The organism is Pseudomonas sp. 21615526 (assembly GCF_013386245.1).
Lineage (GTDB): Bacteria > Pseudomonadota > Gammaproteobacteria > Pseudomonadales > Pseudomonadaceae > Aquipseudomonas.
In genome coordinates this window covers 93,509-148,330 of the sequence record NZ_JACAOM010000008.1, presented here as the reverse complement: position 1 = coordinate 148,330, position 54,822 = coordinate 93,509, and the positions used below count along the sequence as shown (strand labels likewise).

Annotated in this window: 50 protein-coding genes and 1 pseudogene; 33 read left to right on the top strand and 18 right to left on the bottom strand. The window is 61.7% G+C overall.

Going from position 1 to position 54,822, the window contains the following annotated elements; translation table 11 throughout:
- The first annotated feature begins 6 nt into the window (after positions 1 to 6).
- Entirely contained in the window at positions 7 to 1,191 is a 1,185-nt protein-coding gene (locus HX786_RS03970; RefSeq protein WP_178911757.1) for an MFS transporter, read from the top strand.
- On the opposite strand, the gene HX786_RS03965 is transcribed toward HX786_RS03970, so the two are convergent.
- Positions 1,185 to 2,222 (bottom strand): dienelactone hydrolase, encoded by a 1,038-nt coding sequence (locus HX786_RS03965; protein ID WP_008436172.1) that lies wholly within the window; start codon positions 2,220 to 2,222, stop codon positions 1,185 to 1,187. The two genes, HX786_RS03970 and HX786_RS03965, sit on opposite strands and share 7 nt — an antisense overlap.
- Positions 2,223 to 2,449: 227 nt before the next feature.
- Positions 2,450 to 3,061, bottom strand: a complete 612-nt coding sequence (locus HX786_RS03960) for an FMN-dependent NADH-azoreductase (protein ID WP_003215366.1) — start codon at positions 3,059 to 3,061, stop codon at positions 2,450 to 2,452.
- 125 nt (positions 3,062 to 3,186) lie between these two features.
- On the opposite strand from HX786_RS03960, the gene HX786_RS03955 reads away from it, so the two are divergent.
- On the top strand, positions 3,187 to 4,095 hold the full coding sequence (locus HX786_RS03955) for a LysR substrate-binding domain-containing protein (protein WP_177123095.1): 909 nt from the start codon (positions 3,187 to 3,189) through the stop codon (positions 4,093 to 4,095).
- Positions 4,092 to 4,454, top strand: a complete 363-nt coding sequence (locus tag HX786_RS03950; RefSeq protein ID WP_102604999.1) for an MmcQ/YjbR family DNA-binding protein — start codon at positions 4,092 to 4,094, stop codon at positions 4,452 to 4,454. The genes HX786_RS03955 and HX786_RS03950 overlap by 4 nt, the downstream gene beginning before the upstream one ends.
- Here HX786_RS03950 and HX786_RS03945 read toward each other — a convergent pair.
- Both HX786_RS03945 and HX786_RS03940 read right to left on the bottom strand, forming a co-directional pair.
- On the bottom strand, positions 4,437 to 4,820 hold the full coding sequence (locus HX786_RS03945; protein ID WP_003215359.1) for a DUF1294 domain-containing protein: 384 nt from the start codon (positions 4,818 to 4,820) through the stop codon (positions 4,437 to 4,439). The two genes, HX786_RS03950 and HX786_RS03945, sit on opposite strands and share 18 nt — an antisense overlap.
- A complete protein-coding gene (locus HX786_RS03940; protein ID WP_003215357.1) occupies positions 4,817 to 5,647 on the bottom strand; it encodes an undecaprenyl-diphosphate phosphatase in 831 nt (276 codons plus the stop codon). The genes HX786_RS03945 and HX786_RS03940 overlap by 4 nt, the downstream gene beginning before the upstream one ends.
- A gap of 229 nt (positions 5,648 to 5,876) precedes the next feature.
- On the opposite strand from HX786_RS03940, the gene HX786_RS03935 reads away from it, so the two are divergent.
- The 4 genes from HX786_RS03935 (at position 5,877) to HX786_RS03920 (ending at position 10,443) form a co-directional block, all read left to right on the top strand.
- Complete coding sequence (locus HX786_RS03935; protein ID WP_134326697.1) at positions 5,877 to 7,511, top strand: methyl-accepting chemotaxis protein; 1,635 nt, start codon at positions 5,877 to 5,879, stop codon at positions 7,509 to 7,511.
- Between the two features lie 191 nt (positions 7,512 to 7,702).
- Positions 7,703 to 8,266: a nicotinamide riboside transporter PnuC gene (pnuC, locus tag HX786_RS03930; RefSeq protein ID WP_003215352.1), complete on the top strand. Its 564-nt coding sequence runs from the start codon at positions 7,703 to 7,705 to the stop codon at positions 8,264 to 8,266.
- Positions 8,263 to 8,784, top strand: a complete 522-nt coding sequence (locus HX786_RS03925) for an AAA family ATPase (RefSeq protein ID WP_177022621.1) — start codon at positions 8,263 to 8,265, stop codon at positions 8,782 to 8,784. The genes pnuC and HX786_RS03925 overlap by 4 nt, the downstream gene beginning before the upstream one ends.
- A gap of 141 nt (positions 8,785 to 8,925) precedes the next feature.
- The gene (locus HX786_RS03920) at positions 8,926 to 10,443 is read left to right on the top strand and encodes an FAD-dependent oxidoreductase (RefSeq protein WP_178911756.1); all 1,518 of its coding nucleotides are present in this window, start codon (positions 8,926 to 8,928) and stop codon (positions 10,441 to 10,443) included.
- Here HX786_RS03920 and ggt read toward each other — a convergent pair.
- A complete protein-coding gene (gene ggt / locus HX786_RS03915; RefSeq protein WP_178911755.1) occupies positions 10,440 to 12,164 on the bottom strand; it encodes a gamma-glutamyltransferase in 1,725 nt (574 codons plus the stop codon). The genes HX786_RS03920 and ggt overlap by 4 nt on opposite strands.
- A gap of 153 nt (positions 12,165 to 12,317) precedes the next feature.
- Here ggt and HX786_RS03910 point away from each other — a divergent pair, with 153 nt between their 5' ends.
- Complete coding sequence (locus HX786_RS03910; protein ID WP_003215344.1) at positions 12,318 to 12,974, top strand: TetR/AcrR family transcriptional regulator; 657 nt, start codon at positions 12,318 to 12,320, stop codon at positions 12,972 to 12,974.
- A gap of 121 nt (positions 12,975 to 13,095) precedes the next feature.
- On the opposite strand, the gene HX786_RS03905 is transcribed toward HX786_RS03910, so the two are convergent.
- The 4 genes from HX786_RS03905 to HX786_RS03890 all read right to left on the bottom strand — a co-directional run bounded on the left by HX786_RS03905 (position 13,096) and on the right by HX786_RS03890 (position 18,977).
- A complete protein-coding gene (locus HX786_RS03905) occupies positions 13,096 to 16,632 on the bottom strand; it encodes a molybdopterin cofactor-binding domain-containing protein (protein ID WP_178911754.1) in 3,537 nt (1,178 codons plus the stop codon).
- Between the two features lie 16 nt (positions 16,633 to 16,648).
- Complete coding sequence (locus HX786_RS03900) at positions 16,649 to 17,125, bottom strand: (2Fe-2S)-binding protein (RefSeq protein WP_087692683.1); 477 nt, start codon at positions 17,123 to 17,125, stop codon at positions 16,649 to 16,651.
- A gap of 175 nt (positions 17,126 to 17,300) precedes the next feature.
- Complete coding sequence (locus HX786_RS03895; protein ID WP_003215338.1) at positions 17,301 to 17,735, bottom strand: MarR family winged helix-turn-helix transcriptional regulator; 435 nt, start codon at positions 17,733 to 17,735, stop codon at positions 17,301 to 17,303.
- Positions 17,736 to 17,924: 189 nt separating this feature from the next.
- The gene (locus tag HX786_RS03890) at positions 17,925 to 18,977 is read right to left on the bottom strand and encodes a 2,5-dihydroxypyridine 5,6-dioxygenase (RefSeq protein WP_177042246.1); all 1,053 of its coding nucleotides are present in this window, start codon (positions 18,975 to 18,977) and stop codon (positions 17,925 to 17,927) included.
- 308 nt (positions 18,978 to 19,285) lie between these two features.
- On the opposite strand from HX786_RS03890, the gene HX786_RS03885 reads away from it, so the two are divergent.
- From HX786_RS03885 to HX786_RS03815, 15 genes are all read left to right on the top strand, one after another.
- Positions 19,286 to 20,419, top strand: a complete 1,134-nt coding sequence (locus HX786_RS03885; RefSeq protein ID WP_003215332.1) for an FAD-dependent monooxygenase — start codon at positions 19,286 to 19,288, stop codon at positions 20,417 to 20,419.
- A complete protein-coding gene (locus HX786_RS03880; RefSeq protein ID WP_178911753.1) occupies positions 20,416 to 21,225 on the top strand; it encodes an alpha/beta fold hydrolase in 810 nt (269 codons plus the stop codon). Before HX786_RS03885 ends, HX786_RS03880 begins: the two co-directional genes overlap by 4 nt.
- Before the next feature lie 11 nt (positions 21,226 to 21,236).
- A complete protein-coding gene (locus tag HX786_RS03875) occupies positions 21,237 to 21,989 on the top strand; it encodes an Asp/Glu racemase (protein ID WP_177050558.1) in 753 nt (250 codons plus the stop codon).
- 138 nt (positions 21,990 to 22,127) lie between these two features.
- Entirely contained in the window at positions 22,128 to 22,760 is a 633-nt protein-coding gene (locus tag HX786_RS03870; protein WP_003215327.1) for an N-carbamoylsarcosine amidohydrolase, read from the top strand.
- A gap of 223 nt (positions 22,761 to 22,983) precedes the next feature.
- A complete protein-coding gene (locus HX786_RS03865) occupies positions 22,984 to 24,294 on the top strand; it encodes an MFS transporter (RefSeq protein WP_008436141.1) in 1,311 nt (436 codons plus the stop codon).
- Between the two features lie 27 nt (positions 24,295 to 24,321).
- Positions 24,322 to 25,404 (top strand): nucleoside hydrolase, encoded by a 1,083-nt coding sequence (locus HX786_RS03860; protein ID WP_008436139.1) that lies wholly within the window; start codon positions 24,322 to 24,324, stop codon positions 25,402 to 25,404.
- Between the two features lie 71 nt (positions 25,405 to 25,475).
- Entirely contained in the window at positions 25,476 to 26,759 is a 1,284-nt protein-coding gene (locus HX786_RS03855; RefSeq protein WP_177009418.1) for a glycosyltransferase, read from the top strand.
- A 71-nt stretch (positions 26,760 to 26,830) separates the two neighbouring features.
- Entirely contained in the window at positions 26,831 to 27,736 is a 906-nt protein-coding gene (locus HX786_RS03850; RefSeq protein ID WP_003215319.1) for an AraC family transcriptional regulator, read from the top strand.
- Between the two features lie 336 nt (positions 27,737 to 28,072).
- Positions 28,073 to 29,383, top strand: coding sequence for a sugar ABC transporter substrate-binding protein (locus tag HX786_RS03845; RefSeq protein ID WP_003215317.1), 1,311 nt, complete (start codon positions 28,073 to 28,075; stop codon positions 29,381 to 29,383).
- A 178-nt stretch (positions 29,384 to 29,561) separates the two neighbouring features.
- Entirely contained in the window at positions 29,562 to 30,488 is a 927-nt protein-coding gene (locus tag HX786_RS03840; protein ID WP_003215314.1) for a carbohydrate ABC transporter permease, read from the top strand.
- A 10-nt stretch (positions 30,489 to 30,498) separates the two neighbouring features.
- A complete protein-coding gene (locus HX786_RS03835) occupies positions 30,499 to 31,329 on the top strand; it encodes a carbohydrate ABC transporter permease (protein ID WP_003215312.1) in 831 nt (276 codons plus the stop codon).
- 37 nt (positions 31,330 to 31,366) lie between these two features.
- On the top strand, positions 31,367 to 32,470 hold the full coding sequence (locus HX786_RS03830) for an ABC transporter ATP-binding protein (RefSeq protein WP_003215310.1): 1,104 nt from the start codon (positions 31,367 to 31,369) through the stop codon (positions 32,468 to 32,470).
- Positions 32,471 to 32,488: 18 nt separating this feature from the next.
- Positions 32,489 to 33,970 (top strand): mannitol dehydrogenase family protein, encoded by a 1,482-nt coding sequence (locus HX786_RS03825; protein ID WP_008436132.1) that lies wholly within the window; start codon positions 32,489 to 32,491, stop codon positions 33,968 to 33,970.
- A 146-nt stretch (positions 33,971 to 34,116) separates the two neighbouring features.
- The gene (gene xylB / locus HX786_RS03820; protein ID WP_178911752.1) at positions 34,117 to 35,598 is read left to right on the top strand and encodes a xylulokinase; all 1,482 of its coding nucleotides are present in this window, start codon (positions 34,117 to 34,119) and stop codon (positions 35,596 to 35,598) included.
- 12 nt (positions 35,599 to 35,610) lie between these two features.
- Positions 35,611 to 36,549, top strand: a complete 939-nt coding sequence (locus tag HX786_RS03815; protein WP_178911751.1) for a carbohydrate kinase — start codon at positions 35,611 to 35,613, stop codon at positions 36,547 to 36,549.
- 642 nt (positions 36,550 to 37,191) lie between these two features.
- On the opposite strand, the gene aqpZ is transcribed toward HX786_RS03815, so the two are convergent.
- On the bottom strand, positions 37,192 to 37,884 hold the full coding sequence (aqpZ, locus tag HX786_RS03810) for an aquaporin Z (RefSeq protein WP_177022555.1): 693 nt from the start codon (positions 37,882 to 37,884) through the stop codon (positions 37,192 to 37,194).
- Between the two features lie 112 nt (positions 37,885 to 37,996).
- The gene (locus HX786_RS03805) at positions 37,997 to 39,238 is read right to left on the bottom strand and encodes a hypothetical protein (RefSeq protein ID WP_178911750.1); all 1,242 of its coding nucleotides are present in this window, start codon (positions 39,236 to 39,238) and stop codon (positions 37,997 to 37,999) included.
- A 330-nt stretch (positions 39,239 to 39,568) separates the two neighbouring features.
- Between HX786_RS03805 and HX786_RS03800 the strand changes: the two genes are divergently transcribed.
- Together HX786_RS03800 and HX786_RS03795 are read left to right on the top strand one after the other, a co-directional pair.
- Positions 39,569 to 39,829, top strand: coding sequence for a DUF2790 domain-containing protein (locus HX786_RS03800; RefSeq protein WP_008436118.1), 261 nt, complete (start codon positions 39,569 to 39,571; stop codon positions 39,827 to 39,829).
- A gap of 153 nt (positions 39,830 to 39,982) precedes the next feature.
- A complete protein-coding gene (locus HX786_RS03795) occupies positions 39,983 to 40,381 on the top strand; it encodes a hypothetical protein (RefSeq protein WP_102369172.1) in 399 nt (132 codons plus the stop codon).
- Between the two features lie 11 nt (positions 40,382 to 40,392).
- On the opposite strand, the gene HX786_RS03790 is transcribed toward HX786_RS03795, so the two are convergent.
- Complete coding sequence (locus HX786_RS03790) at positions 40,393 to 40,668, bottom strand: DUF1652 domain-containing protein (RefSeq protein WP_063029815.1); 276 nt, start codon at positions 40,666 to 40,668, stop codon at positions 40,393 to 40,395.
- 533 nt (positions 40,669 to 41,201) lie between these two features.
- Positions 41,202 to 42,200, bottom strand: a pseudogene (ilvA, locus tag HX786_RS03785) (threonine ammonia-lyase, biosynthetic); the annotation flags it as partial.
- Between the two features lie 258 nt (positions 42,201 to 42,458).
- Between ilvA and HX786_RS03780 the strand changes: the two are divergent.
- Complete coding sequence (locus HX786_RS03780) at positions 42,459 to 42,662, top strand: ParD-like family protein (RefSeq protein ID WP_003215288.1); 204 nt, start codon at positions 42,459 to 42,461, stop codon at positions 42,660 to 42,662.
- The gene (map, locus tag HX786_RS03775) at positions 42,659 to 43,414 is read left to right on the top strand and encodes a type I methionyl aminopeptidase (RefSeq protein ID WP_177042233.1); all 756 of its coding nucleotides are present in this window, start codon (positions 42,659 to 42,661) and stop codon (positions 43,412 to 43,414) included. The genes HX786_RS03780 and map overlap by 4 nt, the downstream gene beginning before the upstream one ends.
- Before the next feature lie 135 nt (positions 43,415 to 43,549).
- Here map and HX786_RS03770 read toward each other — a convergent pair whose 3' ends face one another.
- Both HX786_RS03770 and HX786_RS03765 read right to left on the bottom strand, forming a co-directional pair.
- Positions 43,550 to 44,491 carry a magnesium transporter CorA family protein gene (locus tag HX786_RS03770; protein WP_178911748.1) on the bottom strand — a complete coding sequence of 314 codons (942 nt, stop codon included), beginning with the start codon at positions 44,489 to 44,491 and terminating at the stop codon, positions 43,550 to 43,552.
- A 6-nt stretch (positions 44,492 to 44,497) separates the two neighbouring features.
- Positions 44,498 to 46,084, bottom strand: a complete 1,587-nt coding sequence (locus HX786_RS03765) for a RimK family protein (RefSeq protein WP_003215278.1) — start codon at positions 46,082 to 46,084, stop codon at positions 44,498 to 44,500.
- 94 nt (positions 46,085 to 46,178) lie between these two features.
- On the opposite strand from HX786_RS03765, the gene HX786_RS03760 reads away from it, so the two are divergent.
- Complete coding sequence (locus HX786_RS03760) at positions 46,179 to 47,279, top strand: GNAT family N-acetyltransferase/peptidase C39 family protein (protein WP_003215276.1); 1,101 nt, start codon at positions 46,179 to 46,181, stop codon at positions 47,277 to 47,279.
- Here the strand turns inward: HX786_RS03760 and sfnG are convergent.
- Positions 47,263 to 48,354 carry a dimethylsulfone monooxygenase SfnG gene (sfnG, locus tag HX786_RS03755; protein ID WP_087692696.1) on the bottom strand — a complete coding sequence of 364 codons (1,092 nt, stop codon included), beginning with the start codon at positions 48,352 to 48,354 and terminating at the stop codon, positions 47,263 to 47,265. The two genes, HX786_RS03760 and sfnG, sit on opposite strands and share 17 nt — an antisense overlap.
- Positions 48,355 to 48,617: 263 nt before the next feature.
- On the opposite strand from sfnG, the gene HX786_RS03750 reads away from it, so the two are divergent.
- Positions 48,618 to 49,853, top strand: coding sequence for an acyl-CoA dehydrogenase family protein (locus HX786_RS03750; protein WP_134326709.1), 1,236 nt, complete (start codon positions 48,618 to 48,620; stop codon positions 49,851 to 49,853).
- Here the strand turns inward: HX786_RS03750 and HX786_RS03745 are convergent.
- Both HX786_RS03745 and HX786_RS03740 read right to left on the bottom strand, forming a co-directional pair.
- Complete coding sequence (locus tag HX786_RS03745) at positions 49,850 to 50,635, bottom strand: sulfite exporter TauE/SafE family protein (RefSeq protein ID WP_008430805.1); 786 nt, start codon at positions 50,633 to 50,635, stop codon at positions 49,850 to 49,852. The two genes, HX786_RS03750 and HX786_RS03745, sit on opposite strands and share 4 nt — an antisense overlap.
- A gap of 82 nt (positions 50,636 to 50,717) precedes the next feature.
- Positions 50,718 to 51,497, bottom strand: coding sequence for a class I SAM-dependent methyltransferase (locus tag HX786_RS03740; protein ID WP_178911747.1), 780 nt, complete (start codon positions 51,495 to 51,497; stop codon positions 50,718 to 50,720).
- A 136-nt stretch (positions 51,498 to 51,633) separates the two neighbouring features.
- On the opposite strand from HX786_RS03740, the gene HX786_RS03735 reads away from it, so the two are divergent.
- The 4 genes from HX786_RS03735 to HX786_RS03720 all read left to right on the top strand — a co-directional run bounded on the left by HX786_RS03735 (position 51,634) and on the right by HX786_RS03720 (position 54,801).
- On the top strand, positions 51,634 to 52,155 hold the full coding sequence (locus tag HX786_RS03735; RefSeq protein ID WP_003215266.1) for a DUF3455 domain-containing protein: 522 nt from the start codon (positions 51,634 to 51,636) through the stop codon (positions 52,153 to 52,155).
- A gap of 70 nt (positions 52,156 to 52,225) precedes the next feature.
- On the top strand, positions 52,226 to 52,753 hold the full coding sequence (locus HX786_RS03730) for a sigma-70 family RNA polymerase sigma factor (RefSeq protein ID WP_102369177.1): 528 nt from the start codon (positions 52,226 to 52,228) through the stop codon (positions 52,751 to 52,753).
- The gene (locus HX786_RS03725; protein WP_008430808.1) at positions 52,750 to 53,433 is read left to right on the top strand and encodes an anti-sigma factor domain-containing protein; all 684 of its coding nucleotides are present in this window, start codon (positions 52,750 to 52,752) and stop codon (positions 53,431 to 53,433) included. The genes HX786_RS03730 and HX786_RS03725 overlap by 4 nt, the downstream gene beginning before the upstream one ends.
- Before the next feature lie 114 nt (positions 53,434 to 53,547).
- The gene (locus tag HX786_RS03720) at positions 53,548 to 54,801 is read left to right on the top strand and encodes a chloride channel protein (protein WP_087692701.1); all 1,254 of its coding nucleotides are present in this window, start codon (positions 53,548 to 53,550) and stop codon (positions 54,799 to 54,801) included.
- The last annotated feature ends 21 nt before the right edge of the window (positions 54,802 to 54,822 follow it).

Genomic DNA, 54,822 nt, shown 5'->3' with positions numbered 1-54,822 from the left:
GTCCCCATGTCTGCCACACAGCCCGCCACCCCCAGTTCCTTGTCGATCACCCTGCAGATCGTCTCCATCGTTTTCTACACCTTTATCGCGTTTATCTGTATCGGCCTGCCGATTGCCGTCATCCCCGGCTATGTCCACGGTGAGCTGGGCTTCAGCGCGGTGGTCGCCGGGATAACCATCGGCTCGCAATACCTGGCCACGCTGCTCAGCCGCCCCATGGCGGGGCGCATGTCGGACAACGTGGGCACCAAGCGCGCTATCGTGCTGGGCCTGAGCGGGATTCTGCTGAGCGGGGTGCTGACGTTCATCGCCACGCTGGTGCAAAGCCTGCCGTTGCTGAGCCTCGGCATATTGATTGTCGGCCGGCTGTTACTCGGCGTCGCGCAGGGCCTGATCGGCGTCGGCACCATCAGTTGGTGCATGGGCGCGGTCGGTGCCGAACATACGGCACGATCGATCTCGTGGAACGGCATCGCCTCCTACGGCGCGATTGCCATTGGTGCACCGCTTGGGGTGGTGATGGTTGCCGACTACGGCTACACCAGCCTCGGAATCGCCCTCACGGCACTTTCCGCCCTGGGCCTGCTGCTGATTCGCAACAAACCTTCGGTGCCCGTGGTGCGCGGCGAGCGGCTGCCCTTCTGGGCGGTATTCGGGCGTATCGCGCCGTTCGGCGCCAGCCTGTGTCTGGCATCGATTGGCTACGGCACACTCACCACGTTTATCACCCTCTACTACTTGAGCCGTGGCTGGACGGGCGCAGCCTGGTGCCTGACGGTATTTGGCGTGTGTTTCATCCTGTCACGGCTGGTGTTTATCTCTGCCATCAACCGCTTCGGCGGCTTCACCGCGGCGATTGCCTGCATGACCATCGAAACCCTGGGCCTGACGCTGCTGTGGCTGGCACCGTCCACCGGCGTGGCCTTGATCGGCGCCGGGCTGACCGGCTTTGGTCTGTCGCTGGTGTACCCGGCGCTGGGCGTGGAGGCGATCAAGCAGGTGCCCAACAGCAGCCGGGGCGCCGGGTTGAGTGCATATGCGGTGTTTTTTGACCTGGCGCTGGCCATTGCCGGGCCGGTGATGGGTGCGGTGGCGCTGAACCTGGGCTACTCGTGGATCTTCTTCTGCGCCGCCCTGCTCTCGGTCACCGGCCTGGGCCTGACGTTGCTGCTCAAGCGCCGCGCTTACTGATCAGCCGTCTGCAAGCCCGCCCGGGTGGATTGCCCGAGGGTGTGATTAAAGAACCGCCCGGCCTCGGAAATCAGGTCGCGGTGGATGCTTTCACGGTCAACTCCGTCGGCATCGGTGCACATGGCGGGCATCGCGGCCAGTTGGCTCTCGTCGCAAGGCGCCATGAACACAAAGTGCCCTGCCCCGGCCAGCAGCTTGAAGTCCGGCGGCTCCGGCAGTTTGCGCGCCAGGGCCTCGGCGTTCTTGTCCACGGCCACCAGCTTGTCGCCGTCGCCGCTGTAGAGCAGCACCGGTACATGCACGTCCGCCAGGGTGTGGCGGCCAAACATCAGGCTCAACGGCGCCATCAACATCAAGGCATGGATACGCGGGTCGGCCTGCGGTTGCAGGTCGTCGCGGTCGACGATCAACTCGCCCTTGGTGGTGCAGGCGTCGCGATCTTCCGGGCGTTGCTGGCAGTAGCGGCGCAGGCGGTCGAGGTCCGGCTTGGCGCCAGCGAGGATCAGCGCGGTTTCGCCACCGGCCGAATAACCGATGACGCCTACCTGGTCGACGTTGACGAATGGCGACAGCATCGGGTCGCCGAGGGTGGCGGTGATCGCTTCGGAAATCTGGATCGGGCGCCCGTACAGGTTGCTCAAGGTGCCCAGCCGGCTGTGATCCTTGTAGTTGTCGCCAGGGTGCAGCACCGCCACCACCACAAACCCCTTGCGCGCCAGGGAGGTGGCGAGGTCGTGCAGGGCCAGGGGCGTGCCGGTATTGCCGTGGGACAGCATCAGCATTGGAAAGCGGCCGATGGCGATTTTCGAGTCTTCAGTGGCGGCGATGTGATAAGCGCCCACCTGGGTGGTGTGTTCCAGGCCGGTGGACGGGTAGAACGCGACGGCTTTCATCGGCTGCAGATCCAGCGGGTCGAGAAAAGTCATGCGGTGGAAGCCCACACTCCAATGGGGGTGCGGCGCGGGCGCGGCTTGCACTGAAATCAGGCCGCCGAGCAGGGAGAGAACCAAGACTGCACAAAGACGCATCATGGGGATGTCCACCTTTGTTGCGTAAGCCCGCGTAGCTGTTGAAGTATCCATGGTTCAGGCGCTCGGACTGGCAGGGTTTACCCATGCGTGCATAACCTGGGCCAAAGTAGTGACAGCGGGTAAACGAAAAAACTCCGTACTCCGATCGCTTTTCAGGCGAGCAGAATACAGAGTTTAGGCGCCTCGAATCAGATTGATATCGAGGAACAGCAAAATTTACACAAGTCTTACGCTGCGGCAAACAATTGTTCGTTGATCACTGCGTTGGCGTCGCTGATCGCCTTGCTGCGCACTTCATCGCCATAGCCCAGGCCGTGGGCGCGGACGATTTCGATGTCGGTGATGCCGAGGAAGCCCAGCAGTACTTTCAGGTAGTCTTCGTGAGCCACACCGGTCGGCTGGCCAACGTGCAGGCCGCCGGAGGTCGACACGATGATGACTTTCTTGCCTCCGGCCAGGCCTTCAGGACCGTTTTCGGTGTAGCGGAATGTCTGGCCGGCGACGGCGATACGGTCGATCCAGGCCTTGAGTTGGGTCGGGATGGTAAAGTTGTACATCGGCGCAGCCAGGACGATGGCGTCGGCCGCGAGGAATTCGGCGAGGGTGTTGGCGCTCAGCTCGGCTTCATGTTTCTGTACGGCATCACGCAGTTCGGCAGCGGTGCCCAGTGCACCCAGGGTCACGCCGGAAAAGTGGTTGATGCCTTCGCTGGCCAGGTCACGGTAGGTCACTTCAACGCCTGGCTCGGCCGCCTGCCAGGTCTTGACGACACCTGCGCTCAACTGACGGGAAACCGAGTTGTCGCCGAGGATGCTGGAATCGATATGCAACAGTTTCATGGTTAATCTCCAAGTAAGCATCGCCAAGGGCGACGGAATGGAAATAAGCCTACAGATGAAACCAATCAGCGATTAGTCAGGCAATATGCGATTATTCGTCCCACTGACAGGACAATAGGCCGACCATGCAAGATCTGAATGACCTCTACTACTTCGCCAAGGTGGTGGAAGCCGGCGGTTTCGCCGCTGCCGGGCGACTGCTGGGGATTCCCAAGTCGCGGCTGTCGCGGCGCATTGCCGAGCTGGAAGAACGCCTCGGCGCCCGCTTGCTGCAACGTACCACCCGCCAACTGACCCTCACCGCCGTGGGTGAACGCTACCTGCGCCACTGCCAGGCAATGCTGCTGGAGGCGGAAATGGCCGACGAGGCAGTGGCCAGCATGTCCAGCGAACCCCGCGGTCGGCTGCGGGTCAGCAGCCCCGTGGGCCTGGCTCACCAATTCCTGCAGACCGTGGTGGCAGAGTTTCTCACCGCCAACCCGCTGGTGCAGTTGGAGATGAACCTGGTCAACCGCCGCGTCGACCTGGTGGCCGAAGGCATTGATGTGGCCTTGCGCGTGCGCGAGCTTGGGGATGAAGACCCGCTGCTGGTGACCAAGCGCCTGCGCCAGGCCCAGACCGCGATTGTCGCCAGCCCCGACTTTGTGCGTGAGCGGCAGATCGACACCCTGGAAGACCTCAAGCAACTGCCGGTGCTGGGCGCCCTGGAAGCAGACCGCATGGTGCACTTCCGCATGCTCAGCCCGGAGGGCAGCAGCCACGACCTGGTGATGGAAGCGCGGCTGGGGATCGATGATTTCCTGGTACGCAAGGCCTGCGCCCTCGCCGGCCTGGGGTTTACCGTGCTGCCGATGATGTATTGCGAGGAGGAATTGGCCAACGGCCAATTGGTGCAGCTCTTGCCCGAATGGTCATTGCCGGGTGGCTGGTTGCAGGCGGTGTACCCACATCGGCGCGGCGTGTTGCCGGCCGTGCGGGCCTGGATCGACCACCTGGATAACGCCTTCAAAGGTTGCGGAGACCGTTTGCTATGAGAATGACCGAAGAACAAGTCGCCACGTTTTGCCTGGGTTTGCCCGGCGCGCGGGAAGATTACAAATGGGGCGGCGTGCGGGTGTTTTCGATTGCCGGCAACAAGATGTTTGCCTTGCAGAACCTACGGGGCGACTCGCTGGCCTTCAAGGTCGACAAGGAGCTGTTCCTGGGCCATGTGGATCGCCCCGGCCTCCACCCGGCGCCGTACCTGGCGCGGGCGCAGTGGATCATCATGGAAACGCCCTACCCGCTGGGCGCCGAGGAACTGCGTGGCCTGTTGCAGCGTTCCCACCAGTTGGTGGTGAGCAAGCTGCCCAAGCGCACGCAGGTCGGCTTGTTGCTAGAAGATCGAGAGTAGCGTGCCACCCAGGAACAGCTGATCAATCCAGAACACCTGGTGCAGCAACACGATCAGCCAGAACACCACCTGATAAGACACCTTGCGCGTCTTGTGGCGGAACACCTGCTGGGCAATCAACGCCCCCGGCCAACCGCCTGCCAGCTCCACCGCGTGCAGGACGTTTTCCGGGGTGCGCCAGCTGTCTTCGCGCGCCTTGCGCTTGTCGCTCCAGTACAGCAGGAACGCCACCACGCTGACCACGCCATAGGCCACCAGCGGGATCAGCGAAACCCCGCGGTACCCCAGCAGCGCCGCACCAAACAGCGGCGCGGCGCACAACAGTGCAAACACCAACGCCTTGAAGCGCGGATGCTGGATGATCATGGCTTGACGGCCGACCAGTCGATCCAGCCGAACTGCCAGGTGGCCAGGATCACCAGGCCGAAGGCGATCCGGTACCAGGCGAACGCCGCGTAGCTGTGGCTGGCGATGAACTTGAGCAGCGCCTTGACCGCGATCATCGCGAAGATGAACGAGGTGACAAAGCCGATGGCAAACACCGGCAGGTCATCCGGCTGGAACAGGTGACGGTACTTGTAGCCCGAATACACCGCTGCGCCGACCATGGTCGGCATCGCCAGGAAAAACGAGAACTCGGTGGCGGTCTTGCGTGAAAGGCCGAACAACAGGCCGCCAATGATGGTAGCGCCCGAGCGCGAGGTGCCCGGGATCATCGCCAGGCACTGGGCAAAGCCGACTTTGATCGCGTCCTTCCAGGTGATGTCGTCGACGGTTTCGGCGTGCACTTCATGCTGGCGGCGCTCGGCCCACAACATGATGACGCCGCCCACCACCAACGCCGCCGCAACGGTGATCGGGTTGAACAGGTAGTGTTTGATCAGGTCGGCGAAAATCACCCCCAGCACCACCGCCGGCAATACGGCAATGATCAGGTTGACGGTGAAACGCTGGGCATTGCGCTGGGTCGGCAAGCCAATGACCACGTCGAGAATCTTGCGTCGAAACTCCCACACCACCGCCAGGATCGCGCCCAGCTGAATGATGATATTGAACGCTTCAAAGCGTTCGCCACCGAAGTTGATCAAGTCGGCCACGATAATCTGGTGCCCGGTACTGGAGATCGGCAAAAACTCCGTCAGCCCCTCTACAACGCCGAGTATCAGTGCCTGTACGGCGGTCCAAAGATCCATCGATTCCCCCAAAGGTCATGCCCACGGCATGCCTCGTTGATATTTTTTAGACGTTCACTAACGAAGAGTGCGCTGCAAGCACAGCGCAAATAATCAAGGCCGAACTGCGAAAATTCCGTGAAAAATCAGGCAGGACTCAGGTTTTTTGATTCTGGGCCGAAAGCCTATCAGACAAGCCGGAAATGTCGATGCAGCACCCAAAATTATAAGAACACGGAGTGACAGGACCATGAACAGTTTGCGCAATATGTCTATCAGCCGGCGCCTCTGGCTGATCCTGATCGTCGCCGTGCTGATGCTGCTAACCCTCGGCCTGCTTATGCTCAAGCAGATTCATGGCGACCTGTACCAGGCCAAGAGTGAGCAGACCCAGCGCGTGGTGCAAACCGCCAGCGGGATCCTGACTTATTATCACAGCCTCGAAACCAGTGGCGTCCTGACCCGTGAAGCGGCGCAGAAGCAAGCCTTGAGCGCGGTACGTGGCTTGCGCTACGGAAAGGACGACTACTTCTGGATCAACGATCTCACGCCCGTGATGATCATGCACGCGGCCAACCCCAAGCTCGACGGCCAGAACCTGTCGGCCATCCGCGATCCGGACGGCTTTGCGGTGTTCAACGAGTTCGTGATCCTGGCCAAGGCCAAGGGCGCGGGGATGGTAAATTACCGCTGGCCCAAGCCCGGCGCCGATGCGCCGGTGGCCAAGACCTCCTATATCCAGCTGTTCGAACCCTGGGGCTGGATCATCGGTTCCGGCGTGTATGTCGATGACGTGCAAGGCGAGTTCCGCGGCCAGGTGTGGAAAGCCTCGGTGGTTGGCCTGGTGATCGCGCTGATCATGGCCCTGCTGGTGGTGCTGATCGCCCGCAGCATCGTGCGCCCGTTGCAGCAGGCAGTGAATGCGATGGCCAATATCGCCAGTGGCGAAAGCGACCTGACCCGCACCCTCGACACCCATGGCCAGGATGAAGTCACTCAATTGTCGCGGCACTTCAACAGCTTTACCGCCAAGCTGCGGCAGGTAGTGGGCCAGTTGCAGACCTGCGCCAACGCCTTGGGCCAGTCGTCCACCGAGCTGGGCAGCAACGCCAGCGATGCCCATGACCGCAGCCAGCAGCAATCGCAGCAGATGGAACTGGTGGCGACGGCGATCAATGAAGTCACCTATGGCGTACAGGACGTGGCCAAAAATGCCGAGCATGCCGCCAGCGAAATGCGCGATGCCCAGGTGCAGGCCGAACAGGGCCAGCTCAATATCGATGGCAGCCTGCAACGGATCGACCAGCTCTCCGGCACCATCAGCCAGGCCGTGGAGGTGATCCGGACGCTGTCGACTGAAAGCACGCAGATTGGCGGCGTGCTGGAAGTGATCCGCTCGATTGCCGACCAGACCAACTTGCTGGCCCTCAACGCCGCCATCGAAGCGGCCCGCGCCGGGGAGCAAGGCCGTGGTTTTGCGGTGGTGGCCGACGAAGTACGGCTGCTGGCCCAGCGCACGCAAAAATCCACGGCAGAGATCCAGGCGATGATCGAGCGCCTGCAAGGCCATTCGGAGGCAGCGGTCAAGGTCATCAGCGACAGCCACCAGGCCTCGCAACTGACCATCGAACAAGCAGGCCAGGCGGGAGCGAGCCTGACTGCCATCGGCCAGGCGCTGCGTAATCTCAACGGGCTGAACGCCTCGATTGCCAGTGCCACGTTGCAGCAGGCGCATGTGGTGGAAGACATCAACCAGAACGTCACCCAGGCAGCCGGCTTGTCCCACAGCACCGCGCTGGCGGCGCAGCAGTCCAGCGTCGCGAGTGCGCACTTGAAAGGCCTGAGCGAACAACTCGACAGCCTTCTGCGCCAGTTCAAGGTCTGACGCCGATGATCGTTCCCACGCTCTGCGTGGGAACGCATCCTGTGACGCTCTGCGTCACCGTTGCGCAGAGCCGGGACGCGGAGCGTCCGGAACTGCATTCCCACGCAGAGCGTGGGAACGATCTATCGTCGCACCGCCGCTCCCACATTGGTTACAATCAGCGCCCTCTTCGACTCCCCCAAGGAACCGCCATGTCCGGGCTTGAACTGTTTGCCGCCGCCCTGGGGGTGATCGCTGTCTGGTTGACGGTTAAACAGAACCCGTGGTGCTGGCCCATAGGCCTGGTGATGGTGCTGCTGTACACCTGGATCTTCTTCGATGTGAAGCTCTACTCCGACATGCTCCTGCAAGTGATCTACGCCGCCCTGCAACTCTACGGCTGGTGGCAGTGGACCCGCGCCGGTGAGGTCAAGCAAGGCCGGCAAGTCACCAGCCTGGGCCTGCAACCGATCCTGCAAGGCCTGGCTGTGGGTGCTGTGGGCAGCCTGTTGCTGGGCGCAGCCATGGCCCACTGGACCGACGCCGCCCAACCCTGGCTGGACGCGGCCCTGACCGGCTTCAGCCTGGTGGCGCAGATGTGGATGGCGCAAAAACGCGTGCAGTGCTGGCCGTTGTGGATCACCGTGGATGTGATCTTCGTCGGGCTGTTCCTCTACAAAGGCCTGTACCTCACCGCCGCGCTCTACGCCTTGTTCACCGTGATCGCCGTGCAGGGCTGGCGTGAATGGCGCGCCGACCCGGCGCTGCACGCATGAAGGTGGTGGTACTGGCCGGCCCGGAATCCAGCGGTAAAAGCTGGCTGGCCGCCCAGTTGCAGGCACATTTTGGCGGGGTAATGGTGGGCGAATACGTACGTCATTTCATCGACCACCACCAGCGCGATACCACCTTGGCGGATATCCCGGAGATCGCCCGGGGCCAGTTGGCCTGGGAAGATGCCGCCCGCGCCGCGCAGCCGGCGTTGCTGATCCTCGACACCAACCTGCTGACCAACAAGCTGTGGAGCCAGACCCTGTTTGGCGACTACCCGGCGTGGCTCGACAGCGAACTGCTCGCCCGCCACTACGACCTGCACCTGCTGCTGTCGCCGGAAGACGTGGAGTGGACCGCCGATGGCCAGCGCTGCCAGCCGGAGTTTGCCGATCGCCTGGCGTTTTTTCAGGCCAGTCGTGACTGGCTGGAGCAACATCATCTACCGCTACGGGTCATCCGTGGGGATTGGCAAGCACGCCAGGACCAGGCCTTTTCAGCTGTGGAACAACTGCTGGATTGACCGGCGGGGACGGTTTTCATGCACCGCTCGTTAGGCATGGCCCACTTTCAACGCTCTGGCGCGCAGGGCTGAAGACCGGTTATCGGGTCAACGCAGTCCTCTACCTGGGGCACAGGTCAATCCTTAAAAGGAGATTGGCCTATGAACATGCGCATCGTTGCCCGCTTGATCAACTTGCCCGAAGACCGTGGCGTTCGTGTTGAAACCGCCGCCCATCACATCCTGCTGGTGCGTTCGGGTAGCGAGGTTCGTGCCTATCAGGCGGATTGCCCCCACGCCGGGGCGCCCCTGGAGCAAGGCGTGGTCTGTGACGGGAGGATCATTTGCCCGTGGCACAAGGCGGCCTTCCGGGTGGATGACGGCCAGGTCTGCGAGCCGCCCGCGCTGGTGCAGCTCAAGCAGTACCCGGTGGAGATTCACGACGGCGTGGTCAGTGTGGGCGACGAGGCACTGCCCTCGCCCGTTGCCCCGCACACCAACGATTCGCGCTGCTTTATCGTGATTGGCGCCGGTGCAGCCGGTTCGGCGGCCGTGGCCACGCTGCGCCGCAAGGGTTTCAGCGGCCGGTTGTTGTGGATCGACCAGGAACAGGACCCCGCCTACGACCGCACCGCCCTGAGCAAATTCGTCATCTGCGGCGAGATGCCGCCGCAGGAAACACCGCCCTTGCTGGACGAGGCCACCTGCCACGCGTCGCGGATCCACGGCGAAGTGCGCCACCTCGACCCTCAAGCCAAGCGCCTCGAGCTTGCGGACGGTCGCCATTTCGACTACGACGCCGCACTGCTGGCCACCGGCGGCGAAGCCAGGCCGCTGGATATTCCGGGCACCGTACTCAACAACGTGTTCGTGTTGCGCTCCCGGGACGATGCGGCGCGTATCGTCAAGGCGGCTCAACCGGGCTCGTGCGCAGTGATCATCGGCGACAGTTTTATCGGCCTGGAAGCCGCGTCCGCCTTACGCAAGCGCGGGTTGACGGTGCAGGTGGTGGGCCGTCACGAGATTCCGCTGGCGGCCCAACTGGGCAAGCGCATCGGTGCCTCACTGCGCCAATTGCATGAAGCCAACGGCGTGATATTCCACACCGCCAGCGAGCCTGCACGCCTGGAAGGCCACATGGACGTGACGACGGTGGTGCTGAAAAACGGCCACAGATTGGCCGCAGACCTGGTACTGATAGGCGTCGGCGTCATGCCTGCCACGGGGTTTGTCGAGGGGCTGGAAAAAGCCGAGGACCAGTCGCTGAAAGCCGATGCCGGTTTGTCTGTCGCGCCCGGACTATGGGCGGCGGGCGATATGGTGACCTTTCCATGGAACGGCCAACCCGTGCGCATCGAACACTGGCGTGTGGCGCAGCAACTCGGGGTGCTGGCGGCGCGCAATATGCTGGGCGCACAACAGGTGTTTGCCGATGTGCCGTTCTTCTGGACGTATCACTTCGGCAAGACCTTTGAACTGCTGGGCCACCCCCGCCACTGGAATCAGCTCCACGTGGAAGGCGACCTGCAGCGCCACGACTTCATCGCCCTGCTCTGCCAGGGCGACGAAGTGGAAGCGGTAGTTGCCTGTGAACATCAGCGGGCCATGGCGCTGCTCTCGCAACGCCTGAAGCACCCGCTGAAGAAGGCCGAGGTGCTGGAGCTGATCCGCGGGCTTTAGTAGCCCAGCGACAACCCGGTATTGCGCCGAGGGTCGTTGGCCCCATAGAAACGGTTATTGCCGACCGGCTTGCCGTCCAGGGACGGCGCGCCTACCAGGATCGCCGCCAGGTGGTTGGCGTCCTGCGGGCCGGCAAACTTGTGGCCCCAGCCTTCGAGGATTTTCTGGGTGTCGGGGCTCAGGGCAAAGCGTTCGATATTGGTCGCCTCAGGCAGCCATTGCTGGTGGAAACGCGGGGCGTCCACGGCTTCCTGGATGTTCATCTTGTAGTCGATCACGTTGAGGATGGTCAGCAACGTGGCCGTGATGATACGGCTGCCACCCGGCGTACCCACCACCATCACCGCCTTGCCATCCTTGGTGACGATGGTCGGGCTCATGGACGACAGCGGCGTCTTGCCCGGAGCAATGGCGTTGGCTTCGCCCTGCACCAGGCCGTACATGTTCGGCACGCCGATCTTGGAGGTGAAGTCGTCCATTTCGTCGTTGAGGATCACCCCGGTCTTGCTCGCCATCACGCCCGCGCCGAACCAGTCGTTGAGGGTGTAGGTCACCGAGACCGCGTTGCCCCACTTGTCGACGATAGAGTAGTGGGTGGTGTTATTGCCTTCGTGGGGCGAAACGCCCGGCTTGATGTCCTGGGAGATCCCGGCCTTCTGCGGGTCGATGGCAGCGCGCAGTTTGGCGGCGTAATCCTTGTCCAGCAGGTGCTCGACCGGGTTCTGCACGAAGTCCGGGTCGCCGAGGTAGCTGTTGCGGTCGACGTACGCGTGGCGCATGGCTTCGATCTGGTAGTGCAGGCCCTGGGCCGAGTGATAGCCGAGGTCGGCCATCGGGTAGCCTTCGAGGATGTTCATGATTTCGCAAATGACCACCCCGCCCGAGCTCGGTGGTGGTGCGGACACCACATGGTAGCCACGGTAGTCACACTCGATGGGCGCCAGTTCGCGGGTCTTGTATTTGTCCAGGTCGGCCTGGGTGATGATGCCTTTGCCCGATTGGCTGGAATCCACAATCGCCTTGGCTACCCAGCCTTTGTAGAAGCCATCGGTGCCCTTGGCGGAGATTTCCCGCAGGGTTTTCGCCAGGTCTTTCTGCACCAGCTTCTGGCCCACCAGCATCGGCTCGCCGCCGTGCAGGAAGATGCCGCGCAGGTCTTTGTCTTTCTTGAATTCGTCGGTGGCGGTGTGCAGCAGGTCGACATCGCCCTGCTCCAGGGCAAAACCGTCTTCGGCCAGCTTGATCGCTGGGGCGATGACCTGGGCGCGCTTGAGGGTGCCGTATTTGCTCAGCGCCAGTTCCATGCCCGACACAGTGCCGGGAACGCCGACCGCCAGGTGGCCCTTGGAGCTGAGGTCCGGGACCACGTTGCCGTCCTTGTCCAGGTACATGTCGGCGGTCGCGGCCAGCGGGGCTTTTTCGCGGAAGTCGAGGAAGGTCTTGCGGCCGTCGGCCAGTTGCACGGTCATGAACCCACCGCCGCCGAGGTTGCCGGCTGCCGGGTACACCACGGCCAGGGCGTAGCCCACCGCCACCGTCGCATCCACGGCGTTGCCGCCGGCCTTGAGCACATCCACGCCCACATGGGTCGCCAGATGCTGGGCGGTGACCACCATGCCATTTTCGCCAGCCACCGGGGCCTGGGAGGCCGCCTGCACGCCGCTGACAGTCAGCACCAGCGCGGTGGCAATCAAAGTTCGGGTAAACGGTTGGTATTTCATCCCTGCATACTCTGTTTATTAGAAGAACTAGAAAGTAATACGTTTCCGATCCAAGCCCCAGCGTTATGCCGCGTTTGTGACAGAGCCTGTCGGTAACGGAATAATGCCCATGCTATATTCCGGGCCTTTACGCCGCGCAGCAGAGGCTTTTCGATGGTGATCAAGAAGACCGGTATCCGCGCCCAGCAAGCCGACCAGACCCGCGCGCGGATTCTCCAGGCGGCGGTCAAGGTCTTCACCCGCGACGGCTATTCCGGCGGGCGTGTGGAAAGCATTTCCCGCGAGGCCGACTCCAACGACCGCATGCTGTATTACTACTTCGGCAGCAAGGAGCACCTGTTTGTGTGTGTGCTGGAGCACACCTATGAACAGTTCAACAAGGCCGAAAGCAAGCTCAAGCTCGACCTGACTGCACCGGTGCAAGCGTTGCAGGCGCTGGTGGGGTTTATCTGGAATTACTACGTCAAGCATCCCGAGTTTGTGGCGATCCTGAGCATCGAGAACCTGCACCAGGGCAAGCATGCGAAGCAGTCGGGTGAACTGCGGCGGTTGTCCGGGGAGGCGGTTGGGGTGTTGCGGCCGATCATTGAAGCGGGCCAGGCCCAGGGGCTGTTTCGTGAAGATGTGGACATCAAGCATGTGTACTTGATGATTGCTTCGTTGTGCTACTTCTATAACTCCAACCAGCACACGCTGAGTTCGTTTTTGGGGGAGGATTTGGCGGATAAGACCCAGCAGCGGGATTGGCTGGGGTTTATCAGTGATCTGGTGTTGCGCGGGGTATGCGTGACACCGCCCATCCAACGGTAGAACCTGGATCTAAATGTGGGAGCGGGCTTGCTCGCGAATGCGGTGTATCAGTCAATATATTTGGCGACTGACGAACCGCTTTCGCGAGCAAGCCCGCTCCCACATTTTTTGACCGTGTGAATCAATGGGTACCGGGATTGGCTCGCAGGTGTGCCACGGTTTGCTCCAGGCCTTCCCACTGCGGTGCATGGGGTGCGAAGCGCCCGCGCAGGTAGGCGGCCAACTCCGCCACTTGGGTGTTCGACAGGCTGTCCTTGAACGCCGGCATGTAACCCAGATCCCGGGTAGCCGGGGTGCTGATGCCCTGCAAAATCACCTTGATCAGGTTGTCCGGTTGATCGCTGTGCACATTGGTATTGGTCGCCAGTGATGGGCTGACGCCGAACAGCTTCGGGCCCTGCCCGTCGGCATGGCAGGCCTTGCATGAACCTTCGAATACCCGTCGCCCATTGGCATTGGGCACCGTCGCAGCTGCCACCACCTGCGCTTCGGCGGCGCCGCTGTCGTTCAGCGAAGCCAGGTATACCGCCATCGCGCGGATGTCGGTCTTGGGCAGTTTCGCCAGTTCAGTCACGACCGGTCCCATCGGCCCCGTTGCCACGCCATGGGCATCGGAATAACCAGTGCTCAGGTAGCTGAACAATTGGTCTTCGGTCCACGGCGTCGGCGCCTTGGACAAGCCATTCAAGGCCGGCGCTTCCCAACCGTCCACACTGCCGCCCGCGAGGAACGCCTTGCCGCCCTTCTCCGCCCCCATCAGGTTGCGCGGCGAATGGCACGCCGCGCAGTGCCCCAAACCGTTGACCAGGTAAGCGCCACGATTCCATTGCTCGCTGCGCTGGGGCTGCACGCTGATTTCCCCACGGCGCAGGAACAGCGCATTCCAGCCGGCCATCAACGGCCGGATATTGAACGGAAACTTCATCGCATTCGGCACCGGTGCCTGGCTCACCGGCGCCTGGGACATCAGGTAGGCATACAGTGCCTGCATGTCGGCATCGTTGATATTGCGAAACGCCGTATAGGGAAACGCCGGGTACAGGTTGCGCCCGTCGCGGCCAATGCCGTCGCGCATCGCCCGCTCGAACGCCGGGTAGGACCAGTTGCCAATCCCGGTTTTCTCATCCGGGGTGATGTTGCTGCTGTAAAGGGTGCCGAACGGCGTATGCATCGCCAGCCCGCCGGCATTGGTGGCACCGCCCGGTGCCGTGTGGCACACCGCGCAATCCCCCACGGCAGCCAGCAAGCGCCCGCGCTCCAGGGTGGCCTTGGACCAGGTGCCTGCACTGGGCGGTGCAATCGGGGCAATTTCGCTGTGAAACGGCCACGCGGTAGCAGCCATGCCCAGCACCGCGCCAAAGGCGGCGAACAATGAGCCGAACAACCATTTGCGGCGCTTTTCCGGGGACTTCGCCGGCTCGCCCAGGGTGCCTGCATTCAGCGCCGCCAATACCCGCTCGGGAGTAATCGGCAGCTCGCGAAAACGGATGCCGGTGGCGTCATAGATCGCATTGGCAATCGCCGCCGCGCTGGGCACCGAGGCCGACTCACCGGCGCCCATCGGGGGCTGGTCCTGGCGCGGCATCATCAGTACGTCGATCTGCGGCACTTCCGGGAAGGTCAGGATCGGATAACCGCCCCACTCCTTGCTCGCCACGGTCGACTCTTCAAAGGTCACGCGTTCCTTGAGCACACGGCTGGTGGACTGGATCACATTGCCGTGGATCTGATGCTGCACCCCTGCGGGGTTGATCATCATCCCCGAGTCATGCCCGATCACCACCCGCGTCACCGAGACATCGCCGGTCTGCTTGTCGATGGCCACGTCCGCGACCCACGCCGCCCACGCCGCGCCGAAGCCGGGAAACTTGCTGTGGATGTAGCGCGCGTAGGCAAAGCCCCGACCACGCAGCAGGTGGTCCTCATTCGCGGTTTGCATCGGCGCGGTACGCGGTGCCCAGTTGGCGCGTTCGGCGGTGGATTTCACCAGGTCGATGGCGCGCTCGTCCTTCAAGTAACGCAGGCGGTACTCCACCGGGTCGACCCCGGCGGCAAACGCCAGTTCGTCGATATAGGATTCATGGGCGAAGGTGTTGGGCAACGCCGACACACCGCGCATCCACGAGGCGCGAACGATCGGCGCCATGTCGTTGATGGTGACGCGCATGTTCGCGATGTCGTAGGGCGGGATCGAGGTGCGGTCGCCCATCTCGAACATCGCCGCCACCGGCTCGACCCGGCCGGTCAACAGCAGCGCCAGGGTGGGCGCGCCGTTGGACGGGTAGCTGGTTTCAAAGTCATAGGCGGCGATGCTGCCGTCGGCGTTCAGGCCGCCGTCGACATCCATCAATTGCGCGGTGCCCTTGGGCTCCCACAGGTGCTCCTGTTCGCGGGTCAGTTGCACCCGCACCGGCTTGCCCACCGCACGCGACAGCAGCAAGGCGTCGGCGCATACATCATCGGCGCAGTTACGGCCGTAGCAGCCGGCGGCCTCCATGCGAATCACGTCGATGGACGCTTCCGGGCATTCCAGCAACCAGGCCAGGTCGGCCCGCAGCAGGTGCGGGTTCTGGCTGCCCGACCAGACGCGGCTGCCACCGGGCTGATAATCCGCCACGCCACAGGACGGGCCGATGGAGCCGTGCATCTGGTATGGCCACAGGTAGGTGCGCGGCATGCGCTGGCTGGCGGCGGCCAGGGCTGCGTCGACGTTGCCCTGGTCGAGCACGGTGCGGCGTACCCGCGGGTTGTCGCGGATTGCCTGCTCCACATCGCTCATGTCCGGCAGTGGGTGGTTCCAGGGTTTCCAGTGCACCTGCAGTTCCTGGGCGGCCTTGATTGCCTGCTCTTCGCGCAAGGCCACCACGCCGACAAAATCACGGATCACCACCACCGCAACAATGCCCGGGATATGGGCGATGGAAGACTCGTCGACCTTCAGCAGGCTGTTGCCGACAAAGTCACCGCAATCCAGGCCCGCATACGGTGGGCGGATCACCCGACCGTGGAGCATGTCCGGCACGCGCATGTCGTGCACGTACGTCAGTTCGCCGGTGGCCTTGCCCGGGATATCCACCCGGGCTGCGCCCTTGCCCACCAGGCGGTAATCGGCGGTGGCCTTGAGCGGTGCATCGCCGCTGATGCGCAGTTGGTCATGCTCGCCCGTCACCAGTTCACCATAAGTGATGGTGCGCCCGTCTTCGCCGCGGATAACGCCTGCGTCGACCTTGAGACTTTGAGCATTTACGGACCAGCGTTGCGCCGCCCGCGCCAGCAGGAAACGCCGGGCTTCGGCGGCGGCATTGCGCAGCGGAATCGCGGAGATCTGCAAGGTTGCGCTGGCAATGGTCGCGCCCTGGTTCGGCGCACGCTCGGTGTCGCCCAGCACCATGCGCACCTGGTCCATGGTCAGGTCCAGTTCTTCAGCGACGATCTGCGCCAGGGAGGTGCGAATGCCGGTGCCGAGGTCCACGTGGCCGTTGAAGGCGTACACCAGCCCGTCATCGTTCACTGCGATAAACAGCCCCAGTTCCTTGGGCTTGACCGTCGGTGTGCCGCCTTTGGCTACCGGCCCCGAAGGTGGCAGCACATCGTCGACGATCAGCAGGACGCCGGCCTTGGCCAGCCATTGGTCACGGGAAGGGATTGCATCAGTCATGGTCATCGATCCACGTTCAAGGCATTTGGCGGGCGGCACGCAGCACCGCGCGGAGGATTTCGATATGGGTGCCACAGCGGCAGAGGTTGCCAGACAGTTCGCTGCGCACCTCGGCTTCGCTGGGGTTGGGATTGCGGTCGAGCAAGGCCTTGGCGGTCATGATCATGCCGTTGAGGCAGTAGCCGCACTGGGCGGCCTGTTCATCGATGAAGGCCTGCTGCACCGGGTGCGGGGTCTGGCGGGTGCCGAGGCCTTCGAGGGTGACGATGTTGCGGCCCACGGCACCCGACAGGGGGAAGACGCAGGAGCGTGCAGCCACGCCGTCGATGATCACCGTGCAGGCGCCGCACTCCCCCAGGCCGCAGCCGTATTTGGGGCCGTTGAGTTGCAGGTCATTGCGCAGAATCAACAACAGCGGGGTGTCGGCCATTGCGCTGACTTCGCTGGTGTGGCCGTTGACCTCAAGCGTTACCGTGATGTTCTGGCTGGTCATTCGCTTCGCCCGTTGGATTTGGTGAAGTGTCCACTACATCAAACAGTCAAAAAAAAGCGTCGCGTACCTGGGGTCTCGCGACACACTTGACGGGTGAAGTGGTTACTACATCAACGTAGAGCAAAAACGGTGCCAGAAGATGGATGAATAGCTTCCTCACCACAGGGGATCGGGGTCAGGTTTGGGGGTCTTCGATCATTTTGCGTAGCAGGAAGAGTACGGCGACGCGTTCGGCGGGGTTGAGGTTGCTCAGGGTCAGTTCGGTGATGGTGGCGGCGCAGGGCACGGTTTGCTGCACCAGGGCGGCGCCGGAGTCGGATAGGTTGACCACGACTTTGCGTTTGTCCTGCGGGTCGGGTTCGAGGGTGATCAGTTCGCGAGCCTTGAGGCGTTCGACGATGCCACGGATGGTCGCCTGGTCGACGGCGGTGGCCTTGACCAGTTCGGTGAGCGAACTTGCACCGTGATCGCGCAGGGCGCACAGGGTGACGAACTGCACGGCGGTGAGCTGGGAGTCGCCGACGTTCTGCTGGAAGATCGCCAGGTGACGCTGGTAGGCCTTGCGCAGCAGGTGGCCGACTTGTTCGGAGAAAACGTAGGAATCAGGCACGGCGGGCTCGGGAAGGCGGTGGTCGATGGGGTGGCATGATGGCGGGGTTGTGGAAATGACTCAAGGATCTCATTGCCGGAACGCGGTTGAAATGTGGGAGCGGGCTTGCTCGCGAATGCGGTGTGTCAGGTGGCGCATGTGTGACTGACGTACCGCATTCGCGAGCAAGCCCGCTCCCACATTGGATGTTTAGTGGGCCAGGGAGGCTTGAGGGGCTACGACGTCGCCGGCGATGACTACGGCCTCATCATCGAGGTAGACGTCGCAATTGCGCAGCGGGATGTCCATGTGGCACGGGGTCTTGCGGGTGCCGCCGACTTCGGTGTTCGGGCCGGTGGAGAACAGGAAGTTGCCGTAGAACGCGCGGGCGTCCATGCACATGCCGTCGTTCTTGTCGTGCAGGCCCATGGCCGTCCATTGCGCCCGTGGCTGCAGGCCCCAGCCGATGTGGGAGATGCCATATACCTCGGGGTCGTTGAAGTATTTCATGTAGTCGCGCAGGTATTCGGCCTCGAAACCACCGTGGATTCTGGTGATGAAGCCCTTCTCGATCTCCAGGGTGATTTTCTCCCGGGTGTAGGTCTTGAACGGCAGCAGGATGTCGCCGATATCCAGCACCAGCACGCCCTCTGCAGTTTCCTCATTGGGCCACGAGAACAGGAAGCCGCTCGGCCAGTGGTCCCAGCGTCCCGGTTCGTCGGCAAAGCCGTATTCGGTGACGGACGGGTATTGCCCCAGCGCCGCCCGGAAATCACTGCCGGCGCGGGATTTGACGTGGATCGAGCGGGCTTTTTTCAGCAGTTCTTCAGCGGCCAGCACGCGCACTTTGTCCTCTTCGGTCGGCAGCATGCGCGCCAGCACTTCCGGGGGTTCAACCGCCAGCAGGATGCGCGTGCCGGTCTTGAGGATCTGTTCCTGCTCCGGCGAGTGCAACAGCATCATGGTGTCGACGATCAGGTCGGCCGCTTCCAGCGCCCGCTGCGCCGCGATATTGCCGGTCAGGGCAGTGTCGCCACAGTAGGCGGTCATGTCATTGCCCATCGCCCGGGGATGGTTGAACGACGGCAACTCCACCGCATACACCTTGGCCCCCAGGCGCTGCGCAGCGTCCATCGCGGCGCGCACGGTGCGCGGGTCGGAGTAATGGCTCTTGAGCACGGCGACGCTCTGGGTCGGGTCGACCTTCGAGAGCTTCAACACGTGCTCAAACATCTGGGTCAGTTCGCAATCACTTACCGGCATTTCCTGTCTCCTCAGCTGCTGCACCAAGATCTTGCAGGGCGCTTCACTCTAGTGCGTTTTTATAGCGTATACGCCAATTAATCACGATGAGAACTGATTTCAGCATGGACTGCAAGCACCACGCCAAAACGTTACGAATCCGCACAAACCCCGTTATATATGGAGATAACAGGTTACAGGGGATCGATATGGCCAAAAAAACAATTTTTCAGGCGTGGGCTTTTCATTTGAAAAAATGAGCGTATACACTTTAAAAACCTTGCGGACAGACGCCGCCGGCCATTATTCGAAAAAGAGGACCACGCCCCATGGGAAGCACACAAAAAATCGCAATCGTCGGCGCCGGCCTTGGCGGTGCCGCCGCTGCCACCCTGCTGCAACAGGCAGGGTTCGACGTGGACATCTACGAGCAGGCGCCGGAGTTTTCCCGCCTGGGTGCCGGGATCCACATGGGCCCCAACATCATGAAAATCTTCCGCCGCATGGGCATCGAAAAACAGCTGGACCTGATGGGGTCGCACCCCGAGCACTGGTTCAGCCGCGATGGTGAAACCGGCGACTACCTGTCACGCATTCCCCTGACTGGCTACGGCGCGTCCTACATCACCGTGCACCGCGGCGATCTGCACGCGCTGCAGATGTCCACCCTCAAGCCCGGCACCCTGCACTTCAACAAGCGCCTGGAAACCCTTGAAGAAACCGATACCCAGGTGCGCCTGACTTTCGCCGACGGCGAGGTAACCTACGCCGACATCGTGATCGGTGCCGACGGCATCAACTCGCGCATTCGTGAAGAGCTGCTGGGTGCCGAAAAACCGCTGTACAGCGGCTGGGTCGCGCACCGTGCGCTGATCCGTGGCGACCAGTTGGCCAAGTACGACCTGAAGTTCGAAGACTGCATCAAGTGGTGGACCGAGGACCGGCACATGATGGTCTACTACACCACCGGCAAGCGCGACGAGTACTACTACGTCACCGGCGTGCCGCACCCGGAATGGGACTTCCAGGGCGCCTTCGTCGACAGCAGCCGGGAGGAGATGTTCGACGCCTTCAAGGGCTACCACCCGACCGTCCAGGCCCTGATCGAATCCACCGAAAGCGTGACCAAATGGCCGTTGCGCAACCGCAACCCGCTGCCGTTGTGGAGCCGTGGTCGCCTGGTATTGCTGGGCGATGCCTGCCACCCGATGAAACCCCATATGGCTCAGGGCGCCGGCATGGCCATCGAAGACGCCGCGATGCTGACGCGCTGCCTGCAGGAAACCGGGATCGGCGACTACCGCACCGCGTTCGAGCTGTATGAAGCCAACCGCAAGGAACGCGCGTCCCGGGTGCAGGCCGTGTCCAACGCCAACACCTGGCTGCGCACCCAGGAAGATCCGGACTGGGTCTACGGCTATGACCTCTACGCCCAGCAACTGAAATCGGGGGTGGCGGCGTGAGCAGCTTTCTCTATGGCGGCAACGTCCAGGCCAATGGTATCCGCCAGCATTACCTGCGTTACGGCGGCAAGGGCCCGGCACTGATCCTGATTCCCGGCATCACCAGCCCGGCGATTACCTGGGGTTTTGTCGCCGAACGCCTGGGTTTGCACTTCGACACCTACGTGCTGGACGTGCGCGGTCGCGGCCTGTCGTCCACCGGACCGGAGCTGGACTACAGCGCCGACACCTGCGCCGATGACATTGGCGCGTTTGCCGACACCCTGAAGCTCGACAGCTATCACCTGGTCGGCCATTCCATGGGCGCGCGGTTTGCCGTACGCAGTGCGGTGCGCCATCCACAAGGTGTCAACCGCATGGTGTTGATCGACCCGCCGATGTCCGGCCCGGGTCGCCGCGAATACCCAAGCAAACTGCCGTGGTACGTCGATTCGATTCGTCAATCCCAGGTCGGCATGGATGCAGAGGCGATGCGCGCCTTCTGCGCCACCTGGACCGACGAACAACTGCAACTGCGCGCCGAATGGCTGCACACCTGCTACGAGCCGGCGATCGTGCGTGCGTTCAATGACTTCCATACCGTCGACTTTCATCAGGACCTGCCGCACCTGGAGGCTCCTGCCCTGCTGATTGTTGCCGGACGCGGCGGTGTAATTCAGGCCGAAGATGTCGCGGAAGTCCGACAGTTACAGCCGACCCTACAGGTCGCCCATGTGCCAAATGCAGGACACATGATCCCCTGGGATGACCTTGAAGGCTTTTTCGCTGCCTTCGGCGACTTCCTCGGCCAGCCCCTGACTGCATAACGGAGACCATCATGCTCAAGCCTTATCGCATCGGCCAGATTGTGCCGAGCTCCAACACCACCATGGAAACCGAGATCCCGGCGATGCTTAACGCGCGCCAGGCGATCCGCCCGGAACGTTTCACCTTTCACTCCAGCCGCATGCGCATGAAGCAAGTGCGCAAGGAAGAACTGGCGGCCATGGACGGTGAGTCCGACCGTTGCGCCATCGAACTGTCCGACGCCAAGGTCGACGTGCTGGGCTACGCCTGCCTGGTAGCGATCATGGCCATGGGGCTGGGTTACCACCGCAAGTCCGAGCAACGCCTGCGCACGGCCACCGCCGACAACGACGCCAACGCCCCGGTGATCACCAGTGCCGGCGCCCTGATCGAAGGCCTTAAAGTCATGGGCGCCAAACGCATCGCCATTGTTGCGCCGTACATGAAACCGCTGACCGAACTGGTGGTGAACTACATCCGCGAAGAAGGCTTTGAAGTGGTGGACTGGCGCGCCCTGGAAATCCCCGACAACCTCGAAGTGGCCCGCCACGACCCGGCCAACCTGCCGGCGATTGTTGCCGGGATGAACCTGGAAGGTGTCGACGTAATCGTACTGTCGGCCTGCGTACAAATGCAGTCGCTGCCCGTGGTCGCGAAGGTCGAAGCCCAGACCGGCCTGCCGGTGCTCACCGCCGCCATCGCCACCACCTACGCCATGCTCAAGGCCCTGGACCTGGAACCCATCGTCCCCGGCGCCGGCGCCCTCCTGTCGGGAGCCTACTAAAAACGCTTTTGTGGCGAGGGAGCTTGTTCCCGCTGGGGTGCGAAGCGCCCCCAAAAAAACAGGCCTGCTACGCAGCCCAACGGGAGCAAGCTCCCTCGCCACAGGGTACGTGCACTGTCCATTACCGAGGACTGAAAGATGAGCGAACAATCCGCCGACGCCAACTACCAGGGCGTCTGGGGTAACCGAATCGGCTTCGGCAAAAAATCCGCCCTGCTGATGATCGACTTCATGCAAGGCTATACCACCGAAGGCGCGCCACTGTTTGCCCCCGAAGTGCGCATCGCCGTGGCCGAAAGCGTCGAGCTGCTGGCCTGCGCCAGGCGTCACGGAATCAGCGTGGTGCACACCAATATCCGCTACCATCCGGGCCATTTCGCCGACGGCGGTATCTGGGTAAAAAAGGCCCCGGTGATGAAAGACATGGTCGAGGGCAACCCCCTCGCCGCCTTCTGCACCGAAGTGCTGCCCCTGGCCAATGAAGTAGTCATCACCAAACAATACGCCAGCGCGTTTTTCGGCAGCAGCCTGGCCCCGATGCTGCACGCCCAGGGCATCGACACCGTGGTGCTCGCCGGCTGTTCCACCAGCGGCTGCATCCGGGCCACCGCAGTGGATGCGGTGCAACACGGGTTTCGTACCATCGTCGTGCGCGAATGCGTCGGCGACCGCCACCCGGCGCCCCATGAAGCCAACTTGTTCGATATCGACAGCAAGTACGGCGACGTGGTGAGCAAGCAGGAGGCGATGAGCAAGTTCAAGGAGCAATAACGCGTCAACAGGAACCACGACAAAGAGCGTGGTCCGGAAAAAACTGAGCGCCCATGCTGGAATGCAGTCGAATGAGGGAGCAAGCCCGCTCCCACACTTGATCACCTCCAACAGGGCCACCTCAGTCTTCTGTCACTGCCTTTGGAAGTCGCTTTCACAGCACTCCGAAGTGCTGAAAAAGCGGCCGTATAAAAACCATAAGTCACCGCCAGGAGACACCCCAATGCCCATTGCGAATGCAGCGCCCGCGACTACGGTCGCCGATCCGGTCCACACGCTCTACCACAAGATCACCTGGAAGCTGATTCCGTTCCTGTGTTTCTGCTACCTCGCGGCCTACCTGGACCGCATCAATATCGGCTTCGCCAAACTGCAGATGCTCGACCAGCTGCACTTCAGCGAAACCGCGTTCGGCCTCGGTGCCGGGCTGTTTTTTGTCGGCTATATCATCTTCGAAGTCCCCAGCAACCTGATCCTGGAAAAGGTCGGGGCGAAGATCTGGATCGCCCGCATCATGATCACCTGGGGCCTGCTGTCGGCCTGCACCATGCTGGTCACCTCCACCACCCAGTTCTACATCCTGCGGTTCCTGCTGGGTGCGGCCGAAGCCGGGTTTCTGCCGGGCGTGCTGTATTACCTGACCACCTGGTTTCCCACCCATCGCCGGGGGCGGATCATCGCCCTGTTCATGATCGGCCTGCCGCTGTCCAGCGTGATCGGCGGCCCGTTGTCCGGCTGGATCATGGGCCACTTCGACAACATGGCCGGCCTGCGCGGCTGGCAGTGGCTGTTTCTGATCGAAGCGGTGCCCAGCGTGCTGCTCGGTGTGTGGACCTTCTGGGCGCTGCCCAATACCTATCAGCAAGCCAAGTGGCTGTCGCCGGAAGAAAAAAACCTGCTGGAAAGCGAACTGCGCAAGGACGACGCCGACGGTGCCGCCAGCAAACACAGCTTCCGCGACGGCTTCTTCAACCTCAAGGTGTGGATGCTCGGCGGTATCGACTTCTCGATCCTGCTCAGTGCCTATGCCATGGGGTTCTGGATGCCCACATTCATCCGCAACGCCGGGATTACCGACACTTTCCACATCGGCATCCTCACGGCCCTGCCCAGCGTGGCGGCCCTCTTGGGCATGCTGCTGATCGGCGCCAGCTCCGACAAACACCGCGAACGCCGCTGGCACATCATCGTGCCGTTCTTCATCGGCGCGGCGGCGATGGCTACCAGTACGTTCTTCACCCATAACGTGGTCGCCACCGTGGCGCTGTTTGCGATTGCCTCGGCGGCGATCATCGGTGCGGTGCCGGTGTTTTTCAGCCTGCCGGCGACCTTCCTGAAAGGCACCGCAGCGGCCACCGGCTTTGCCCTGGCCTGCTCGCTGGCGAACATCGCGGGCCTGGTGAGCAACTCGTTGATGGGCGTGGCGATTGACGTCACCGGCAGCAGCGCAGGGGCCTTGTGGTTTTTTGCCGGCTGCCTGATTCTCAGCAGCTTCCTGGTGATCGCCTTGCCGGCGAAGCTGGTAAACCGCTAACAACAACAATTTTTCGGGTGAGTCTCCATGCAAGGTTTCATCAAGCGCTGTGCCCTGCTTGTCGCTGTGGGCCTGTGTGCCGGTACGGCGCAGGCCGCAGAAAAGGTCATCTTCGACACCGACTTCAACGTGCTCAACGATGACGGCCAGGCCTTTATCATGCTCGCCCAGCTGCACGGGCAAAAACGCATCGACCTGCTGGGCATGACCCTGGTCAGCGGCAACGCCTGGGTCGACCAGGAACAGGTCGACGCCCTCAAGGCGGTGGAACGCATGGGTGTGGAAAAGGAAGTCGGCGTGTATTCCGGCGCCGCCTACCCGCTGCTGCATGACTACGCCACCTATGAGGCGGAAAAAGCCCTGTTCGGTTCCGGCTGGCCGGGTGCGTTCAAGAACCCGCGGCCAACCAGTGCCTCACAACTGGTCGCGCCACCGGACGGCCTGGCGACCCACACCAGGCTGCGCAAGGAAACCGCCGCCCAGTTCATCGTCGACAGCGTACGGGCCAACCCCCACGAGGTAACGATCCTGGCGGTCGGCCCGCTGACCAACATTGCCCTGGCGATTCGCTCGGCACCGGACATCGTGCCGCTGATCAAGCGCATCGTGTACATGGGCGGCGCGCTGGAGATTCCGGGCAACACCACGCCGGCGGCGGAGTTCAACTGGTGGTTCGACCCGGAGGCCGCGAAGATCGTGTTGCGCTCGCCCATCGAACACGTGATTTTTCCCAACGATGTCTGTGAGAAAGTCACCTTCGACAAGTCGGTGTATGAGCGGGTGATCGCACACAAAGGCCCGATTGCCGACCTGTACAAGCACGAGTTCGGGCCACTGTTCGCCAAGGACCCGGCTTACCACAGCTTCACCTGGGACAGCCTGCCGGCACTGTTTCTCGTGAACCCCGGGATCGTCACCGAATCCCGCGAGCTGTGGGTGGACGTGGATGCCACCTTCGGCGCCGACTATGGCCGGGCACTGGGCTACAAGAAAGGCGCGCCGGTCGGCACGCAAAAGGCCAAGGTGGTCTTCGCGGTGGACCAGAAGCAGTTCTGGGACGGTTATGTAGGGTTGGTGACGCTGCCGACGCCGGTCAACATCTTCCGCTGAGTGCGCCGGAACTTGAGGGGCTGTGGTTTAATTGCGCGCCTTTGCCCAGCCCTTCAAGGAATCCGTTGTCGATGAATCAGCCCGCCACCAAAGTCCTGGTCATTGGCTACGTCTGGCCAGAGCCTCGCTCCTCGGCGGCCAGCGGGCACATGATGCAGATTCTGGAGAGTTTCCTGGCCCAAGGCTGGGACATCACCTTCAGCAGCCCGGCGGTCACCGGCGAACACAAGGCCGACCTGCCCGCCCTGGGCATTCGCGAATGCGCGATCGAGTTGAATAACAGCAGTTTCGACGCGTTTATCCAGCAATTGGCTCCGGATATCGTGCTGTTTGACCGTTTCATGATGGAAGAACAGTTCGGCTGGCGCGTGGAAAAATCCTGCCCGAATGCTCTTCGGGTGCTGGAAGCATCCGACCTGCAAAGCCTGCGGGACGCCCGCCACCAGCGCCTCAAGGATTTCCTGAAGGCGCACCCCGAAGCTGATGACTTCGACGCGCTGTTCAGCCGGGACCTGGCCGCCGAATTCGATGACATGGCCGATACCGACCTGGCCAAGCGCGAGATCGCCGCGATCTACCGCTGCGACATCAGCCTGATGATCTCCGACGTGGAAATCCAGTTGCTGACCGAACACTTCAAGGTGCCCGCTGCCCTGCTCCACTGGTGCCCGCTGATGCTGGCGCCGCCCACCGAAGCCTTTGCCCCCTTTGAGGACCGTGCCCACTTCCTGAGCATCGGCAATTTCCGCCATGCGCCGAACTGGGATGCGGTGTTGTGGATGAAGAACAGTGTGTGGCCGCTGATCCGCCAGCAATTGCCCGGCGCTCAACTTCACGTGTACGGCGCCTATACGCCACCCAAGGCCACCGCGCTGCACAACCCGGCCCAGGGCTTCCACGTGATGAATTGGGCCGAGGATGCATTGCAGGTCATGAGCGCTGCGCGTATCTGCCTGGCGCCACTGCGCTTTGGTGCCGGGATCAAGGGCAAGCTGGCCGACGCGATGCTCTGCGGCACACCCAGCGTTACCACACCGATTGGCGCCGAAGCCATGGGCGAACCGTGGCCCGGCGTGGTCGAACACAGCGCCAGTGCACTGGCGGCTGCGGCGGTTGCGTTGTATCAAGACCCGCCACGCTGGACCCAGGCCCAGGAAGATGGCCGGCAGTTACTGGCCCGCCGTTACGCCCACGACCTCCACGGCCCGGCCCTGGTGGAGCGCCTGGAGCAGTGCCGCCGCCAGTTGGCCGAGCACCGTCGGAACAATTTCACCGGCAGCATGCTGCGCCACCACCTGCACAAAAGTACCCAGTACATGGCGCAGTGGATCGAGGCGAAAAACCGTACGCTGTAGACACAGACGCTGGCGAGGTGGCGCGCAAGGGGGCATTATCCTTTTCGCAACCACAATAAAGCGACTGCAGCATGACCCGAGCAGCGAGAATCACCGATCCTTCCTACGAGCTGATGGACGATCACAACGGTCTGTCCATCATCTATCGCCAACACGGCTTCCCGTGCCCGTTGGTGCGCTGGCATTTCCACAAGGAATACGAGCTGCACCTGATCGTTGCCAGCTCCGGCAAGGTGTTTATCGGCGACTACATCGGCAACTTCTACCCGGAAAGCCTGTTCCTCACCGGCCCCAACCTGCCCCACAACTGGATCAGCCAGGTGGCCGAGGACGAAGTGGTGCCCAAGCGCGACATGCTGGTGAACTTCACCGACGAGCTGTTCGACGGCGGCAGCCATGTCTTTGCCGAGCTCAAGACCCTGGCGCCACTGCTGGAACGGGCGCAATACGGCATCGAATTTCGCTGCAAGAAGACCATCGCCCAGGCCATGACCCTGATGCAGCGCATCGAGGACGCCCAGGGCATGGCGCGCCTGGGGCACTTCTTTATCCTGATGGAAGTGCTGAGTGCCTGCGAGGACTACCAGCTGCTCTCCGGCGTGACCACGCCGCAATTGGCGGACGAACACAGCATCGACCGCACCAACCGCGCGGTGGACTACATTTTTGCCCACTACGCGCGGGAGCTGTCCCTGGAAGAGGTGGCCGAATACCTCGGCATGAAACCCACCTATTTCTCCCGCGTGTTCAAACAAGCCACCGGCCGCACCTTCATCGAATTCGTCAACCGCCTGCGTATCAGCAAGTCCTGCGAGCTGCTGGCCGATGGTGACAAAGCCGTGACCGATGTGTGCTTCGAGTCAGGCTTCAACAACATCTCCAACTTCAACCGCCGCTTCCAGCAGCTCAAGGGCATGACCCCCTCGCACTACCGGCGCCTGGCGGTGCAGCGCTTGACCGAGCAGAACCTCGCCTGAAAACGCGCGTTCCTGTGGGAACCCGCTTGTGTGGGAGCGGGCTTGCTCGCGAATGCAGTGTGTCAGGCAGCGCAAATGTCGGCTGATTCACCGCCTTCGCGAGCAAGCCCGCTCCCACATTTGCATCGCGCTCACGCAGGAAGCCGATCGCTCCCAGCGAATCGTTTCAGCAATTTTCTGCTGCAGTGCAAAAAAGTATCAGTAAAAGTGCTCCCAAGGATTTGTCAGCACGTCAATTGAAGGCTGTAATCAACGCACACTCTTCCAGCTGTCGTGGAAGACACAACAACAATAACTGTCCTTCTGCAGCCCCTGGGCGCAGAAATGGAGTGCGCGATGAAGTTCACAGCCAAAGCTCTGCTTGCCTGCACCTGCATGACCCTCAGCGCCGTCAGTCTTGGCGCGCAAACCCTGACCATTGCCACCGTCAACAACAGCGACATGATCCGCATGCAAAAGCTCTCGAAAACCTTCGAGACCGAGCATCCGGAGATCAAGCTGAACTGGGTGGTACTCGAAGAAAACGTCCTGCGCCAACGCCTCACCACCGACATCGCCACCCAGGGCGGACAGTTCGACGTGTTGACCATCGGCATGTACGAAGCTGCACTCTGGGGCGCCAAAGGCTGGCTGGAACCGATGAAGGACCTGCCTGCTTCCTACGACCTGGACGACGTTTTCCCGTCCGTGCGTGACGGTCTTTCCGTCAAGGGCTCGCTGTATGCCCTGCCGTTCTACGCCGAAAGCTCCATCACCTACTATCGCACCGACCTGTTCAAGGACGCCGGGCTGACCATGCCCGAGCATCCGACCTGGACCCAGATCGGCGAATTCGCCGCCAAACTCACCAACAAGGACAAGGAACAGTACGGCCTGTGCCTGCGGGGCAAAGCCGGTTGGGGCGAGAACATGGCGCTGATCACCACCCTGGCCAACGGCTACGGTGCACGCTGGTTCGATGAGAAGTGGCAGCCGGAATTCAACGGGCCTGAGTGGAAAGACGCGCTGAACTTCTACGTCGACAACATGAAGAAATCCGGCCCGCCGGGGGCTTCCAGCAACGGTTTCAACGAAAACCTGGCGCTGTTCAACAGCGGCAAGTGCGCGATCTGGGTCGACGCCAGCGTCGCCGGCTCGTTCGTCACCGACAAGACCCAAAGCAAGGTGGCTGATCACGTCGGCTTTACCTTTGCCCCGCACGAGAAGACCGACAAAGGTACTTCGTGGCTGTACTCCTGGTCCCTGGGGATTCCAACCAGTTCCAAAGCCAAGGACGCTGCCAAGGTGTTCACCACCTGGGCCACTTCCAAGGAATACAGCCAGTTGGTCGCCAAGACCGACGGGATTGCCAACGTACCGCCAGGTACCCGCAAATCGACCTACAGCGACGAATACATGAAAGCCGCGCCGTTTGCCAAGGTGACGCTGGAATCGCTGAAAGTCGCCGACCCGAAAGACCCGTCGGCCAAGCCGGTGCCGTATGTGGGCATCCAGCTGGTGACCATTCCTGAATTCCAGGCGATTGGTACCCAGGTCGGCAAGTTCTTCTCCAGCGCACTGACCGGTGGCTCCACCGCCGAAAAAGCCCTGGCGGATGCACAGACCTTCACCGAACGCGAAATGAAGCGGGCCGGTTATCCCAAGTAAAGCGGTCTCACCACACTGAATGTGGGAACCCGCTTTATGTAGGAGCCGGGCTTGCCCGCGATGCAGACAACTCGGTCTGTCAGTTTCACCGAGGCGCTCTCATCGCAGGCAAGCCAGCTCCCACATTTGACCGCACTCCGACCCGCATTCCGCATGTACCTGACTGGTCCTGATCACCATGAATACCACCACTGCCCAAGTGCAAACCGCTACGCCGGACAAGCCGCGTAAAAGCCGCCTGATCAACCCCGGCTGGTTCCTCGTCAGCCCCTCGGTGGCCTTGTTGCTGCTGTGGATGATCGTGCCGCTGGGCATGACCCTGTACTTCTCGCTGATTCGCTACAACCTGCTCTACCCCGGCGAAAACCAATTCGTGGGCCTGGAGAACTTCACCTACTTCATCACCGACTCGGGCTTCCTGCCCGGCGCCACCAACACCCTGTTGCTGGTGGGCAGCGTGTTGCTGATCAGCGTGGTGTTTGGCGTATTGATCAGCGCCCTGCTGGAAGCCAGCGAGTTCTTTGGTCGCGGCCTGGTGCGGGTGTTGCTGATTTCACCGTTCTTCATCATGCCCACCGTCGGTGCGCTGATCTGGAAGAACCTGATTTTCCATCCGGTGTCGGGGATCCTCGCCTACGTGTGGAAGCTGTTCGGCGCCCAGCCGGTGGACTGGCTGGCCCATTACCCGTTGCTGTCGATCATTATCATCGTGTCCTGGCAGTGGCTGCCCTTCGCGATCCTGCTGCTGATGACCGCCATGCAGTCCCTCGACCAGGAACAGAAGGAAGCCGCCCGCCTCGACGGTGCCGGCGCCATCGCGATCTTCTGGCACCTGACCCTGCCGCACCTGGCACGTCCGATTGCCGTGGTGGTGATGATCGAAACGATCTTCCTGCTCTCGGTGTTCGCCGAAATCTTCACCACCACCAACGGTGGCCCCGGCTACGCCTCGACCAACCTCGCCTACCTGATCTACAACCAGGCGCTGGTGCAGTTCGACGTGGGCATGGCCTCGGCCGGCGGCTTGATTGCCGTGGTCATCGCCAATATCGCGGCGATCATCCTGGTGCGGATGATCGGCAAAAACCTGACTGACAAGCCTTGAGGGCCGCGCCATGACGCTTCAACAATCCCGCCGCCTGCAAAGCGTGCTGCTCGGCACCCTGGCCTGGGCCATCGCGATCCTGATTTTCTTCCCGATCTTCTGGATGGTGCTGACCAGCTTCAAGACCGAAATCGACGCGTTCGCCACGCCGCCGCAGTTCATCTTCACGCCGACGCTGGAGAATTACCTGCACATCAACGAGCGCAGCAACTACTTCAGCTACGCCTGGAACTCGGTACTGATTTCCTTCAGCGCCACCGCCCTGTGCCTGCTGATCTCGGTACCGGCCGCCTACTCCATGGCGTTCTACGAGACCAAGCGCACCAAGGGCACGCTGCTGTGGATGCTCTCCACCAAGATGCTGCCGCCGGTGGGCGTACTGATGCCGATCTACCTGCTGGCCAAGAGCTTCGGCCTGCTGGATACGCGCATTGCGCTGATCATCATCTACACCCTGATCAACCTGCCGATCGTGGTCTGGATGGTTTACACCTACTTCAAGGACATCCCCAAGGACATCCTCGAAGCCGCCCGCCTGGACGGCGCCACCCTGTGGCAGGAAATGGTCCGGGTGCTGCTGCCAATCGCCAAGGGCGGCCTGGCTTCCACGGTGCTGCTGTCGCTGATCCTGTGCTGGAACGAGGCGTTCTGGTCGCTGAACCTGACCTCGTCCAATGCCGCGCCGCTCACCGCGTTGATCGCCTCCTACTCCAGCCCCGAAGGCTTGTTCTGGGCCAAATTGTCTGCCGTGTCGACCCTGGCCTGTGCGCCGATCCTGATCTTTGGCTGGATCAGCCAGAAACAGCTGGTCCGCGGTCTGTCCTTCGGCGCCGTGAAGTAACGGCTCCTTCAAAAATATTTAGAAGCGGAGGCCCATCATGGCCAACCTGAAAATCAAGAATCTGCAAAAAGGCTTCGAAGGCTTCTCCATCATCAAGGGCATCGACCTTGAGGTGAACGACAAGGAATTCGTGGTGTTCGTCGGCCCGTCGGGCTGCGGCAAATCCACCCTGCTGCGCTTGATTGCCGGCCTGGAAGAAGTCACCGAAGGCACCATCGAGCTGGATGGCCGCGACATCACCGAGGTCACCCCGGCCAAGCGCGACCTGGCAATGGTGTTCCAGACCTACGCCCTGTACCCGCACATGAGCGTGCGCAAGAACATGTCGTTTGCCCTGGACCTGGCCGGCGTCGACAAGAAGATTGTCGAGAGCAAGGTCAACGAAGCAGCACGTATCCTGGAGCTGGGCCCTTTGCTTGAGCGCAAGCCAAAGCAGTTGTCCGGCGGCCAGCGCCAGCGTGTCGCCATTGGCCGTGCGATTGTGCGTAACCCGAAGATCTTCCTGTTCGACGAACCCCTGTCCAACCTCGATGCCGCCCTGCGGGTGCAGATGCGCCTGGAGCTGTCGCGCCTGCATAAAGAGCTGCAAGCCACGATGATCTACGTGACCCACGACCAGGTCGAAGCCATGACCCTGGCCGACAAGGTTGTCGTACTCAACAGCGGCCGCGTGGAACAGGTGGGCTCGCCGCTGGAGCTGTATCACCAGCCGGCCAACCTGTTTGTGGCAGGCTTTTTGGGCACGCCGAAAATGGGTTTCCTCAAGGGCAAGGTCACTCGCGTTGACCCACAGAGCTGCGAAGTCGAACTGGACGCCGGCGGCCGCATCAGCCTGCCCCTGAGCAGCGCGACCTTGAGCGTCGGCAGCGCCGTGACCCTGGGCATTCGCCCGGAGCACCTGGAAATCGCCGCGCCGGGGCAAGCCACCCTGACCGTCACCGCCGACGTCGGCGAGCGCCTCGGCAGCGACACCTTCTGCCACGTGATTACCGCCAGCAAGGAGCCGTTGACCCTGCGGATCCGTGGCGACATGGCCAGCCAATATGGCGAGACCCTGCAGCTGTACCTGGACCCGACCCAATGCCATCTGTTCGACGCTGAGGGTGTTGCCGTGGCCCGCCCACTGCGCGCCGCCGCCTGATTTCGCGAGAATTTCCCGATGAAACTGAACAAGCAAAACCTCACGCAACTGGCGCCCGAAGTGCAACTGCCGGCCTATGCGATTGCCAATACCAGCCAGGGCATCGCGCACATCGGCGTTGGCGGGTTTCACCGAGCCCACCAGGCGTATTACACCGATGCCTTGATGAATACCGGCGTGGGCCTGGACTGGAGCATTTGCGGCGTGGGCCTGCGGGCTGAAGACCGCAAGGCCCGGGACGACCTGGCCGGCCAGGACTACCTGTTCACCCTGTATGAACTGGGCGACACCGACGATACCGAAGTGCGCGTGATCGGCTCCATCAGCGACATGCTGCTGGCCGAAGACGGCGCCCAGGCGTTGATCGACAAGCTGGCCAGCCCGCAGATTCGCATCGTCTCGCTGACCATCACCGAAGGCGGCTACTGCATCGACGACAGCAACGGCGAGTTCATGGCCCACCTGCCGCAGATCCAGCATGACCTGGCCAACCCGGGCTCGCCGAAAACCGTGTTCGGGTTTATCTGCGCGGCGTTGACCCAGCGCCGGGCCGCCGGGGTGCCGGCATTTACCGTGATGTCCTGCGATAACCTGCCCCACAACGGCGCCGTGACTCGCAAGGCGTTGCTGGCCTTCGCCGCGCTGCATGACGCCGACCTGCACGAGTGGATCAAGGCCAACGTGAGCTTCCCGAATGCGATGGTCGACCGCATCACGCCAATGACCAGCACCGCGCACCGCCTGCAACTGCATGACGATCACGGCATCGACGACGCCTGGCCGGTGGTCTGCGAGCCGTTTGTGCAATGGGTGCTGGAAGACAAGTTCGTCAACGGCCGCCCCGCGTGGGAAACCGTAGGCGTGCAGTTCACCGACGACGTGACACCGTATGAAGAGATGAAGATCGGCCTGCTCAACGGCAGCCACCTGGCATTGACGTACCTGGGCTTCCTGAAGGGCTATCGCTTCGTCCACGAGACCATGAACGACCCGTTGTTCGTGGCCTACATGCGCGCCTACATGGACCTGGACGTGACGCCCAACCTGGCACCGGTGCCGGGGATCGACCTGACCGAATACAAGCAGACCCTGGTGGACCGCTTTTCCAACCAGGCGATCGCCGATCAGCTGGAGCGTGTGTGCTCCGACGGCTCGTCGAAGTTTCCCAAGTTCACCGTACCCACCATCAATCGCCTGATTGCCGACGGGCGCGAGACCGAGCGTGCCGCACTGGTGGTGGCCGCGTGGGCGCTGTACTTGAAAGGCGTGGATGAGAATGGGGTGATCTACCGCATTCCAGACCCTCGCGCCGAGTTTTGCCAGGGGCTGGTGACGGAAGATGCGTTGATCAGCAAGCGGCTGCTGGGGGTGGAAGAGATTTTTGGTACGGCTATTCCCAACTCGCCCGAGTTTGTGGCAGCGTTTGAGCGGTGTTTCGAGAGCCTGCAGGATGTGGGTGTGAGCAAAACGCTGGAGCGGCTGCTCGCCAATCTCAACTGACGGAACCGAATCAAAAATGTGGGAGCGGGCTTGCTCGCGAAAGCGGTGGATCAGTCAATATTTGCATAACTGACACACCCTATTCGCGAGCAAGCCCGCTCCCACATTGACCGAGTTCTCCATAACAATAGGCTGAGCGACCTACCATGACCCAGCAAAACCTCTACCTCGGCATCGACTGCGGCACCCAGGGCACCAAGGCCATCGTGCTGGACGCCAGCAGCGGCAAAGTCCTGGGCCTGGGCGCCGCCAGCCACACGCTGATCAGCGGTGCCAATGGCCGCCGCGAACAGCACACCCAGGAGTGGCTGGACGCGTTTACCGAAGCCACTCACCGCGCCTTGCAACAGGCCGGGGTGGACGGCCAGGACATCCTCGCCATCGGCGTTTCCGGCCAGCAACACGGCCTGGTGTTGCTGGATGACCAAGGCCAGGTGCTGCGCCCCGCCAAGCTGTGGTGCGACACCGAAACCGCGCCGGAAAATGATCGCCTGCTGCAACACCTGGGCGGTGAAAGCGGCTCCCTGGAACGCCTCGGCGTGGCCATCGCGCCGGGCTACACCGTGTCCAAGCTGCTGTGGACCCGCGAACAGCACCCGGAGGTGTTCGCACGGATCGCGCATATCCTGCTGCCCCACGACTACCTCAACTACTGGCTCACCGGCCGCGCCTGCGCCGAATACGGCGATGCCTCCGGCACCGGCTATTTCAACGTGCGCACCCGTGAATGGGACCTGGCACTGTTGCGCCACATCGATCCCGACGGGCGCCTGGAAGCTGCGCTGCCCGAATTGATCGAGGCCAACCAGCCAGTGGGCGCCATCCTGCCAGCCATCGCCGAGCGCCTGGGCATCAACCCGAACGCCCGGGTGTCCAGCGGCGGCGGCGACAACATGATGGGCGCCATCGGCACCGGCAATATCGCCCCCGGCGTGATCACCATGAGCCTGGGCTCATCCGGTACCGTGTACGCCTTTGCCGATCAGGCCAATGTCAGCCCGCAGGCGTCGGTGGCGACTTTCTGTTCATCCAGCGGCGGCTGGCTGCCGTTGATCTGCACCATGAACCTGACCAACGCCACCGGGGTCATCCGCGAGCTGTTCGACCTGGATCTGGCCGCGTTCAACGGGTTGGTGGCCCAGGCACCGATCGGCGCAGACGGCGTGAGCATGCTGCCGTTCCTCAATGGCGAGCGGGTGCCCGCCCTGCCCCACGCCACCGGCAGCCTGCACGGCCTGACGATGACCAATCTGACCCGCGCCAACCTGTGCCGCGCCGTGGTCGAAGGCACTACCTTCGGCTTGCGCTATGGCCTGGACCTGCTGCGCCAGACCGGCCTGCAGAGCCAGAGCATCCGCCTGATCGGCGGCGGCTCGAAAAGCCCGGTGTGGCGGCAGATGGTCGCGGATATCATGAACACCGAAGTGGTCTGCACCGAACAAAGCGAAGCAGCGGCCCTGGGCGCGGCAATCCAGGCCGCGTGGTGCCAGTCCGGTGAAAGCCTGGCACAGTTGTGCCAGCGCTGCGTGAGCGTCGACGCAGCCAGCCGCACACTGCCGGATGCCGGCAGCGTCAGCGCCTACCAGCAGGCTTATGAGCGTTATCAAAAGCACGTGGCATCCCTTTAAGAGCGAACGAATATGTATTTGGTATGTGGCGAAGCGCTGTTTGATTTTTTCAGCGAGGACGATGCCAGCGGCAAGGCATCCAGGGTCAATTACAAGGCGATTGCCGGCGGCTCGCCGTTCAACGTCGCGGTAGGCTTGCGTCGACTGGGAATCGACGCGGGCTTTTTCGCCGGGATCTCCGACGACTACCTGGGCCGACGCCTGTTGCAGGTGCTCAAGGACGAAGGCGTGGGCGAGGATTACCTCGTGGAATTCTCAGCGCCCACCACCCTGGCAATGGTCGCCGTGGGCGCCAATGGCTCACCGCAATACAGCTTTCGCGGTGAAGGTTGCGCCGACCGCCAGTTGCAACTTGAGCATCTACCGGCGTTGGGCGACGAAGTGCGTGGCGTACACATCGGCTCGTTCTCACTGGTGGTGCAGCCGATTGCCGACACGTTGCTGGCCCTGGTACGCCGGGAAAGCGGCAAGCGCCTGATCAGCCTCGACCCCAACGTACGCCTGAACCCGGAGCCGAACATCGAGCTGTGGCGCGCCCGCGTGGCCGAGCTGGTCAAGCATGCCGACCTGATCAAGGTCAGTGACGAAGACCTGCACCTGCTCTACCCCGGCCAAACCCCGGAAAGCGTCCTGCAAGGCTGGTTGCAGCACCGTTGCCAGCTGGTGTTCCTGACCCGCGGCGGCGACGGCGCCACGGTGTTCAGCCGCCAGCACGGCAGCTGGTCGGCGCCAGCGGTCAAGGTGGTCATGGCGGACACGGTTGGTGCTGGCGATACCTTCCAGGCCGCGTTGATTGCCTGGCTGACCGAGCAGCAACTGGACTCGGTGGAGGGCCTGCAACAGCTGTCCCGCGATCAGATTAGCAGCATGCTCACCTTCGCTATCCGCGCTGCGGCACTCACCTGCAGCAAGACCGGGCCGGACCTGCCCTACCGCCAGCAATTGAACTAGCCCCGCCTGCCCCCGCGCGCTGCGGGGGCAACTCATTTACTCCTTTCTCCTTTCCTCCACAACCTGTCAACTTTGACAGTTGTCAGTCGTGGTTTTCGGGTCAAGACTCCGGTTACGCCTCGTGCGCAAGGAAGTGGCGCTGACGTCATTGTGTTGCCGGGAGATTTTATGAAAAACATCAAGATTGGCTTGTTCGTAGGGATAGTGTTGGCCACGTCGGTTGCTCGCGCAACGCCACTGGATACCACGACAGACCTGAAGTCTATTGCATGGGAATATGTGTCCATTGAGTCTGTAGCACCCTATGCCCCATTGAAAACTTTGAGCCCAGAAAAGAGCGCCACTCAACCCGGATCCCCTCCGGGTTTCTGTAACGGCACCTCTGAAAATGGGATCAGTTGCCGCACGGGAGCGAGAAAAGCTGTCGGATATACACGCATAGGGGTGAATTTGCACTATTGAAGTGGCCAGCATGAGCCGGACACTTGGTTTGCGCAGCACGGGATCGTGTTGGCCGCGTTGGTTCCAGGCGCAACGCCCGTCGACACAAAGGCAATTCTGGAAGATGTGAGGAGACCCAGTTGGACATCTATACGCTGGAGGTTTCAGCGGTAATGCGCAGGTACGCATGAGCTGGTAGGCTCACGCTTCCCTAGCGCGGGTAACCGCCCGGGCAACGATGGCGCCCACCACCGCACCCGCTATCGGTGCCGCCCAGAATAGCCACAACTGCATCAGGTATTCCCCGCCGGCAAACAATGCCGGCCCGGTGCTGCGCGCCGGGTTGACCGAGGTGTTGGTGACGGGGATGGCCACCAGGTGAATCAGCGTCAGGGTCAGGCCAATGGCAATCGGCGCAAACCCGACAGCCGAACCCGGGCCGGTGACACGCATGATGATGAACACAAAAAAGAACGTCGCCACCGCCTCGACCACCAACGCGGCCAGCAGGCTGTAATGCCCGGGGCTCAATTGGCCATAGCCGTTGGCGGCGAAAGCGCCCACTTCAAACCCCGGACGACCACTGGCGATCAGCGCCAACACGGCGGCGGCGACAATCGCACCGGCGACTTGGGCAATGATGTACGGCACCACGTCAACGCCCGGCATCCGGCGCCCCACCCATAGGCCGATGGTCACCGCCGGGTTGAAGTGCGCACCGGAAATACTGCCCACCGCGTAGGCCATGGTCAGCACCGTCAAGCCAAAGGCCAGGGCGACACCGGCAAAGCCGATCCCAAGCTCCGGAAACGCCGCGGCCAGTATCGCGCTGCCGCACCCGCAGAAGGTCAACCAGAACGTCCCTAGAAACTCTGCTGCGATTTTCTTTTGCAAACCAACTCCACCCAATGCCAACGCCATCCGATTGATGGGCCTGGCGGCGACGGTAGCAAAAGCGATTAACTTGGCTGTATCAGACTTGTCCGGTAAACCGGTGAGCCTTTTTCTATGGCAGCGTTGCAACGACTGCATCGTCGGTGCCCGTGCTGTCTTCAGCACCGCCTGCCACATAAGTGCCGTTCGGGGATATCGCCGTCAGACCGCTTTCCTGACCGCCGCCGAACTGTGGAATGGCCACGGTTCCCGCCGCAGAAGTCCAGGTGGCGGCCTGGTGATGCTCGCCGGCATTTTCGCTGGTCAGTGCCACGACGTCGTTATCACTCAAATCCACGAAGCCTATATGTGTGCCGCCTGCCAACGGCGGGATCAACTGAGTGCTGCCCGACGAAGGCGTCCAGAAGGCCAACAGATGATGGCCATTGCTGTCCTGGTACGACACAACGGCATGCCCGTTATTGTTCAACCGCAAACCGGTGATTCGAGGTGCCCCCGATACACCGCTGATGCTGCTCAACTGAACCGGCGTGGCGCTTGGATTGGGCCAGTAGACGGCTTGGGGCACATCCGGCGCCGAGAAGTGGCAAGTGCCCAGCAACTGCACTGCATTGTTTACGCTGCTTACGCTGCAGCCCGTGCTACCGGCAGGTGTGGTCAAGGGCGTCGTGACCAGGGTGCCCAGTAGCCCGGTTTTCTGCACGACTTTGGCGACGGTGTTGCCAGACGCAGGATTCGGGCAGTCGAGCGCAACGGTGGGCACACCGTTTATAGGCGTGTTGTTGATGTCGGCGGGAAAGCAGTTGTCGTGCAGGGCGGACACTTGAAGCGGGGCTGTACTCCCGGAAAACCACAACACTGCCGTTGCGTCACCGGTACCGCTTAAGCTCGCCCCGGCCAATACATCGCTCTGGTTGAAGGCACTAATGACAGTGCGCGCCTCAGGCAGTAATCCAGTGCCCAATACCGAGACGGCTTGCAACGCCACCGGCGCAGCGCCCGGCGTAGCGCTGTTCCAGATGACGGCGGTGGCTCGATTGTCTGCCATTTTGCATGAGCCCGCTATTTGTCCGTTATTGTCTATAGCCACGGCGGTGCAGCCTTGGCCACTCACCAATGGCGGTAGCGGAACTTCAGTGCCTGCCGTGGACGCGACCCACGCCACGGATGGCCCCGAAGTAGTGCCCGGGGTACAGGTACCCACCACAACGCCCGAGTTGTTGACCGCCAAGGAAACACATTGCTTCCCGGCAGCCGTGCCTTCACCGACGAATGTTGCTGCGCTGACAGCGCCTGTATAGGCAGTTGCACCCGCCATCGCGAGAACCAGCGTGCGGTTGATCAAATTGTTCATGGCTATTCTTTCCTTGGAGGCCAGTTTGATGGCCGGCGGGTGAGACGTTTCAAGCGCCGGGGCAACCTAGTTATGGCACAGTTCCCAGGACAGACAACTGTCAGAGTTGACAGGTTGTGAGGTGATAAAAAAAGGCGTAATAGATGCTTCCCTCACGCAGCCCACGCCCCCATGAAGATGAAGCTTTTGTCAGTAAAGCCTCACTTAATCGATGGTTAATCCCCCGGGAAGACAGTTGATTCGACCGCACTCGCACGGCTCCAACCGTTGCCCAGGGCGGCCGCGGCTCATCACGTTGTTGAGCCTGCGAACGACTTGCGGAGAAACACCATGAAACTGCGTACGTTAATGCTCGGTGCTGCACTGGCCCTGACGGCTGTAACGGGGATGGCGCAGGCTGACACCGCACCCGTCGTCACGCCTTATCACTACGGCGAGAAGATGGATGTGCAGAAGGTGCTTGCCATGCATGAAACCGATACCAATGAATGCAAGGTGATCAAGGCCGATATCAAGTTCGTGGACAGTCAAGGGAAAGTCCAGGACGTGGGCTATCGCAAACTGTCGGAAGCCTGTGATTTCCAGAATTGAACCGATCGGCTTTTTTGTAGGAGCGAGCTTGCTCGCGAAAGACTCCAGCGAAACGCGGGCATCCTGAATGTACGCGGGCCTTGCGTTCTTCGCGAGCAAGCTCGCTCCTACAGGGGTATCCTTGAGCGCTCGTTACGGCTGAAAGGATTCGCCATGCAAGTGCACTTCCGTCCCCTCGCTACCTTCACTGCCCTGCTGTGCTTTGCCCTCGCGCTGATCTGGGGTTTGCGCCCGGACCTGCTCCTGTGGGTGTGGAGTGTTGAATACTCCAGTGCCACCGGCCTGGTCGCCCGACGCAACGCCGCGCTGTTCCTGGCCATTGGCATCATGTTTTACCGCGCCCGCCATTCCCCACCTGATGCGACACGGCATGCCATGACCTCCGGCTTTGCGATCGGCTGTTTTGTGCTGGCGATGTTGGGGATCAGCGAATGGATCAGCGGCCATGCGGGCCCGGGGATTTTGCTGGCGGTGATCACGGAAACGGCGTTGGGCCTGGCGTTTCTCCAGGCCCGCAAGTCTTCACTGATTGAAGCTCAACCGTCCGTTTAATAGACGTCCGTTTAATAGAAAGGACGCGCACCGGCTCGTTTGAGGGCCGGGGCATGGGTGTGGGTGTGCTTGAGGTCTTCACGCAACTCGGTAATCAAATTGCAGATCGCCCGACTGCTGTCGAGCTTGTTCGCGCAAATGCCGGTGACCACCAAGTCGACCCGGTCATGGTCGATCTCGTGATAAACCTTCACCGTCAGCGAGGCGTCTGGCGCCTTGGTGACTTCACAGCGCTTAGGCAGAAAACTTCCTTCAATAATGCCGCGTAATTCCAGATCCGAAAGCATGGCCGACCTCTCCTTTTATGAGATTGCCAATCGATTGTTATCAATATTCTTTATTCGTACGGCTGGCGAACGCGGTGACACGCTCGCCGTTTGCGCCTGACCAGCCCTGGCAGACGGCTTTGCTTACCCAGCGTACTAGGCTCGCTCGAAATGCGTTGGATCCTTTCCTCATAAGCGACGACATTACTTATATAAGTTACGTGGCAGACCGCCATCAACCCTCCCGTTTGAGGTATGAACCGTCGTGCTTGTAGCTCATTCAGAGTTGTAACAGGATCTTATAAAGCATTAAACGTGCCGCCATACGCACTGCCCTGCGCCCCAGACAAATCGGGGCTTTCGGACAAAATTACGTGCCGTCGATTCATGCGTCTTGCAATGAGCCTCCCTTGGCATCATGCAAATTGAAAGACCGCTCGCTATAAGTGCCCGCAACAAACTTTTTGACGCCTTCATAACCACTATCCAAACGGATGAATGTAACTAAATTAAACAGTCTTTAGGTTAAACGTTTAACCTGTCTGAGCAGCCACTCGTTCAGCAACATGCCGCAAACTATCGAAGTTGATATTGGCCCCGGAGTTGATCGCCACCCATGTTTGCCCCTGGAGGCCAGTCTTCCCGACATACTTGCGGATACCGGCGACAGCCAGGGCACCTGAAGGCTCAGTGATCGAGCGCGTATCGTCGTAGATCAGCTTGATGGCACTGCACAGTTCGTCATTGCTGACGGTGATCACTTCATCCACATGGTGCCGGCAGATTTCAAAACCATAGGCGCCGATCTGGGCCACGGCCGTGCCATCGGCAAAGCTGTCGACACTCGGCAACACCACCCGGCTCCCAGCGCGCAAGGCTGCCAGCAGGCAACTGGAGCCTTCGGGCTCGACGCCGATGATGCGCACTTCGGGCCGCAGGTATTTCACGTAGGCCGCGATACCGGCGATCAACCCGCCGCCGCCCACCGGGACGAAGATCGCGTCCAGCGGGCCCTGCTGCTGACGCAGCACTTCCATCCCCACTGTGCCCTGCCCGGCAATCACGTCCGGGTCGTCGAACGGCGAAACAAACGTACTGCCGGTGGCCTCGGCCAATTGCAACGCATGGGCCAAGGCGAACGGAAAGCTGGCCCCATGCAACACCGCCTCGCCGCCTCGGGAGCGCACGCCCAACACTTTCAACTCCGGGGTGGTGCACGGCATGACAATCGTCGCCTTGATCCCCAACTCCCGCGCCGCCAATGCCACGCCCTGGGCATGATTACCCGCAGAAGCAGTGATCACGCCTCGCGCCTTTTGCTCGGCACTGAGCTGCATCAGTTTGTTGTAGGCGCCTCGAATCTTGAAGGAAAAGGTCGGTTGCAGGTCTTCGCGCTTGAGCAGGATCTGATTGCCCAGCAATGCCGACAGCGCCGGCGCCACCTGCAACGGCGTACGCACCGCCAGGTCGTAGACCGGGGCGGCCAGGATCTTCTTCACGTAGTGCTCAAGCAATCCCGAATCCTGGGGCTGGCTCGCGGGGCGGGTACTCATGGATGTCTCCTGGGTGTTTGCAGGGCCCTGGAGACGGAAAAACAAAACCCGCCTCTAGGGCGGGTTTGGGTACAGCCGAGCGCTATCCCGCCAAATGAGGAATGGCGGTAATAATGCTTGGCTGGCAACGAAAGGTTTGAAATGTCATGAATCAAAATTAACCGGCGCCACCGGGCAAGTCAATGGCGAAACGCCAGGCTTTACGTAGAGCATACGAAACGTATACGCTTTGTATATCAACTCTGCACAGTGAAGCTCATGGGCATCGTCAAGATCACCGACCAATTGCACGAACAACTCCGTCTGGCCAGCGCCACCATGGACCGTTCCATCAACGCCCAGGCCGAGTTCTGGATCAAGATCGGCCTGCTCGCCGAACTCAATCCACACCTGGCCTATAACGACCTGATCAACAAACTGTTGCTGGACAAGCCCGACCTGATCCGGGGGCGCAGCGAATGATCAAGACCACCGAACAACTTGCCGTGATGCGCGAATCCGGCCGCCTGTTGGCCCAGGTGTTTACCATGCTCGACGGTTTTGTCGCCGCCGGCCAGTCGACCCTGGAGATCGACAGCGCGGTGGAAGCCTTCATCCGCAATGACCTGCAATCACGACCGGCGAGCCTGGGCCAGTACGACTACCCCTTCTGCATCAATACCTCGATCAACGAGGTGGTGTGCCATGGCATGCCCAGCGCCAAGGCCGTGCTCAAGGACGGCGACATCGTCAACATCGACATCACCCTGGAGAAAGGCGGCTATATCGCCGACTCCAGCAAGATGTACATGATCGGCAATGTCTCGCCCAAGGCCCGGCGCCTGGTGGAAATGACCTTTGAAGCGATGTGGGCCGGCATCCGCCAGGTCAAGCCCGGCGCACGCCTGGGGGATATCGGCTACGCCATCCAGAACCATGCCCAGAGCAACGGCTACAGCGTGGTGCGTGAATATTGCGGGCATGGCATTGGCCGCGAGATGCACGAAGACCCGCAGATCCTGCACTTCGGCCGCCCCGGTACCGGGCTCGAACTGCGTGAAGGCATGGTGTTTACCATTGAGCCGATGCTCAACCAGGGCAGCGCCAAGGTGCGCAGCTTGAAGGATGGCTGGACGGTGGTGACGCGGGACAACAGCTTGTCGGCGCAGTGGGAACATACGGTGGCGGTGACGCGGGATGGGTTTGAGGTGCTGACGTTGCAGCCGGACGTCTGAATGGCGCACATCCCCTGTGGGAGCGGGCTTGCTCGCGAAAGCGGTGTGACAGTCGCCATCTACAGTGACTGATCCACCGCTTTCGCGAGCAAGCCCGCTCCCACATTTAGACCTCAGTGATATTCAGGATTTTAGTCATACTGCCTTGTCGCCACTCCCCGCAATCCGCTTCAACCCCAGCACCATCAACCCCGCCCCGAGTCCCATCGCGGCCATGAACAATGGGTACGAAATCCACCACGGCGTGCCCGCCGTCATCATGCTGAACTCCGACATCCCGCCCACGCTGGCGATCAGGTTCAACGGCAGGAACACCACGTTGATCAGCGTCAGCTTGCGCAGCAGGTTGTTCATGCTGTTGTTCATCAGGTTGCCCCGGGCGTCGATCAGCCCGGAGAACACGTTGGAGTAAATCTCCGCCTGCTTGTAGCACTGGTTGTTCTCGATAATCAGGTCATCGATCAGGCCCAGTGTTTCAGCGCTGAAATGTTCCTTTTCCCCATGGTTGCGCAGGCGCGTCAGCACCGCGCCGTTGCTGTGCAGGGCGTTGATGTAATAGATCAGGCTTTCGCTGAGGTTGAACATCTGCATCAGGTGGCGATTGCTCATCGATGCATTGAACTGCTGCTGCAGTTCCCGGGCGACCATCTTGATCACCTTGAGGTGGCCCAGGTAGTGATGGATGTTGTTGAGCAACAAGTCCAGCAACACATCCAGCGGCGTGCGCAATGGCCGGCGCGCACCCAGCCCGGAGAGCTGGCTGTCGTCGGTGGCGATCACCAGGAGTTGTTCCCCGGAAAACAGCAGGCCGCAGGACGCCACTTCAAACACCAGGTTGCCGCCGCCCGAATAGTTCTCCGGGCGCTTCCAGATCAGGAACAGGTTATCGGGGTGGAACTCGATGCGCGACACTTCGTCCGGGTCCAGCGCCGAGGCCAGGGCATGTTCATCGAGCTTGTAGCAGTCGCGCAGGTACTTGCGCTCGTGGGGGTCAGGATTGCTGAACAGCAAGACATCCCCGCCGTCCCCCAGGCTGTTGTACAACTTGCCATCGGTTAATTCAAAGCGCTGGATCATCGCGCGTCACCACACCTGGCCTTGACGCTTCAACTCCAGGCGTCGCACGAACTCTTCCAGTACCAGGGAATACAAGTCGTCTTGCAGGTAGGCATCTTCGATGCCGGCGTCCATGTTGGGGTTGTCGTTGACCTCGATCACCACCACCTTGTCGCCGGACTGCTTGAGGTCGACGCCGTACAGGCCGTCGCCGATCAGGTTGGCGGTTTTTACCGCCAGTTCCACCACCGCCTTGGGGGCTTCGTGAACCGCCAGGGTGCGGCACTCGCCGTTGATGTCCTGGCCGATGGCCTTGTGGTTGTAGATCTGCCAATGCCCCTTGGACATGAAGTACTGGCAGGCAAAGATCGGTTTGCGGTTGAGGACGCCGATGCGCCAGTCGTACTCGGTGTAGAAAAATTCCTGGGCCAGCAGCAACACGGAATGCTCGAACAGTTCGGCGGTGGCGGTCAGCAGCGCTTGCTGGCTTTCGACCTTGATCACGCCGCGGGAGAAACACCCGTCGGGGATCTTCAGCACCAGCGGGAAGCCGAGGCGCTCACCCACCCTTTCGAAATCTTCGGGTCGCTCCTTGTAGAGAATTTCGGTGGCGGGCATGCCCAGTTGATGGCTTTTCAGCAGGTCCGTGAGGTAGACCTTGTTGGTACAGCGCAGGATCGAGGCCGGGTCGTCCATCACCACCAGCCCTTCGCTTTCGGCCTTTTTCGCGAAGCGATAGGTGTGGTTGTCGACACTGGTGGTCTCGCGGATCAGCAGGGCGTCGTATTCGGCCAGGCGGGCGTAGTCCTTGCGTTCGATCAGTTCCACGTCGATGCCGAGCCCCTTGCCGACCCGGACGAAATTTTCCAGGGCGCGGGCGTTGGACGGCGGCAGTTGTTCCTGCGGGTCGTGCAGGATCGCCAGGTCATAGCGGGCCAGACGGCGGGAGCGCGGTTGACGCCAGATCTTGCGGCTGAAGTTGTCCAGGGCATTCGCGAATTGGTCTTCCTGGTCATCACGCAATTTGTGCAATACGCCAGACTTGATGCCTTCGATGTGCCAGCCGTTATTCTTGCGAAACTCAACTAACAGGATCGGGCAGGGAAACGCTTCAAACAATTGGCGGGCCAGATCCTGCAAGGGTTCAATATTGGTCCGGCCAAAGTAAAGTGTCAGGGTAAAGCCTTCGGTGTTGCTGTAGAGATGATGACTCAAGGCTTTATCGAGGGTTTTATCCAGGTCATCCAGGGCCAGGCCGTACAGGGACTTTTTCGTCAGTTCGCTGATGGTGCGCACCGACGGAATCACCTTGTGCCCCCGCGCCTCGGCCAGCAGCGAGCAGTAATAGCCGTGCCCCAGGTACTTGTAGCTGCGGCACAGGTTGATCACCTGCACGCGCTTGCCCGTCTCGTTTTCCCGGGTTTGCTCAAGGTATTCCTGGGCGGTGACGATGTCTTCGCTGGGGAAGTACGAGGCCCAGTCTTCCTTGCGCTCGACAATGATCACGACTTGACTTGCACTCTTGGGAGGGCTGGAAAAATAACCGTTGGAAGTTATTGTCGCCGCCACTGTTTGCTCGGATACTTCACGCCAATGACCTTGTACCGCTGACATATTGATTGATCCGCTTTAGAGAACTAGACCTTTTCTATTAAGCACGATCTTTTAGAGAAGTCCCGTTTCGTTACGCAACTTTTACGGCGGTCATATGGCTCTTTCCTTTCGCGTTGCAACACCCGATGACGTGCCTGCATTGGTGGCATTGGAACAGCACTGTTTCACCACGGACCGGCTCTCCACCCGTAGCTTCCAGTGGATGGTCAGTCGCGCCCACGGGCAACTGCTGGTGGCAGAAAAACACGGCGAATTGCTGGGCTACGCCCTGGTGTTGTTCCACCGTGGCACCTCGCTGGCGCGCCTGTACTCCATCGCCATCGCCGAGTCTTCCCGGGGCCTGGGCCTGGGCAAACAACTGCTGACGCGCATCGAAGCCTGTGCGGTGGAGCATGACTGCGCCTACCTGCGCCTGGAAGTGCGTACCGACAACCCCGGCGCCATCGCCCTGTATGAGCGCAACGGCTACCGGCGCTTTGCCCTGGTCAACGACTACTACGAAGACCACGCCCCGGCCCTGCGCCTGGAGAAACGCATCCTCCAGCACCAGGACGCGCGCGCCTTGAGCGTGCCCTACTACCAGCAAACCACCGACTTCACCTGCGGCGCCGCCAGCCTGCTGATGGCCATGGGTGCCCTGGAACCTGCGCGGGTGGCCCAGCGCCGGGAAGAACTGCAGATCTGGCGCGAGGCAACCACCGTGTTCATGACCGCCGGCCATGGCGGCTGCAGCCCCCAGGGTTTGGCGCTGGCCGCCTGGCGCCGGGGCTTTCGGGTGCGCATGCAGGTCAATGTCAGCGGGCCGTTGTTTCTCGACGGGGTGCGTGATCAGCATAAAAAAGACGTCATGCGTTTGGTGCATGACGCCTTCGAGGAAGAGTTGGCCTTGAGCGACGTTGAGCAAGTGCTCGGCGGCCCGCTGGATTTACCCCAGGTGCTGCGCGAAGGCGGCCAGCCGCTGGTGTTGATCAGCAGCTACCGGCTGACCCGCTCCAAGTCACCCCACTGGGTAATCGTCACCGACTGCGACGAAGACTTCGTGTACCTGCACGACCCGGACGTGGACCACAGCCAGCATCGCCAGCCCATGGACTGCCAGCACCTGCCGGTCAGCCATGGGGAGTTCGAGCGAATGTGCCGGTTCGGCAATAACAAATTGCGGGCAGCGGTGGTGGTGTTCAGGCGACTTGCTTGATCCCGGCCTTGGCTTCCAGTTCGCGCACCAGCGGTAATACACGCTTGCCGAAGTATTCCACTTCTTCCTGAAAGTGCAGGAAGCCGGCCAGTACCAGGTCCACGCCGACCGCCTTCAAGGCGACGATGCGCTCGGCAATCTGCTGCGGGGTGCCGATCAGGTTGGTCTTGAAGCCGTCGTTGTATTGCACCAGATCCTCGAAGGTCGACTTGGCCCAGTTGCCCTCACCTTCCGGTGACGCCTTGCCCGCCTGTTTCGCCGCATCGCCAAACGCGTTGACGGCTTCCGGGTCGGCCTGCTCGATGATTTGCGCGAGCACGGCGCGGGCTTCTTCCTCGGTGTCGCGAGCGATCACAAACGCATTCACACCGACTTTCACCGAATGGTTATTGGCCGCCGCCTTGGCGCGAATGTCATCGACCTGGGCCTTGATGCCTTCCGGGGTATTGCCGTTGGTGAAGTACCAGTCCGACACCCGTGCCGCCATGTCCCGCGCGGCCCGCGAACTGCCACCCTGGAAGATTTCCGGGTGGGGCTCGCCCAGTGGCTTGGGCTTGAGGCTGTAGTTGTCGAAGCGGTAGAAATCACCCCGGAAGGTGAAGTTGTCCTGGGTCCAGATGCCTTTCAGGGCGCGGATGAATTCCTCGGAACGGCGATAACGCTCGTCATGCTCCAGCCAGTGTTCGCCGATGGCCTGGAACTCGCCCTTGAACCAGCCGCTGACGATATTGACGGCAACGCGGCCGTTAGTGAGTTGGTCGATGGTTGCCAGTTGCTTGGCCGCCAGCGCAGGTTGCCAGGGGCCCGGCAGGATTGCCGCGATCACCTTGAGCTTGGTGGTGGCCGCCAGCAACGCATGGCTGAACGCGACCGACTCATGCTGGTATTCGGCGCCATAACCGGCGGTGAAACGAATCTGTGTCAGGGCGTATTCAAAGCCGGCTTCTTCAGCCAACTGCGCCAGCTTGCGGTTGTAGTCGATGCCCCAGTGGGTGCGCTGTTCGATCTTGCTGACCACCAGCCCCCCGCTGACGTTGGGCACCCAGTAGGCAAATTTGACGGCTTGCTGACTCATTGGACTGTACCTCGCGGATTGGCATGTACGAGGTGTGGAGCAGCAACTGTGCCAGTGGGCGTGAGAGGCCCGCACTACCGGCCTTCGAGCGCGGAAACAGGCGAAAAGCAGCCTGTTCCGAGCTGTCATGGATTGCAGCGGTTTGTCGTTTTGCTGTTGCAGGAACAACAGTTGAATCGGCACCCGTCCCGTAAATACGTGCCTTCGCGCCCGGCATGGACCGTGCAATAGCTCACCTATCTCACTGCCCAGGAACCGTCCCCATGACCGAACATCACGTGATCAATCCACTGTCCACCGGCGTCGATTATCACGCCCTGGCCGAACGCTTCCGGCCGATTTTCCAGCGCATCGCCGAGGGTGCCCTAGAGCGCGAACAAACCCGCGCCCTGCCCTACGAGCCGATCCAATGGCTCAAGCAAGCCGGCTTTGGCGCCGTGCGCGTCCCGGTGGAATACGGCGGTGGCGGCGCCTCCCTGCCTCAGCTATTCGAACTGCTGATCGAACTGGCCGAAGCCGACTCCAACGTGCCCCAGGCCCTGCGCGGGCACTTCGCGTTTGCCGAAGACCGCCTGAATGCCGCCCCCGGCGCGGCGCGAGACCTCTGGTTCAAACGCTTTGTCGACGGTGACATCGTGGGCTGCGCCTGGACCGAAATCGGCAGCGTGGCCATCGGCGATGTCGTCACTAAAGTCAGCCCCGACGGCGACAAATGGAAACTCAACGGTGAAAAGTTCTACAGCACCGGCAGCCTGTTTTCCGACTGGATCGACGTCTACGCCCAACGCAGCGACACCGGCGGCGATGTGATTGCCGCCACCCGCACCCGCCAGCCCGGCGTGGCGCAAAGCGATGACTGGGACGGCTTTGGCCAACGTACCACCGGCAGCGGCACCTCGCGTTTTACCGATGCGGTGGTGGAGGCGGAAAACGTCATCGACTTTGCCACGCGCTTCAAATATCAGACTGCGTTCTATCAGTTGGTGCTGCTCGCCACCCTCGCCGGCATCGGCCGCGCGGCCCTCAAGGATGTGGCGCATCAGGTGCGCAGCCGCAAACGGATCTACAGCCATGGCAATGCCGCCCATGTGAGCCAGGACTCGCAGATTCAGCAGGTGGTGGGTGAAGTTGCAGCACTGGTATACGCCGCCGAAGCCAGCGCATTGAAAGCCGCAGTTCCAGCGCAGCGGGCTTATGTGGCGCGGTTCGGTGGGGACGATGCCGTGGAGCACGAAGCCAATGTGGCCGCCGAAATCGAATCAGCCACGGCGCAGGTGGTAGTCTCGGAACTGATCCAGCGCGCCACCACTGAACTGTTCAACGCACTGGGGGCTTCGGATGTGCGCCAGGGCAAAGCTCTCGACCGGCACTGGCGCAACGCCCGCACCGTGTCGTCCCACAACCCGGTGATCTACAAGGCGCGGATTGTCGGCGACTGGGTGATCAACCGCACCGAGCCGCCGTTTGTGTGGCAGATCGGCAATGGGCCGGCGCGTTAAAACGCCAGCTTGAAGCCGATCATCACCAGCATGAACGCCAGGCAAGGACGCAATATCCCGTCCGGGACCTTGCCGGCCATGTGGCTGCCGACATAAATCCCCGGCAGCGAGCCCAGCAACAGGAAGCCCAGCAGGGTCCAGTCCATGTTGCCCATGCTGGCGTGGCCGAGGCCGGCGACCAGGGTCAGCGGCACGGCGTGGGCGATTTCGGTACCCACCAGGCGCTTGGTGGCCAGGAACGGGTACAGGATAAACAGCGCCACCGTGCCCAGGGCACCGGCGCCGATGGAGGTCAGGGCCACCATGGTACCGAGGACAGCGCCGGTGATGATGGTCAGCGCATTGAGGTTGCGCGGCGCCATCTTGTAGTCGTCGCCGGCATGCCGCTGGGCAAAGGCCAACAGCTTGTTCTTGAACAGGATCGCCGTGGCCGTCAGCAGCAAGACCACGCCCAGGGACTGCTTGATCACCGCGTTCAAGGCGGCGGGGTCGGTGTCCAGGCTCTTGAGAAACCACAAGGTCAGCAACACGGCGGGCACGCTGCCCAGGGTCAGCCAGCCGGTGATGGTCCAGTCGATGTTGCGATTCTTGCTGTGAACCAGCACCCCGCCGGACTTGGTGATGGCGGCGTACAATAGGTCGGTGCCCACGGCGGTGGCCGGGTTGATGCCGAACCAGAGCAGGATCGGCGTCATCAACGAGCCCCCGCCTACACCGGTCATTCCCACGATAAATCCAACAATCAGGCCAGCAATCGAGAAACCAAAATTACCTACATCCATTACCACTACCTGCGGCCTTATAAAATTCTGGCCGCAGCATAGCGATTTTTCTTATAACTACTTATATCAAAACGATCTGACTTTATGCCTTTCCGGTCAGGCGCTGGCTGCGATAAGCCTGGGTCTGGTACGGAAACGCAACCGTCTCACGGCCGCGCAAGGCCGGATGCGTGTTGATCAGCGACTGCAACTGCTCAGTCACCTGCGCCTTTTCTGCCGGTGGCAATGCGGCGATAAAGCTCACGGAGAGGAAGCGGTCCATGATCACTTCCTGGGGGCTGCCGACATGGCTGTAGGGGAAGCAGGTCATTTCGGGGGCGGAAAAATACTCGCCGGTAAAGGCCTTGCGCCAACGTCCGGTATAAAAGCGCGGTGTGTCGCCCTCGTAGGGCGTGATGATTTCGGTGATCGCCGCGACCCAGTCCACCGACTCATCCCGCACATTCCAGATCAACCCAAGGCGACCGTCCGGCTTGAGCACCCGGTGAATTTCCGCCAGGGCCGCTTCCGTGGAAAACCAATGGAACGACTGGGCACACACCAGGGCATCAGCGGTGGCCGCCTCCAGGGGGATGGCTTCAGCGGTGCCCGACAGCAGGCGCACCTGGGGCAGCAGTTTGTGCAACTGCGCGCCCATTGCCTCCACCGGCTCCACTGCGATCAACGTCGGCGCCACGGTGCTGAGCAAGCGGGTGAACTTGCCGGTGCCGGCGCCCAGGTCGATGACCGTGGAGTGGGGATTGATCTGCAGGGCGTCGGTGAGCCAACCCGTGAGTTGCCGTGGATAGTCCGGCCGGCCTTGGGCGTACGTGACGGCCTGAGTAGAGAAACCCTGTTGAGCAGACTTGTGAACACCGGTCATCGTCAATCTCTCCTCTGGTAGTGCGGGGGCCACAGTGTGCGCCCTTGAAGATTTATTTTCTAATCGCTGCATCCGTTTGCGCGTGCCGTGGGTAGTACAGGTAGCAGCGCCTTGCTGCCCTTATGGAGAGACACCGATGAACGCCAAAGCCCTGTTCTGCGTGACCTGCCTGTTCGCCGCTGCACCGACTGCCTTTGCCCAGACCGGTTTACCCGACAGCATCAAGGTGCCGGACGGCCACAAGGTGACCATGGAAACCACCGGAGTCGGCGAAATCACCTACGAATGCCGGGACAAGGCCAATGCTGCCGGCCAGACCGAATGGTTTTTCGTCGGTCCCAAGGCGGTGCTCAATGACCGCAGCGGCCAGCAGGTCGGTAGCTACTTCGGCCCGCCGGCCACCTGGCAGGCCAAGGACGGTTCGAAAGTCACCGGCACCCAGTTGGCCGTGGCGCCGTCCAGCCCTGGCAACCTGCCTTATCAACTGGTCAAGGCCAACCCCGCCGAAGGCAAGGGCGCGATGAGTGGCGTCGCGTATATCCAGCGGGTGGCCCTCAAGGGCGGCGTTGCGCCAGGCACGGAATGCACGGCGGCCAACAAGGGCAAGCAGGAAGTGGTCAAGTACCAGGCCGATTACATCTTCTGGGCGGCCAACTGACCAGATTCGTCTACGCTGCTGCGAAAGCGCCCCGGGCTCACCGCCGGGGCCTCCACCTGGAAACCTGTCTTTGCCTGAAGCCGATTTTGACTATCAAGCCTGCCTGCTGGCCTGCGCCCGTGGCGAACAACCGGCCTTGCGCCGGCTGTATCAACAGGAAAGCAGCCGGCTGCTGGGGGTCGCGTTGCGCATCGTGCGTGACAAGGCGGTGGCCGAAGATATCGTGCATGACGCCTTCATCAAGGTCTGGAACGGCGCGGCCAGTTTTGACCCGCACAGAGGCTCGGCCCGCGGCTGGGTATACAGCGTGACCCGGCACCTGGCGCTAAATGCCGTGCGCAGCAATGGACGCGAAGTGCCCCTCAGCGAAGAGCATGAAAGCGCAGAGCGCGCTGACACCTTCGACTATCAGGCGCACTCGGCGCGGATCTACAGCTGCCTCGAACAACTCGACCCGGCCCGCCGCAACTGCATCCTGCATGCGTATGTAGACGGTTATTCCCACAGCGAAATCGCGCACAAACTCGGCACCCCGCTGGGTACCGTGAAAGCGTGGATCAAACGCAGCCTCGCGGCATTGCGTGAGTGCATGGCATGAACAGCATCGACGAACTGGCCAGCGAATATGTGCTGGGCACCTTGCCCACCGAGCAACGCACCGAGGTGGAACAGCGCCTGGCCACCGATGCCGACTTGCGTGCGGCAGTGGACGCCTGGGAACAGCGCCTGCTGCCACTGACTGGACAGGCAGCCCCGGCAACGCCTTCGGTGTATTTATGGCGACGCATCGAGCGCAGCCTGGGGCATTCAGCCACCCGGGACTCGCCGGTCTCATGGTGGAACAGGCTGGCGTTGTGGCGCGGACTGGCCGGTGCCGGCATCGCGGCGAGCCTGGTATTGGCGACACTGCTGTTGACCCGTACGGCCGCCATCAACCCGACCGCTTATGTAGTGGTGCTGGTAGCCCCGCAAAACCAGGCCCCGGGCTGGGTAATCCAGGCGAGCAATACCCAGGAAATCCAGCTGATTCCCCTGGGCATCATGGAAGTACCGGCAGACAAGACGCTGCAGTTCTGGACCAAGGGCGAAGACTGGCAAGGCCCGGTGTCGCTGGGCTTGGTCAAGCCTGGGCAGACGTTATCTGTGCCCCTGGACAAACTCCCGCCACTGGCGCCGAACCAGCTGTTTGAACTGACCCTGGAAAATCCCGGCGGGTCGAAAACCGGCAAGCCGACAGGTCCGATTCAGGCAATTGGCCGGGCCGTTAAAGTAATCTGAACGTAATGCAATGTTGTGGAAGGCCAGTTCGCGCATGTGCATTACATCTCGGGGCTATGGCGTCACCATTGCGCTATAGAATCGGGCTCGGAAACCCGGCTCCCTGGACCCTTCATGCCCTCAAAAACCCGTTCGCTGCTGATTCTCGCACTTGTCGTCATCTTCACCGGCATCGGCGCCGGCCTGGGCGGCATGCTCCTCGCCTTGCTGCTGCACGGCATCCAGCATCTGGCCTACGGCTACAGCCTCGACAGCCTGATCAGCCATGAAACCTTTTTGCTCGGCGTCACCGCCGCCGCGCCCGAACGCCGGGTGCTGGTGCTGATCACCTGTGGCCTGGTGGCCGGTGTGGGTTGGTGGTTGATCTACCGCTATGGCCGCCCGTTGGTGAGCATCAAGCAAGCGGTCTCCGCCCAGGCACCGATCATGCCGCCCAAGACCACCCTCGCCCACGCCGTGCTGCAAATCATCACTGTGGCCCTCGGCTCGCCATTGGGCCGTGAAGTGGCGCCACGGGAAGTCGGCGCGCTGGCCGCCACCTGGTTGTCACAACGGGCGCGACTGGCGCCGGACATGCACCGACTGATCGTCGCCTGCGGTGCGGGCGCCGGGCTGGCGGCGGTGTACAACGTGCCGTTGGGCGGCGCGGTGTTTGTGCTCGAAGTGTTGGTGGGTGTGTTCAGTTGGCCGGCGGCAGTGATTGCGTTAGCCACCTCGGCCATCGGCGCGTCGGTGGCCTGGATTGGCTTGGGCGCAGAGGCGCAATACGTGGTGCCGCACTTTGTGCTCAGCCCTGGCTTGATCGCCTGGGCGCTGGCCTGCGGGCCGGTGTTTGGCCTGGCCGCCTACGGATTCAACCGGCTGACCGGCGCGGCCCGCAGCAACGCCGCCCGTGGCTGGCGGTTGCCGGTACTGTCGTTGATCAACTTCACGATCATCGGGGGCCTGGCGATTTTCCTGCCGCAGATCCTCGGCAACGGCAAGGGCCCGGCGCAACTGGGCTTTGACAATGAGCTGACCATCGGCCTCGCCGCGGTGCTGCTGGTGGTCAAGGTACTGATCACTGCGAGCAGCCTGCGCGCCGGTGCCGAAGGCGGTTTGCTGACCCCGGCGCTGGCCAACGGCGCCCTGCTCGCCATCATCCTCGGCGGCGCCTGGAGCCTGCTGTGGCCCGGCGTGCCGCTGGGGGCTTTCGCGATCATCGGTGCGGCGGCGTTCCTGGCATCGAGCATGAGCATGCCGTTGACGGCAATCGTGCTGGTGGCGGAATTCACCCGCATCGACCATGACTTCCTGGTGCCGATCATTCTCGCGGTGGCAGGTTCGATGTGCATGAGCAAGCTGTGCGTCCTGTGGGAAAAGCGTTGAAGAAGCTGGATTAAAACCCCG

Bases quoted from the DNA above. Each gene is read 5' to 3' on its own strand.
- HX786_RS03935 (WP_134326697.1), top strand. From the start codon at position 5,877: ATGAACAGTTTGCGCAATATGTCTATCAGCCGGCGCCTCTGGCTGATC.
- HX786_RS03850 (WP_003215319.1), top strand. From the start codon at position 26,831: ATGACCCGAGCAGCGAGAATCACCGATCCTTCCTACGAGCTGATGGAC.
- HX786_RS03965 (WP_008436172.1), bottom strand. From the start codon at position 2,222: ATGATGCGTCTTTGTGCAGTCTTGGTTCTCTCCCTGCTCGGCGGCCTG.
- HX786_RS03865 (WP_008436141.1), top strand. From the start codon at position 22,984: ATGCCCATTGCGAATGCAGCGCCCGCGACTACGGTCGCCGATCCGGTC.
- HX786_RS03840 (WP_003215314.1), top strand. From the start codon at position 29,562: ATGAATACCACCACTGCCCAAGTGCAAACCGCTACGCCGGACAAGCCG.
- HX786_RS03885 (WP_003215332.1), top strand. From the start codon at position 19,286: ATGGGAAGCACACAAAAAATCGCAATCGTCGGCGCCGGCCTTGGCGGT.
- HX786_RS03955 (WP_177123095.1), top strand. From the start codon at position 3,187: ATGCAAGATCTGAATGACCTCTACTACTTCGCCAAGGTGGTGGAAGCC.
- map (WP_177042233.1), top strand. From the start codon at position 42,659: ATGATCAAGACCACCGAACAACTTGCCGTGATGCGCGAATCCGGCCGC.
- HX786_RS03720 (WP_087692701.1), top strand. From the start codon at position 53,548: ATGCCCTCAAAAACCCGTTCGCTGCTGATTCTCGCACTTGTCGTCATC.
- pnuC (WP_003215352.1), top strand. From the start codon at position 7,703: ATGTCCGGGCTTGAACTGTTTGCCGCCGCCCTGGGGGTGATCGCTGTC.
- HX786_RS03860 (WP_008436139.1), top strand. From the start codon at position 24,322: ATGCAAGGTTTCATCAAGCGCTGTGCCCTGCTTGTCGCTGTGGGCCTG.
- HX786_RS03960 (WP_003215366.1), bottom strand. From the start codon at position 3,061: ATGAAACTGTTGCATATCGATTCCAGCATCCTCGGCGACAACTCGGTT.
- HX786_RS03750 (WP_134326709.1), top strand. From the start codon at position 48,618: ATGACCGAACATCACGTGATCAATCCACTGTCCACCGGCGTCGATTAT.
- ggt (WP_178911755.1), bottom strand. From the start codon at position 12,164: ATGAAATACCAACCGTTTACCCGAACTTTGATTGCCACCGCGCTGGTG.
- HX786_RS03870 (WP_003215327.1), top strand. From the start codon at position 22,128: ATGAGCGAACAATCCGCCGACGCCAACTACCAGGGCGTCTGGGGTAAC.
- sfnG (WP_087692696.1), bottom strand. From the start codon at position 48,354: ATGAGTCAGCAAGCCGTCAAATTTGCCTACTGGGTGCCCAACGTCAGC.
- HX786_RS03740 (WP_178911747.1), bottom strand. From the start codon at position 51,497: ATGACCGGTGTTCACAAGTCTGCTCAACAGGGTTTCTCTACTCAGGCC.
- HX786_RS03970 (WP_178911757.1), top strand. From the start codon at position 7: ATGTCTGCCACACAGCCCGCCACCCCCAGTTCCTTGTCGATCACCCTG.
- HX786_RS03760 (WP_003215276.1), top strand. From the start codon at position 46,179: ATGGCTCTTTCCTTTCGCGTTGCAACACCCGATGACGTGCCTGCATTG.
- HX786_RS03940 (WP_003215357.1), bottom strand. From the start codon at position 5,647: ATGGATCTTTGGACCGCCGTACAGGCACTGATACTCGGCGTTGTAGAG.
- HX786_RS03925 (WP_177022621.1), top strand. From the start codon at position 8,263: ATGAAGGTGGTGGTACTGGCCGGCCCGGAATCCAGCGGTAAAAGCTGG.
- HX786_RS03890 (WP_177042246.1), bottom strand. From the start codon at position 18,977: ATGCCGGTAAGTGATTGCGAACTGACCCAGATGTTTGAGCACGTGTTG.
- HX786_RS03795 (WP_102369172.1), top strand. From the start codon at position 39,983: ATGCAAGTGCACTTCCGTCCCCTCGCTACCTTCACTGCCCTGCTGTGC.
- xylB (WP_178911752.1), top strand. From the start codon at position 34,117: ATGACCCAGCAAAACCTCTACCTCGGCATCGACTGCGGCACCCAGGGC.
- HX786_RS03815 (WP_178911751.1), top strand. From the start codon at position 35,611: ATGTATTTGGTATGTGGCGAAGCGCTGTTTGATTTTTTCAGCGAGGAC.
- HX786_RS03835 (WP_003215312.1), top strand. From the start codon at position 30,499: ATGACGCTTCAACAATCCCGCCGCCTGCAAAGCGTGCTGCTCGGCACC.
- HX786_RS03825 (WP_008436132.1), top strand. From the start codon at position 32,489: ATGAAACTGAACAAGCAAAACCTCACGCAACTGGCGCCCGAAGTGCAA.
- HX786_RS03780 (WP_003215288.1), top strand. From the start codon at position 42,459: ATGGGCATCGTCAAGATCACCGACCAATTGCACGAACAACTCCGTCTG.
- HX786_RS03790 (WP_063029815.1), bottom strand. From the start codon at position 40,668: ATGCTTTCGGATCTGGAATTACGCGGCATTATTGAAGGAAGTTTTCTG.
- HX786_RS03800 (WP_008436118.1), top strand. From the start codon at position 39,569: ATGAAACTGCGTACGTTAATGCTCGGTGCTGCACTGGCCCTGACGGCT.
- HX786_RS03830 (WP_003215310.1), top strand. From the start codon at position 31,367: ATGGCCAACCTGAAAATCAAGAATCTGCAAAAAGGCTTCGAAGGCTTC.
- HX786_RS03875 (WP_177050558.1), top strand. From the start codon at position 21,237: ATGCTCAAGCCTTATCGCATCGGCCAGATTGTGCCGAGCTCCAACACC.
- HX786_RS03725 (WP_008430808.1), top strand. From the start codon at position 52,750: ATGAACAGCATCGACGAACTGGCCAGCGAATATGTGCTGGGCACCTTG.
- HX786_RS03765 (WP_003215278.1), bottom strand. From the start codon at position 46,084: ATGTCAGCGGTACAAGGTCATTGGCGTGAAGTATCCGAGCAAACAGTG.
- HX786_RS03920 (WP_178911756.1), top strand. From the start codon at position 8,926: ATGAACATGCGCATCGTTGCCCGCTTGATCAACTTGCCCGAAGACCGT.
- HX786_RS03770 (WP_178911748.1), bottom strand. From the start codon at position 44,491: ATGATCCAGCGCTTTGAATTAACCGATGGCAAGTTGTACAACAGCCTG.
- HX786_RS03735 (WP_003215266.1), top strand. From the start codon at position 51,634: ATGAACGCCAAAGCCCTGTTCTGCGTGACCTGCCTGTTCGCCGCTGCA.
- HX786_RS03805 (WP_178911750.1), bottom strand. From the start codon at position 39,238: ATGAACAATTTGATCAACCGCACGCTGGTTCTCGCGATGGCGGGTGCA.
- HX786_RS03950 (WP_102604999.1), top strand. From the start codon at position 4,092: ATGAGAATGACCGAAGAACAAGTCGCCACGTTTTGCCTGGGTTTGCCC.
- HX786_RS03855 (WP_177009418.1), top strand. From the start codon at position 25,476: ATGAATCAGCCCGCCACCAAAGTCCTGGTCATTGGCTACGTCTGGCCA.
- HX786_RS03905 (WP_178911754.1), bottom strand. From the start codon at position 16,632: ATGACTGATGCAATCCCTTCCCGTGACCAATGGCTGGCCAAGGCCGGC.
- HX786_RS03845 (WP_003215317.1), top strand. From the start codon at position 28,073: ATGAAGTTCACAGCCAAAGCTCTGCTTGCCTGCACCTGCATGACCCTC.
- HX786_RS03945 (WP_003215359.1), bottom strand. From the start codon at position 4,820: ATGATCATCCAGCATCCGCGCTTCAAGGCGTTGGTGTTTGCACTGTTG.
- HX786_RS03745 (WP_008430805.1), bottom strand. From the start codon at position 50,635: ATGGATGTAGGTAATTTTGGTTTCTCGATTGCTGGCCTGATTGTTGGA.
- HX786_RS03910 (WP_003215344.1), top strand. From the start codon at position 12,318: ATGGTGATCAAGAAGACCGGTATCCGCGCCCAGCAAGCCGACCAGACC.
- HX786_RS03900 (WP_087692683.1), bottom strand. From the start codon at position 17,125: ATGACCAGCCAGAACATCACGGTAACGCTTGAGGTCAACGGCCACACC.